The sequence below is a fragment of the Streptomyces sp. NPDC059861 genome (genome assembly GCF_042731435.1).
In the GTDB taxonomy this organism is placed as follows: Bacteria; Actinomycetota; Actinomycetes; order Streptomycetales; family Streptomycetaceae; genus Streptomyces.
In genome coordinates, this window is record NZ_JBHWJQ010000008.1 from 55917 (window position 1) to 112038 (window position 56122).

A 56122-nucleotide genomic window follows, 5' to 3' on the forward strand; every position below is an offset into this window, starting at 1 on the left:
AGCCCAGCTTAGAGCCGCGTCCAGCGCCAGGTCGTCGTGGCCTCCAGCGGCTCCAGGGGGGTGACCAGGCGCGGGAGGGTGTTGAGCCCGTTGGGCGGCCCGGTCTGCGGCTCCACGCAGACGGCGGCCTCCTGCTCGTCGTAGACCACGACCCACTCCTCCGGGCTGGTGACCTTCAGCTCCAGCTGTCCCGGCCAGGTGACGGTGACGTCGACTCCACCGGGCATGCCGAAGCAGTCGTCCCAGGGGCCGGGCTCGGGGTCGAGGCGGTTGCCGGTGGGGAGGTGGTCGTCGCCGCGCTCCTCCTGCCAGGCGGGGGCGAAGTCGAGCTGGGCGTCGGCCCCGCCGAGGTTCCGGTTGAACCACGGGTGCCAGCCGATCTGCGCCGGGAAGGAGTCCTGGTAGGTCTCGACGGCCATGGTCAGCGTCAGGGCGTCCGGCGTGAGGCCGATGACGTGGGTGACACGCCCGGGGTAGGGCCAGGGGTCCACCAGGTCGTACGTCAGCACCGCCTCGTCGGCCGTGACACGGGCGGGGTTCCAGGCGCCGTCGCGGGCGGTGCCGTGGATGGCGTGCGGCGGGGCGTTGAGGGGCAGCTGGTGCACGACGGCGCCGTTGTGGAACCGGCCGTCGCGGATCCGGCCGCACCAGGGGACCATCGGGAAACAGCCGAATCGGTCGCCCTGGCGCAGGAGTTCGGTGCCGCCGACGCGGAGTCCCGCGACACGGCCGCCGTTGTCCGGCCGCACGGTCAGTTCCGCGTCGCCCGCGGTCAGCGTGATGGGTTCGTTACTCACGGGACGACCCTAACTGGGGGATCAAGAGGGCCTGTCCGGTCGCCGTCGCTCACTGGCGGCGGCGCAGGGCGCGGCCCAGGACGATGGCGCCCGCCACGACCAGCGCCGCGGCGGGGGCCGCCCAGCGCAGGGTGGGGTTCTGGACGACGGTCTGGGGGGCCGGGACGGGGGCGTAGCGGCCGCGGGGCGGCGCGTGGTCGACCTCCTCCGCGCTGCGGCCGATCATCGTGCGGCGCGCGTGCGCGGCCTCGGCGGGGGGCTCGGGGGCGTTGGCGGAGCCCTGGGAGCCGGCGTCGGCGTCGGCGTCGCTGTCCGCGAGGTCGGGGTCGTCGGCGGAGCGGTCGAGGGACGGGGGTGGGACCTCGGTACCGAAGACGGAGGGCGCCTCCTCGGCGGGCGCCTCTGGCACGTCCTGCGGCTGCCCCGCGGGCGCCTCGGGCACGTCGTCCTGCGGCTGCCCCGCGGGCGCCTCGGGCACGTCGTCCTGCGGCTGCCCGGCGGGCGCCTCGGGCGCGTCGTCCTGCGGCTGCCCGGCGGGCGCCTGGGGCACCTCCTGCGGGTGCCCGGTGGGCGCCTCCGCAGCGCCCTGCCGCCCGGTGGGCGCCTCGGGCGCGTCGTCCTGCTGCTGCCCGGCGGTGGCCCCTGCCGCGTTTTCCGCCTGCCGCTCCTCGGCGGGCACCTCCGGCGACCCCTGCCGCTGCCCGGCCGCGGCCTCCGCCGCGTCGTGCCCCTGCCGTTCCTCGGCGGGCGCCTGCTTCCCGGCGGGCATCTGCGGCGCTTCCTCCCGCTCCTGCCCGGCGTCGGTGGCCAGCTTCTCCGCCGTGCGGTCGAGCAGGCGGGTCACCGCGGAGTGGACCGTGTCCACGGACAGCTCGGTGATACGGCCGTCGGCCGAGGCGCTGCCCTGGACGGTGAGGGTGGTGCCGCCGTCGGTGTCGCGGAGGCGGACGGTGAGCGCGAGCTTGACCGCGCCGGTGCCGCGGGTCTCGGTGGCGTCGCCCTCGACGGCGTACGAACCGTCGTCCTGCGGGGTGACGCGTACGGTGCCCCGGTAGGTGATGGAGTGGCTGCCGACCCGTACCTTGAGCCGCCCGGCGACGGGCTCGGCACCCGCCTCCTGCTGGAGCCCGGGAACGGCCCGGGCGACCCGGGCCGGGTCGGCCAGCGCCGCGCCCAGCAGGGCGGGGGGAACCGGAACGAACACCTCATGCTCCATGCCGACGGAGCCTACCCGGGGTGACCGAAAGTACGCTCCCCTCGACGGCAACTCGCTCGGTATCTCTCCGATGCCCTCAGTACCTCGGATGGACCAGCGTGGACGCCGGCAGCCCCGTCATCCGGGGCGCCGGGACGTGACCGGCCGTGCCCAGGGACGGTGTGCCGCCGGTGGCGGCCAGGACGAAGCCCCAGTCGTGCGGGGTGCGGGCCAGGCCCGGGGCGCGGTCGGCGGTGGACGCGGAGTCCTGAACGGACACCCGGTGCGGGGCCGTGTGCAGGCCCGCCGCGCGCATCGTCGTCTCGACCGTCCAGAACGCCTCCGGGCGGGAGCGGACCGGGCCCGCGTGCACGGACAGCCGGCCACCGTCCGCCAGCACGCGCCGGGCGAGACCGTAGAACTCCTGGGAGTACAGCTTGGTGCTGTCCGTGATGCCCGGGTCGGGCAGATCCGCGATCACCACGTCGTACGCGGCGGTCGGCGCACTCCGCAGCCAGCCGAACGCGTCCGCCGTGGTGACGTGGACGCGCGGGTCGTCGTAGGCGTGGTCGTTGAGGTCGGAAAGTGCCGGATCCCGGTCCGCCAACTCCACGACCTCCGCGTCGAGTTCCACGAGGTCGACGTGGCGTACGCCCGGGTGGCGCAGCACCTCACGGGCGGCCAGTCCGTCGCCGCCCCCGAGGATGAGCACGCGCGCGTGCGTGCCGTTCATCGCGGGGCGCACCAGCGCTTCGTGGTACCGGCGTTCGTCGCGCCCGCTGACGCGCAGCCGGCCGTCGATGAAGAGGTCGAGGGGCCGGCCCTCGGTGCCGCCGGTCAGGACGATCTCCTGGACGTCCGTCTGCAGCGCCACGCGTACGTCCCGGCCGTACACGGCGGTGCGGGCGGCGCGTTCGAAGTCGTCGACGAGGACGGCGGCCGAGGCGAGGACGCCGAGGACGGCGACGTTGGTGACGATCAGCAGCCAGCGGGCACGGCACGTCAGATCGCGCCGGAACAGACCGAGCACCAGGCAGCCGCCGGCGACGACGTTGACCGCGCCGGTGAGCAGCGCGCCGGTCAACTGGCCCAGGAACGGCAGCAGAAGGAAGGGGAAGGCGAGGCCGCCGACCAGGGCGCCGACGTAGTCCGCGGCGAAGAGGTCGGCCACCGCGCCGCCCGCGTCCTGGCGGCGGACGCGCTGGATCAGCTCCATCAGCAGGGGGATCTCCGCGCCGATCAGCAGTCCGATGCCGAGGGAGAAGGCGACCAGGAGCCAGCGGGGGCCGTCGGCCCACAGGCCGCCCCAGTCGCCGGTCCAAGCGAAGACCGCGTACAGGGCCATCGCGCTGCACCCGCCGACCAGGGCGAGGGTCGCCTCGACGGCGCCGAACCCGGCGGCGGCGTGGCGGCGCAGCCGCTTGGCGGCGAGCGAGCCGATACCCATGGCGAAGACCATGACGGACAGCACGACGGAGGCCTGGGTGACCGAGTCGCCGATCAAGTACGAGGCGAGGGCGACCAGTTCGAGTTCGTACACCAGTCCGCAGGCCGCGCAGACGAACACGCCCGCGAGGACCAGGAACCGTCCGGTCGCCTGCCGCACGGGGATCCGCGCGGGGGCGCGCCAGGCGGGCGGGGTGCCGGGTGGGGCCGGCGCGTGCGGGTCGATCACAACTGCGACGTTACGTCACAGGTGCGGAGGTATTCGTCACCCACACGTGTGGAACCGTGCGCTGTCGAGGGCCGGGACGTTTGAGCGGGCGTCGCCGGGGGTTGTGCCCCCGGGCCCCCGCCTTCGGCATGCCAGGCCCCCGCTTTCGACTCGGACGGCCTTGTCCTCAGTCGCCGGACAGGGTCGCGGCGGGAGCCCGGCGTCGACGGCCCCCCGTCGCCCGGACTCCCACCCGCGTCCGCGTCGCGACCAGTTGCCCGTCCTGGGGATAGGCGTGCCACGTGCGCCAGTGGACCTGGCCCTCGTGGTGCTGGGCGAGCAGGGCCGTGAAGGCGTGCGGGCTGCCGGGGAAGACGCCGACCAGGCCGTGGGGGTGGTCGGAGACGAGGGCCAGCAACTCCTGGGCGCGGCCCGCGAAGGAGCCGGGTGACAGTGCCTCGACGCGCGCGGCGAACTCGTACTCCCAGTCCCCCACCCGCTTGGCGACGCCGAGCGGCAGCGGTGTGCTGCTGCCCGCGATGCACGCCACCGTCTCCGAGCAACTGCTCCGCTCCTCCTCCAGGAGCACCTGGTGGGACGCGCCGAGCAGGCGCAACTGGAGTTTGGCCTCGCCCAGTTCGAGGTCGAGGGTGGCGAGGGCGGGCAGTGGTTCACGGCCCAGCGCCCAGGCGAGGTCGGCCGCGCGCGTGTCGGTGTAGGAGGTGTTCAGGGTCGTGAGCATGGGTCGGCTCCGCTAGCACGCAAAGAAAGGCGGGGTGGGTCCGGCGCACCCCGGTCGACACCGGGAGATCGGCCCGGCGGCCCTGTCAGGAGCCCGGTCGGTGGCGGGGTCCGCAGGACGTCCGAGGGCCGCGTTGGTGATGTAGAGGGAATCATGAACTGTGGCGACCCCACAGCGTTTTTACCCAACTTCGTGGGGTTTCCATCCCTCAGAGGGCTCCTCAGCTCAACTGTTCAACCAGGGCGTACGACTGAGCGAGCTCGGCGTACGCCGGAGGGAGCGCGAACCGCGCCGGACCGGCGCACGGACGGCGCCCGCCGGACCGCGGCCCGGCGGGCGCCGCGCGGCAGGGATGCGGTTCCCCCTGCCGGAGCTCAGCTGCCCCGTGTCAGCTGCCTCCCCCGCATCCGCCGCCGCCTCCGCAGGACGAGCCACCCCCGCAGGAACTTCCGCCCCCGGAGTCGCCCGACCCGCCGTCTCCGCCGCCGGCCCACCAGCTGCCGCCGCCGTCGGACGCACCGCTGCGTCGTCCGGACCGGTTGCCCACCGTCCTGCGGCCGCTGCGGGCCGAGGCCACGATGCCCACGAGCACGAAAGCGATGAAGAGCGCCAGGATGATGCCGAAGACCATGGCGTCACCCTCCTTCCGTTTCCCCCGAAGCGGCCCCCCGTGGGCGCCTCGTTCTCTTGCGTGCCGAGGGGATGCCCGGCCACCGCCCGGCCCAAAGCAGAGTTGAGGAACTTCAGAGCCTTCTCACGGGGTAACGGCCCCTGACCTGCACAGATGGGCTGGTCAGGGGCCGTCCGGGACCCACTGGGCCGTCTGTGGGCCGTGATCTTCCTCGGTAAGGGGCCAGGTCGGCATTGCCAAAACCGCATTACAGGTCAGGGCCAGCCAGCAATACCGACCGAGGGTCAGCCAGCAATGAGTACACGGCCCTGGATTTCGCCACCTTTCGCTACCCCTCCGCAATACTTTGCGCCACCCCTGCAACGCGCTGACCTGCACAAACGGTCAACGCCGAAAACATTCGCCTACCTTCGCCACTGACCGCCATGCCTTTGCGCCACCCCTCTGACCTGCAATAACGTGCATCAGCAGGGGTATTTGCAGGCAGGGCGGTTGTACTATCGAGGTGCTATCCGGAGCAACCGTCACGGGTTCTCGGACAGACGCTGCGTGCCGTTAATTACCCAAGACTCCCGCGTGATCCACGAGTGCCTGGCCCCGGATCCACCCGGAGCCAGACCTCGCGCGCGGGGCGTTGTGAGCCCGGCCGACTAGATCCCGGCCGGGCTCACTTACACCCGTCCTATCGGCCGGAGCACCCGTCCCTCCACTAGATCAGTGAAGGAACCGTTCAGCGCACCCCGCGATGGCGGTGACCGCAGCGAGGGTCACCACCGCCAACTCAACCCAATCCCTCTTCGGACGTCGGCGGCGCATCCTCTTCTTGGGTCGCCCCATCGTGCCAGCTCCTGTCTTTCGTTACTTCCAACCGAGCGCATTAGCGACTGAGTTGATCCCCGATCAAGTCGATCCAGGGAGCTTTGCGGAGGCAGGAGCCGTCCTCGCAACCTACCTGGGGCGCGGGTAGCGGGCGACTATTCGCCACGGTTCGCCAGGGTTCGCCAGATGGTGTGCCACCGGGCTACGCATCTTGGCTTGGCTTGGGGACCTCCGCGATGAGCCGCCTCAAGATCCGTCGGAGCCACGCTGAAACATTGAGTCGATAGCAAGACGGGTGCGATCGCGACTATCGGGCATTAGGTGGGCATACACCCGTAGCGTCAGCCCAGGATCAGCATGTCCCATGTACTCGCTGAGCGCCTTGATGTTCTCACCCGCGTCCAGCAGCGCTGAGGCATAGAAGTGCCTGAGGGCGTGCATGCCGTGCTCTCGCGCCGACTCGAACTTGCCGTCACTTCCCGCTTCGGGAATCAGCCCCGCGGCCGCGAGAGCGGGCTTCCACTCCTTGCCGTTGAAGTTGCTGCGCCACACCAGACCCCCTTGCTCCGCCGTGAAGATCAGCCGGGCGGACACCTCCGGCCCTTCCGGCACGTCCCACGGCAACGTGATCGCCATCGGCTTGAAGGCGTCCATATGCGCCCGGAGGGCTTCCGCCACGGAGCCTGGTAGCGGCACGTCCCGCTTCTTGCCACCCTTGGGGAGGGCGAACACCGGGTGCCCTTCCACATGCTTGATCTGCCGAACCACGTGAAGCGTGCATCCGTCGGTGTCGATGGCGTCCTCGGCTAGCCCGAACACCTCGCCCTGGCGCAGGCCGCATCCGGCCCCGACGTTGACCATCGCTTGGTACCGATGCAGAAGGGCCGCGCGAACAGCGAACACCTGGTCGGGCACCCACGGGACTACGGGATGCGGGTCAGGCTTGGGGCGCCGTACGGTCCGGGCTCCGCACGGGTTGCGCGACAACAACGTGTCGTCGACAGCGGCAGAGAGGACCGACTGAACGTCGGCGAAGATGTTCCGGGCGTAGGACGGCCCGATGCCGGGCTTCGCCTCCAGGGCGGCCACGAACTCCCTGATGTGCTCCGGCCGGAAGGTCCCGATCGGACGGGAGCCGAGCACCGGGTAGACGTGCAACCGCAGGCGCCGGCCGAGTTCCTTCCGGGTCATCGGGCTGGGTGTCTTGGTGTCCAACCACTTCTCGGCGTAGTGCCGGAATGTGATCTGCATGGACTTGGGGTCGGTGTACTGACCGCGCGTCATGTCCGTCTCGATGGCGCTGAGCCACTTCTCAGCGAGCCGCTTCTTGCCGTCCGGGAAGCTCTTCGACTTCTCGGTGCCGTCGGGGCCCACGTATCGGGCCCGATAACGCAGGCCGGAGCCGTGGCGGTCGCTCTTGACCCGGACGGTCTTGCCTTCCGGGGTGGTCTCGGTCTTGAACCAGCGGTCTTGGATGTGGCCTGCCATGTGGGGCGTGGTCCCTTCGGAGCATGGGACGGGGAGGGCCACGGCGTGGCCCTCCCCGGGGAGTTGGGTGGTGTGGAGTGCGGCTGGCTCAGGCCGCGTCTTCGAGGGCGACCTGTTCGGCCTCCCACGCCTGCACGGCGGCGGGGTTGAAGCGGAGGTAGCGTCCGACTCGGAAGCCGGTCGGGCCGATGCGCTTGCGTCGCCACTGGTAGACGGTCTCGACGCTCGGGAGGCTGAACATGGTGACTAGGTCTTCAGGGGTGAGGTAACGGTCCGGGAGGCCTCCGCGCAGGAGGGCGCGCGGGTCGGTCGGCTCTTCGGTGGCCATGGTCTGGTGACTCCTCATGTCCGTCGCGGGGTTGTGTGAGGTGTCCTGCGGTGGGTTCTGTGCCGTGGGTTGCGTGCAGGCGCCGGAAGCCTCCGTCTGTCCGAGGTGCGGATTTCTGCGTCACCTGCGTCATCTGCGTCACTCGCCGCTCTGACCTGCGGATTCGCGGTGACGCAGCACGGTGGGGGTGCGTCACCGGTGACGCAGGCCTCCGTCATCCGGTGACGCAGGTGACGCGGGGTGACGCAGGATTCGGCTGTCTGCGTCACCGGTCTTTCGGCAGGTCACCGGCCGTTTTCGGGGCGTGGGTGACGCAGGTGACGCAGCGTCTTCCTATTTAGGACAAATGAGGGGGTGGTGTCTGTTGTGGTGCGCGGCTCAGGACGTGAAGAAGGAGCCGCTTCGCGGCGCGACCCTTGCAGGGCGGCGGTGCCGCCGAACAGCAAGAGGAGCACGCTGGCGGCGGGTGCTCCTCTTGCTTGTGCGGGCGGTCGTGGTGCCCTGCGGTCAGAAGGCCGCTGCCTGCTCGTGCGGGGGCGGGGCGGCCGGCCGCGCGATCTCGATGTAGCGGGATGTGTTCGTGCGTCCCCAGTCGATGAGGACGCCTCGGGCCGCGAGGGTGGGCTGAAGGCGCTTGAGGCGGTCTGAGAGCACCTTGCCGGTGGTCGGCCACCCTTTGGGCAGGAGGCGGAAGTCCTCGCCCGTGTAGAGGCCTGTGAGGCAGTGCAGCCATTCGGCAGACGTCATCCGCTGCTCGGTGCCCGGGTCGACGCCGGCGGCGTGCTTGAGCACGGTCTGTGCCAACAGGTCGCCCTCGATGACGTCGTCGTTGAGGTCGTCCAGGCTGGCCCGGTAGGCGGCGAGAGCTCCCAGACTGGTGGCCGCGTCGAGCTGCGCGCACAGGTGCGCGAAGTCGGCCATGCGCAGGTCCGTCGGGATGTCCGCATCGGCTGCCCGTACCTGCACAGTGAGGTCCAGGAGCGAGCCGAGGATGACGGGCAGCACCTCGGCGAAGTCCGACCACAGTTCCGCCTCGGTGCGACGGACGCGCGGCCGTTCCAGGCGCAGCGGCAGGAGCCGTTCTGCAAGGTCGGGCCGGATCACGCCGACGTCGATGCCGGTCAGGAGCAGGGGGCGGCGGTAGCCGATGCGAAAGACGTCCCCGTCGGTGAACAGGGCCCGCTTGACGTCCTCGGCCCCGGTGACGATGCGGCACATTGCGTCGGAGAGATCCGGCGTCATGTGGGAGAGGTTGTCCAGGGCCGTAACCCAGCCGGCGGCCACGGCCGTGGTCAGGTTCTCCTCATCCTTCGGGGCCCGGCGCAGGTCACCGCTCATGCCCTCGATGATCCGCACGAGCATGCGCCCACCGGTGGACTTCCCGGCGCCCTGCGGCCCGGTGAGGAACGGGGCCGGGACAGGCACGGTCGGTCCGAGGCAGCCGATGAGCCAGGCGATGGCCAGGCACTCCGTCTCCGCAGTGGCGAAGTTGCACAGCCGCATCAACAGGTCGATGCCCTTGCCGTCGGTGTCCTTCACCGGCAGGGGCAGCTCCCCTGTGAGCTGGGTACGCCGCCAGCACACCTCGCGCGGGTCGGGGGTGCGGATCTCCCAGCCGGTGGGGTGGATGCGCACGGACTGCCCGTCGCTGCGCCCGAGGTCCAGCCACGTGGCCCCGTCGAATCCGGGGGCGACGCGGATGTGCACGGGCTGCACGTCCTCGGTCAGCGCCAACGCTTCGATCAGGTCGAGCGCTTCCTTCATAGAGGTGCCGTTGAACACGCCGATGCCGTCCCTGAACAGTCCGACCATGAGTTCCTGCCGGTGGCTGCCGGTGGTGCCCTGCGAGCGGATCGGGCGGGCCACGGGGTGGCCCTTCTTCTGGGCATACACGGTGCCGTCGGCGGTGCGGAAGTACCGGAAGTGCGCTTGCGCGTAGTCGGTGATGATCTCGCGAGCGGGGGTCTTTTCGTCGTCGGACATGGTCACAGTCCCAACGTGGTGCGGGCGTTGGTCCACGCGTCCGTGCAGTGCCGGGCCGTCTCCCCCTTGGCCTGCGCGGCGGTGAACAGACGGGCGACGTGGGCGTTGGTGAGGCAGCCGCACCGGCCGTGCGTGGACAGCACGGCGAGGAACGTCCGGTACACGGTCGCGTGGACAGCGCTGGACGCCTCCGTGATGCGCTGCACGGCCATCGCGACGCCCCGTTCCAGGAACGCGGGCGTGCGGTGTCGGCACTCTCCCCCGCGGGCCCCCGTGGGCACGGCGACGGACGCCGGCCGGGCCGGGGAGGGCTCTTTGACGGCCAGCGCGCGCACGGCGTCCGGCAGGTCGGCCATGGCGCCGGTGCCGGGCCCGAGGTAGCGGGCATAGGCCATGGTCGACTTGATGTCCACGCCGGGGCGGACCGCGTTCCGTGACGTCATGGCGCCCCGGTAGATCCAGTGCTCACCGCGCGTCGTCGGCACGGTCCGCGTGGCGGGTAGGGCGGTGCGGGCCCAGGCGATGGCGTCCGCGTCGTCCAGGTCGACCACGGTCAGCCCGGCGCCGCCGGGGTGGTAGCCAACGCACACCGCCCGCCGCCATGCCGCCGCCCATGCGGGCGAGACGATGACGGCCGGGTCGGTGGTGGCGGCGGCCCAGGCGTGGCAGACGCGGGGGCAGCGGCACGGGCCCGGGGATTTCATGTTCGGCCGACCGCCGCACGCGTTGTCCGCGCACACCGGGCAGTTGCCAAACGGCACCTTCCCCCGGCGCAGGGGCAGCACGGGCACGCCGGACGCCGCGAGACTCAGCGCCGTGTGCTGTGGATAGGGCGTGAGTTGCGTCATGCTGGAAGACCTCCAACAGATCTGAGTGGGTCTGGTTGGGCATGGGCGACCCCGCGGCTTTGGCGAGGCGAAGGGGTCGCCCTTGGCGTAGCTACTGGTAGAAGCGGTTGCGTTTGATGACGGCCTTGCGGATGTTGACCGTGGTCCCGCCGGCGTGACGGCTTGCGCCGAAGATCTGCACGGCGATCCAGCCGCCGAAGATGACCGCGGCCAGCGTGATGAGCTGGGTGATCAGCGCGGTGAGCGCGGTGATGAACGTGGTGAGCAGCAGCAGTCCGCCGCACACGGCGAGGAACCCGACGCCCCCGAGGGCGACGTTCACCGCCCCGCGGGAGACGGCAGGCTTCGCGGCGACCGGTTCCGGCTGCGCGGGGTGTATGGCGTAGCCGGTGACGACCCGTCCGTCGGGCAGGACCACGCTCGCGACCGCCGGAACCGTGCCCGGCTGGACGGACGCGAGCGGCGCCGGTCGCACGGCGGCGGGGGCGATCGGGGTGGGCTGGTGGACTTCCACGGCTCGCTGTGCGGGCGCGTGCGGGGTGTGGCGGGGGTACATGCGGAATCCCTTCCGGTGCTGGGTCGGGGAGGCAGGGATACCCCCTGCCGGGGGTGCTGTGGAGGGGGTTCTCGGGGGTCTGACCTGCATGCCTCGCCGCCTCCCCGAAGGGGTGATTTCGCTGATCAAGGCGGGGGAGGCGGTCCGGGGAGGCTGTTGGGGAGTTCTCCCCGCCTCCCCGGACCGGGGCGGCTTGCCTCCCCGCTACTGGGAGGCGGAAGCGGAACCGTCCCCGTCGCGGTCGGCGACGGCCCGGACGACGTCCTCAGAGCGGACGACCATGCGGCCGTGCGACTTCTTCGCTTCCACGCCGTGGGCGTCCAGGACGCGGGTGAGGTCACCGAACGACCAGCGTCCGTAGGCGTCCTCGCTGAGCACGGACAGCCGCTTGATGACGTCCTGCGTGAACACCCGCTTCTCGTCACCGAGGACGGTGAGGATGTCGGCGAGCGGGTCACGCTGCTCGTCCCGCTTCACGGCGTGCAGGGTGGTGACGCCGCTGCGCAGGGCTTTGGCGCGGTCGGTGATGGCCTGAGCGTCCTCGTCGCCGATGAAGTGCGTGCGCACGGTGATGGACGACTGGCCCTTGGGGATCTCGATGCCGTCGGAGGCGACGACCAGGGTTCCCTTGTCCAGGCCCTGACGCAGCAGGTGCGGGGCGGCGCCGCCGTTGACGGCCTTCTCCCCCAGCGCCATGACGGCCTGCGCTTCGGTGCCCAGCGCGAGTGAGGCGCGGGTGTGGGCGCCTTCCCGGACGAGCTTGGGAAGGTTTTGGTCGGTGGGGTCCTGCGTCCCCTCGTACATGAGCACGTCGACCACACGGCCCTGGTTGTGGACCTTGCGCACGGCCATGAAGTACCGGGAGATGGCCTTCGAGCCGCCGTAGGGGCGCTTCTCGTCATCCACGGCCGGGCACATGAACGCCACCTGCGCCTCGTCCACGATGCCGATGAGCGGATCGAACACCACGGTGGGGTCGGCCTGGCGTTCCGCGATGCGGCGGTTCATCTCATCCACCAGGCCCTCGACCATCTCGGTCGCCTCGATCACGTGCTCATCGGTCGGGCCCTGGATGAGCACGGTGGCCAGCCCGTCGAACATGGCCCAGTCCCCGGCGCCCTTGAGGTCAGCGATCCGGAACTCCACCCGCTTGTCCAGCGACGCCCACAGAGCCAGCGAGCGCAGAGCAGCCGTCTTGCCCTGGTTGGACAAGCCGGTGATGAGCAGGTGGCGCTGATACAGGCTCAGCGACGCCGCATCCCCGCGCAGGTCCTGCCCCCACGGGGCACGGCCCTTGGCGTAGTCGGCGGTCAGCGTCTCATCGGTGACCAGCGGAGACGGCCCGATCGGCTCATCGAGCGCCCCCGAGTCGGCGATCCACAGCCGCACCGTCCGCGCCGCTTGAGGGATGGTGATGAACACTTCGTGCTCATGGCGGCTCAGGTTCTCGGCAAGCTTCCTGCGCTTGTTCTGCACCTCGTTCGTGGCCACCCCGGACGGAAGCGTGACGTCGACTTCGACGCCGCATCCGGCGATGCGGATCGGTCCGAGCATGGACGCGCCGGCGTCGCCCATTTCCTTGATGGCGTTACGCAGTGCGGGCACCCCGAGGTCGCGCAGGGCCTTGACCACGATGGACGGCGTGATCGGCTCCCCCTCACCGGAGCGGACGTTGGCGGGCAGTGCCCAGTTCGGGGCGGCGTGCTGCTTGCGGCCGACCGACCACAGGGCCAGCAGGGCGAGGAACGGGGCGACCGAGAGGAGCGGGCCCCACACGACCTGCACGATCCGGATCAACAGGGCGATGAAGTCGATGGTCGCCGACAGGGGCGTGATGACGTCGCCGACGTGACCGGTGTTGATGGCCATCACGACCCCGAGCGCTACCAGGACACCGACGCTCATCCCGGCGCCGACGGCGATGCCCTTGGCCGCGTCGACCGGGGAGTGCAGGAGGTCCATGCGGCGGTGGTGGCGGGCGGCGCGGAAGCGCTGCAGCCGCTCTTCCCACTCCTGCGCCAGCTCGAGGTTCCCCGCGGCTTCCGCCGCCCGGATCATCCGCTCGTAGCGGGACCCGGTCCGGCCGTCCCACGTGCGGCGGGCCACGATCCGCCCGCCGTTGAGGGTGTAGAGGCTGTGCCGGGCGATGCCGCGCATGGTCGCCTTGGTGTGCTCGTGCGTGACGCCGTTCTTGATGGCGCGTCCGGAGCGCACCCACAGCGGTACGGGTGCGGGCGGTGCAGGGTCGGGGACCACGGTTAGCGTGGTCACGGTCGCGGTGCCGGCGGGCGGGTCGGTGGGCTTGTGGAGGTGAACGACGTTCTCGGACATGCGGGGAGTACTCCTGACTGCCCGGATCGGGCGGGAGTCGAAAGAAGAGAGGGGGTGCCGGGGCGGTCGGGTCGGCGGAAGGGGCGACCGCCCCTGGCGGGTCAGCGGCCCTGACGGGTCCGGTTCTCGGAAGCGCTGAGCTGCGACGGCCTAGTGCGGGGGCCGTCGACCCAGCAGAACGGGCGGATGGTGTCGGCGGCGGTGAAGACACGGATGGCGGCGCCCTCCGGGGCGTGGGGCAGGGCGTAGACGCGTCCGCCGTCGAGGGAGGCCAGCAGGCGGGCGGCGTGGTGCTCGCAGCCGTCGGCGCCGGCGTTGACCGCGTCCAGCACGGTCACCACGGCCGGGCCGACACACGGCGTGGGGTCTTCCGGATGCGCGGACAGGCAACGGTGCTGGTCCACGCTCACCACCACCCCGACGACTTCTTCGCGGCCTTGGCGCGGGCGGCCTCGGTGATGAGCCTCTGCCGTTCGGCGTGCAGGGCGGTGAGCTCCGCGTTCAGCCGCATCTCCGCGGCCGAACCGGTGGTGTCCATCTGCTGTTCCGCGCGGCCGGTGCTGCGGCCCTTCGCGGCACGGTAGGAGCCGCCCGCCAGGGCGCGGGCCATGGCCCGCCGCTCGCTGCCGTTCAGCGGCCACCACTCGCCCCGCCGCACGGCTTCCAGCTTCTTCGTGGTCGCCTGGATCTCACGGTCCAGGCGGCGGATGTCGGAGTTGCCCATCAGGTACTCCCTCGGGAAGTGAACGATCGGTGTGTAGGGCGTCCTGGCAACGGCCCGCTACGGTGGGGATGTGGGCGGGGGACCAGAGCGCGAGACGCGGCCGTGCAAGTGGTGCGAAGCGCCCGTACGGCAGCCACAAAGCCGTTGGCGCCGACGGCGGTTCTGCAACCGGGAACACCGCCGGCGGTACGGCGTACTTTCAGCAGTCCTGCGGTTCCTGGACGGCCTCTAGCCGGTCAGGTCATGCACCAGCCGGAGTCACAGCCGGAGTCCCATTCGTCGAACGGCAAGGTGTCCACGCCGTCCGGGATCGCAGCTCGCAGGGGCCGGTTGAACCGGGTCAGCCACACGTGGTCCTTGCCGAGTTCGTCACGGCGGCGGTTGAGGAGTTCTTCGAGCTGACACGCCTTCTCGAACAGCTCCGGCTCGTTGCGGCGCATGTCGTGCCAGGTCTCCGGCCGGTGGAACGGGCAGAACCAGCACGAGGACTTGGGCGGCACCGGCAGCCCGGCGTTGCGGATGATGCGGGCGCAGTCGATACGGCGGATCCCGCGTTCCAGCAGCGGATACTCGATGACCTCGTGCGGCTCGCAGCGCCGCTTGTTCGCCCGGTGGATCTCATCGAGGCTGATGTTCGATCCCGACCGTGGCGGGGGCGTCCTTGGTCGCGCCGCGGCGTTTGAGTTCGTCGCCGACAACCTTGATTTTGAACTGGGCCGTGCAGGAGCGGGTGCCGGGCGCCCCGTTCGACATCCGCACCGGGATCTGCAGCGACCGCGACCCGTCCCGGGTGAGGTCCTGATACAGGGTGCGGACCTCACCCGAGCGCTTCATCACCCGGTCCAACACGACCAGCTCAAGGCCGTGCGCTTGCGCGTAGGGGATGGCGTACTGGCGCAGGTAGGCCAGGGTGGCGGGGTGCTCGGAGTCGTCCCCGACGTTCGCCATCAGGAACGTGCGATAGTCCAGCTCCCCGGTGGCGGCGAGGACCAGGGCGGCGGTGGACTGCACGCCCCCGCCGAAACTGAACGACTTCACCGCATCCGTCGTGCTGACGCTGCTCACGCGACCACCCGCTTCCACGCGGCCCGAAGCCGGACCTCGGACGCGGCGTGGCCCTTCGCGCGGAAGCGGCTGGCCATCTCGCGGTAGGACAGGGCCGGATCTTCGCTGTGCCGGATCTGGTCGACCAGCACATCGAGCGCGTCATCCGTGAGAGCGGGCCCCGTCTCCAGCGCCGGTACCGACTCCATCGGCCCCCACACCGGGAGCTCCCAGCGGGGCGTGACCTCGGGTGCGACGCGGTGCGTCACGCTGGTCAGCGCCCTGCCGGTGTCCTCGCCCCGACGGGCCGCCTCCAGCGTCGACCACGCCGCAGACAGCGTCTGCGCGGTCCTGGCCTGCACTCGTGCGACGCGCGCCCCGGCCTGCGTCACGGCCGTCAACCGGGTCTCCTCGGTGGCCGCTTCCGCCCGCAGCCGGGCGCGGGCCACGGCCGCCTCATCGCGCGCCTCCTGCTGTATGCCTCGGATCGCACCGAGCGCGGACGGGGTGAGCGCGGTGCGCTCCCACAGCCCGTGCACCAGCCATAGCGCCTTCGCGGCGATCGGGAGCCAGGCGACGGCCAGCCACGCGCCGGGTGAGTCTTCCCCGAGCGCGTGCGCGACCAGGACGCCGGTGGCGATGAGGCCGAACGACCAGCCGACGGCGGTGACTGTGCGGTTGTGGTCGCCCTGGGCGGCGAGGCGGCGTTCGTAGGCGAGGGTGGCCAGCCATCCCCCGTCGATCCCGAGACCTACGACCACGGCGACGGGCCACGGCACCGCGGTGCCGAGCCACATCACGACCACGGCCAGGGTGAGGACCATGGACACCGCCGTCATCGCGACGGCGGGAAGAACGGTCTTGCCCCTCAAGCCGCACCCCCGGGCAGGCTCGCGGCGGCGGTGCGGTTGGCCAGGTCCACCCGCGCGGCGAGCGCCCGACGGCGGGCCCGGCGGATGCGCCGGGCGTCCAGCTCGGTCGGGGTGCGGTCGAGGGTGGTGATGTGCGCGTCGAGCAGGTCGACGTCCGCGAGGATCACGGGCATCTCCAGCTCGATCGCATCCAGCTCCGTGCCCGTGGGTTCCATCCACGGCTCGAACGCGGTAACAGCTTCCTGAACAGTGACGATGTGGCTCATTGGGTCGTGGTTCCTCTCACAGGCGGAACGGCCCGAACCGTGCCCCCGGTGTTACAGCACCGGGGGCACCTGCCGTTGAAGTCGGTAGATCCGGCTCCCCTCAGCCCTGCTCGTGCGAGACGAGCAGGGGAGGCAACCGGCCCGCAGCTCTTGAGCTGCGGAAAGGTCGAGTTGCGCTGTACTCGCACGTGGAGTCAGAACCCACGCACGCCGCCCTCTTGCTTGCAGAGGTGGGGCGGTTTCCCTCAGCACGCTGTTGAGTTGTCAAGGAACGACCGGCAAGGGGCCCGCCAATAGAGGCGAGCTGTCCCGAACCGGTACGGCCTGGAAGCAGCCCAAAGAAGACCCCTCCAACTCACTGTCCTAGGACTGCGAGCGGCTTGAGATGACAGTGTCACGCTGTCCTAGGACTGTCAACAGTCCTAGGACTATGTGGTTCACTGGTTGCGTCGAGAGGAGTTCTACGTGGCACCGAAGTGGCGCGACCTGGCGGACAGGTTCGCGGAGCAGATCAAGACCGGCCACTTGCTGCCGGGAGCCCCGTTGCCCCAGATCAGAGAGCTAGTAGAGGCGGGGGAAGGCTCAAAGGAGACCGTCCACAAGGCTTATAAGGCCTTGGAGGCTGAGGGCCTTGTGACGTCGACGCGCGGCCATGGCACCGTCGTGCGTCAGCGCGCTGCGCTCAAGCGGCTGGGTATCGCCCGGTACGACAAGGCGAAATGGCGCGACGGCGAGGAAGTCGCGTTCATCGCTGACCGCGTCGCGTCGGGACGCGCCTACAAGCGCAACGAGCAGACGCAGACCGTGAGCCGTGTCGAGGCAGACAACCTCATTGCGGAGGGGCTGGGTGTCCCAGTCGGCTCCGAGGTGTACGCACGCGCCCGACTGGTGAAGGAAGGGACCCAGCCGACTCACGCCCTGACCAGCTACTACAGGCCGGAGCACGTCGCGGGGACACGCATCGTCGACCCCACCCCGGGCCCTGCCGGCCGTGGCGGCGGGTACCGGGTCCTCTATGACGCCGGATACGAGATCGACCACATGAGAGAGGCCTTGTTCGCCCGAATCCCGACGGCGGATGAAGTGCAGCTCCTACAGCTCCCCGCCGGTGAGCCCGTAGTCGAGCTGCACCGGACCACGTACACGGCGGATGGCACGGTGGTTGAGTTCGCCGTGGGCGTCCACGCGGCTTCTCGCTTCGCGTGGGAGTACGACTTCAAGGTTCCCGACTCGGCGCAGGACAGGAAGGGGCAGGAATGATCTCGGCGCAGGCATGGGCGGATGCTCGACTCCTGTGGGACTACCACTTCATGCACCATGACCCACGGCCGTGTTCGGTGGCAGTGGGGCTGGGCAGTCACGACCTTGACGTGGCTGACGTGGCAGCGGAGCTGTACCACCAGGGCATGGCGCCGGTCATCGTCTTCACGGGGGCCACCAGCCCCACGACCCGGGCGCGCATGCCGCGCGGTGAAGCTGTGCACTACCGAGAGCGGGCGTTGCAGCTAGGGGTGCCCGAGTCCGCGGTACTCCTGGAACCGCGTGCCACGAACACCGGCGAGAACATCGAGTTCACGAAAGCGGTGCTGGAAGAGGCCGACGTCAAGGTCTCGTCCGTCCTGCTCGTGAGCAAGCCGTACGAAGAGCGGCGCTCGTACGGCATGATGCGGAAACTTTGGCCAGAGGTCGAAGTGGTGTGCGCGTCTACGCCGATGGGCTTGGAGGAGTACGCCGACTCCATCGGAGACGCTCGCATGGTGATCGACATGATCGTGGGCGCCCTGCAACGAGTGTTCGTCTTCCCGAGGTTGGGTCTTGCCATCGAGCAGGACGTGCCAGACACCGTTGTAGCCGCCTTTGAGCGGCTGTGCGTCGAAGGCTTCACTAGCCGACTCATGCCAGCGGACGTTGCTCCCCGCCCCGGCACGTGAAGCCAAGGGGGAGTCAGCTCGGCCCCCGTCACGGACTTCTGGCAGTTTGTCGGATCTTACTGCGATGACCTGCAGTCTCTCGTAACGTGAAGTGCCGTACACGTCACGGAGGAGGCACGGTCGATGGCAGGTCCCAAGACAACGCTGTGGGAGCTTGAACCGCACACGCGCGCGAAGCATGACCTGCTACGCCGGTACCTCGGCGGCTGGTTTCCCGTGCTCTCCGCGTACAACGGCCGCATCGTTTTTCTCGACGGCTTCGCGGGCCCCGGGGCATACGACAACGGCGAACCCGGGTCCCCCCTCATCGCACTCGACACGCTCCTCAATCACTCATACTTCCCGAAGATGAGGTGCGAGTTCCTTTTCTTCTTCTGTGAGGCGGACACAAAGCGGTTCGAAAGCCTGCAAGGACTAATCGAGACTTACAAAGCAGAGAATGCCCCATGGCCATCTAACGTCAAGGTGGAAGCAGTCAATTCACCGTTCGCCCAGACGGCTACAGACCTGCTTTCCTACATCGGAACACAGAAAAGGAAACTGGCCCCCACCTTCGCATTCGTGGACCCGTTCGGCTTCTCCGGTCTACCCATGAAGCTTCTTGCTGACCTCCTGTCGTTCGACCGATGTGAACTGTTCGTAAATTACATGGTCAACTTCGTCAACCGCTTCGCCGGTGCCGGAAATGTCGACCACCACCTGACCGAACTATTCGGAACTGACGAGTACAAGGAAGCGGCCTTTCTTCAGAGAAAGGACCGACAGCAATTCATGCACGACCTCTACCAAAGGCAGCTTTCCGAGGTCTGCGGGTTCCCCTACGTACAGTCCTTCGCGATGATCAACCGAACCGGAAACATCGGCTACTACCTCTTCCATGGCACACGAGATGTCAAGGGTGTCGAGCTGATGAAAGACGCCATGTGGAAAGTAGACCCAGGCGGCGGCTTCACATTCTCTGACCGCCTAGCGGGGCAGGACGTGCTTTTCACCGAGGACGATATCGACGTCACGCCGCTCCGCGCTGTCCTACTCGACACGTTCTCAGGGCGGACCGTCGACATCACCCAACTCGAAGAGTTCACGCTGATCAATACGCCGTATCGCAAGACTCACCTGCGGAGACCAGTGCTTGGGCCGCTTGAAAAAGAAGGCCTCATCCATGTAGCTCGACGGGGGCGTGCAGGGTTCCCGACTGGCACTCGGGTGACCTTCCCCAATTTCTGATACAGCTACAGTCCGGCGTGAAGCCTGGCGGTAGGGTACTCACTCCAGGTGCGGCCTAGAAGTTCCCTACCTCCGGCTTTCGGTGTGATGCCACCCCATTGCTTGAAGAAAAATGGAACTTCTCCTTGGCGACAAATGTCAAGGATCTCAACCGCCCATTCTTCCTCCATTCTCCTGTGGCCAGGACCGGACTCACCGCCGACAATCACCCAGTCGACGCCTTTCAGATCCAGGTTAGGCAAAGGACCTAGAAGTGGCTCACACGAAAGGAAGCGCACGGCTGCCGGTACCTGGCGCAGGTCATTCACTCTCGTCAAGAACTTCTCGCTCTCGACAGATACGCCCATCCAGACATTCTGCGGCCATTCAAGGCGGTCCGCGAGTAGCGATAGCCGTCGCGACCTCTTAGTCAGGATTTGATATGTGTGCCGAGGTGTACTCCGCATGACCTCAAATACATCTTGAATGAAGGGAAGTGGCACTCTGGCATGGAAAAGATCTGACATGGAATTAACGAAAACAGTGCGAGGCGCCTTCCACGTGTAAGGAGTACCCAAAGAGTCCGAATGCGTCTTGACTCCGAATCCAGGCCCGGACGTGCGCGGGTCACCATCAGACTGATATTTCGGAGCTCCCATAGCCTTGAGCCGTTTCGCTAGCGTGAGCGCATAGCAATTATCGCAACCTTCTGATATCCGGTCGCACCCAGTACTTGGGTTCCAAGTCGCCTCAGTCCACTCAATGGAGCTGCGGTCGCTCATCTCGCCCTCCGTTGCCACGCCGTGCACAATTCACCAAGGTTGTAACGCTCATGACCGCTAGTAGGTACCTCCCATCAAACCATCTGGGTCTGACACCGGCGCTCAGCTCCATCATTCATCCTGCTTCCCGGCTCAACCCTGGCGAGTGACTGGGGCGATAGGGACAGCAGGGCACAGGTCAGCCGTCTACAGTCAGCGCGTCGTATGCCCTGCAGGTGCACGCTCTCGGACGACCCCACCCCACTGGCGAGCCGGGCCGTCTCTGGGCCGTCCGAGGGCGGCCAACAACGACAGAGGACGACAGTCGACGACAGCCCTACCCCTGCTCAGAGACGGTGCTTGGGGAACCGGCGCAGGTGCTCATCCGTGAAGGTGAGTTGAGGAACTCCAGAGCTTGCGCGCAGGATGACCGGCATGACCTCTATCGAGCGCCCCTTCCTCAACCGCCGCCTCGCAGAGTTCGGGACGACGATCTTCGCGGAGATGTCCGCGCTGGCCCTGAGCACGGGCTCGATCAATCTGGGCCAGGGGTTCCCCGACACCGACGGCCCCGAGGAGGTCCGCGAGGCGGCCGTACGGGCCCTGCGCGACGGGCGCGGCAACCAGTACCCGCCCGGCCCCGGCGTCCCCGAGCTGCGGGCCGCCGTCGCCGCGCACCAGCGGCGGCGCTACGGGCTGTCCTACGACCCGGACACCGAGGTCCTGGTCACCGCGGGCGCCACCGAGGCCATCGCCGCCGCGCTGCTGGCGCTGGTGGAGCCCGGTGACGAGGTGATCGCCCTCGAGCCGTACTACGACTCGTACGCGGCGTGCATCGCGATGGCGGGCGGCACCCGGGTGCCGGTCACCCTGCGGCCGGACAGCGAGGGGGGCGCCTCGTTCCGGCTGGACCTCGACGAACTGCGCGCCGCCGTCACCGACCGCACCCGCCTGCTGCTGATCAACACCCCGCACAACCCGACCGGCACCGTGCTGACGCGCGCGGAGCTGACCGCCGTCGCCGAGCTGGCCGTCGAGCGGGATCTGCTGGTGGTGACCGACGAGGTGTACGAACACCTGGTCTTCGACGACGCCGAGCATGTGCCGCTGGCCGCCTTCCCCGGCATGCGGGAGCGGACGGTGACGATCAGTTCCGCGGGAAAGACCTTCTCGTTCACCGGCTGGAAGGTCGGGTGGATCACCTCCGCGCCGGGGCTGGTGACGGCGGTGCGCTCGGCGAAGCAGTACCTGACGTATGTGGCGTCGGGGCCGTTCCAGTACGCGGTCGCGGAGGCCCTCGCGCTGCCGGACTCGTACTTCACCGCGTTCCGCCAGGACATGCTGGCCAAGCGGGATCTGCTGGCGGCGGGCCTGACGGACGCGGGATTCAAGGTCTTCAGGCCGGCCGGCACCTACTTCGTCACCACCGACATCCGCCCCCTCGGCGAGAGCGACGGCATCGCCTTCTGCCGCGCCCTGCCCGAGCGCGCGGGCGTCGTCGCCATCCCGAACGCCGTCTTCTACGACCACCGCGAGCAGGGGGCACCCTTCGTACGGTTCGCGTTCTGCAAGCAGCGGGCGGTACTGGAGGAGGCCGTGCGGCGCCTGAAGACGCTCGCGGGGTGAGGCGGGCGCGGGGCTCAGGGGCGCGGTGGGCCCCGGACACAGCACAGCCCGGCCCGAGCACCCGGCCGTACCGGCCGGTGCCCTGACCGGGCTCCCGAAGGGCCCTGGGCCGTCCTACTCGTCGCCCTCGGGCTCGTCCGAGTCGTTGATCTCCTTCTCCAGGCCGAGCTGCTCGACCAGCCAGCGGTCGAACTCGATCGCCGCGCGCACCCAGCTGACCGTCGACGAGACGAAGAACTCCAGGTTGACCCCGGTGCCGATCAGCATCTGGGCCTCGCCGATGAGACGGACGGTGCCGTCGTCGTGGGTGTGGCTGTAGACCTTCGGCCACAGGGTCCGCCGGTTCCAGTCGTCGATGGACTCCAGAAGCTGCGGCTTCTCGTCGATCGGGTGGGGGCGGTCGTAGAACGTCCGCACCGAGAAGACCTGCTGGTCGTCCTCGCCACGGAACATGAAGTACGTACGGAACTGCTCCCACGGCGCCGCGAGGTCACCCTCTTCGTCGACGACGTACTTCAGCTCCATCTGGTCGAGGAGCTGCTTCACAAGGTCCTGATCCGGGACGACGGGGCCCGCCGGTCCTTGGGGCTCGGGCTGGGGCTTGCCCCCGAAGTTCGGAATCGAGGACGGGTCGATGGTCACCGTGAATTTCCCTTCGTACGGATTCCGCCATCCTCCCCCATGCGGGGAGGGGGGTGGCAAGCCCCGCCGTAGTCTGTCCGCCGTTGGCGGACGTGATCCGGCCGGTCGGCCGGTGCGGGGCATGAGGTGGGGGCCATGGCAGACGCACGGGACGGCGCGGCGACGGGGCGGGACCGGCCCCGGGGGCGCACCCGGTGGGGGGTCTTCGCGGCCGTCGCGGCCGTGCCGGTGCTGGTCGTGGGCACCCTCGTGGTGGGCTTGGTGGCCTTCGTCCTGACCGACGCCGAGGACGTCGGCGCATACGTCGCCGAGAAGGCGGACTGCGGCCGGGCGCTGGCCTTCGGCGGGGCGGCGCTGCCCGAGGGCGCCCGTACCGAGTCGTGCACGGTGGCGCGCGGGATCGACACGGGCTACACGGCGGTCTTCCGGATGCCACGCGCCGACGTACGCGGCTGGCTGGCGGGCACCTACCCGGCCGCCCCGGCGCCCCGGAGCGGGTGCGTGGACGCGGACGCGGACCTGTGTCTCGACCTCGGCCACTCGGACGCCCTGCCCTCGGACGTCGACGCGCACGGTGTGCAGGTGACGGGGGAGCACGAGGACGCCCGGACGGCGCTGGTGCGCTTCTCGGCGTTCACGGTCTGACGCGACGCCCACGCCGAGAGGCGCACCGGCCGGGCTAGAGCGTCTTGCCGGTCGCCGGTCCCACGATCAGGCCGTCACCGAAGGTGTCCACCCGGACCGTGTCGCCGTCCTTGATCTCGCCGGAGAGGATCTCCTTGGCGAGCCGGTCGCCGATCGCGGTCTGGACGAGACGGCGCAGCGGGCGGGCGCCGTACGCCGGGTCCATGCCCTCGTCGGCGAGCCAGGCCAGGGCCGCGTCGCTGATCTCCAGGGTGAGCCGGCGTTCGGCGAGCCGCCGGGCCAGCCGGTCGATCTGGAGCCGGGCGATCCGGCTCAGCTCGTCCTTGTTCAGCGCGGAGAAGACGACCAGGTCGTCGAGGCGGTTGAGGAACTCCGGCTTGAAGGACGCCCGGACCACCTCCAGCACCTGCTCCTTCTTCTCCTGCTCACTGCTGATCGGGTCCACCAGGAACTGGCTGCCCAGGTTGGAGGTCAGCACCAGGATGGCGTTGCGGAAGTCGACGGTGCGCCCCTGGCCGTCCGTCAGCCGCCCGTCGTCCAGCACCTGGAGCAGGATGTCGAAGACCTCCGGGTGGGCCTTCTCGACCTCGTCGAGCAGGACGACGCTGTACGGCCGGCGCCGCACCGCCTCCGTCAGCTGGCCGCCCTCCTCGTAGCCGACGTACCCGGGCGGGGCGCCGACCAGCCGGGCGACGCTGTGCTTCTCGCTGTACTCGCTCATGTCGATGCGGACCATGGCCCGCTCGTCGTCGAAGAGGAAGTCGGCGAGGGCCTTGGCGAGTTCGGTCTTGCCGACACCGGTGGGGCCGAGGAAGAGGAACGAGCCGGTGGGCCGGTCCGGGTCGGCGATGCCCGCGCGGGAGCGACGTACGGCGTCGGACACCGCGCGCACGGCCTCGGTCTGCCCGATGAGCCGCCTGCCGATCTCGTCCTCCATCCGCAGCAGCTTCTGCGTCTCGCCCTCCAGCAGCCGGCCGGCCGGGATGCCGGTCCAGGAGGCGACGACGTCCGCGATGTCGTCGGAGCCGACCTCCTCCTTGACCATGGTGTCCTTGGCGACCTCCTCCTCGGCCTCCGAAGCTGCCTCCAGGTCCCGCTCCACGCCCGGGATCTCCCCGTACAGCAGCTTGGAGGCGGTGTCGAAGTCGCCGTCGCGCTGAGCGCGTTCGGCCTGCCCGCGCAGTTCGTCGAGCTTCTCCTTCAGCTCACCGACCCGGTTGAGGGACTGCTTCTCCTTCTCCCAGCGGGCGTTCAGGCCGCGCAGCTCCTCCTCCTTGTCGGCGAGGTCGCGGCGCAGCTTGTCCAGGCGCTCGCGGGAGGCGGCGTCGGTCTCCTTGCTGAGGGCCAGCTCCTCCATCTTCAGCCGGTCGACGGCGCGCTGGAGTTCGTCGATCTCGACCGGCGAGGAGTCGATCTCCATACGGAGCCGGGACGCGGCCTCGTCGACGAGGTCGATGGCCTTGTCGGGCAGGAAGCGTGAGGTGATGTACCGGTCGGACAGGGTCGCGGCCGCGACCAGCGCGCTGTCCGCGATCTGCACCTTGTGGTGGGCCTCGTAGCGCCCCTTGAGTCCGCGCAGGATGGCGATGGTGTCCTCGACACTGGGCTCGGCGACCAGCACCTGCTGGAACCTGCGCTCCAGCGCCGGGTCCTTCTCGATCCGCTCGCGGTACTCGTCGAGGGTGGTGGCACCGACCATGCGCAGCTCACCGCGGGCGAGCATGGGCTTGAGCATGTTGCCCGCGTCCATGGCCGAATCGCCACCGGCCCCGGCGCCCACGACGGTGTGCAGCTCGTCGATGAAGGTGATGATCTGCCCGTCCGAGTCCTTGATCTCGGCGAGCACGGTCTTCAGCCGCTCCTCGAACTCGCCGCGGTACTTCGCCCCGGCGACCATGGCGCCGAGGTCGAGCGCGACGAGCCGCTTGTTGCGCAGGGACTCGGGGACGTCACCCTTGACGATCCGCTGGGCGAGCCCCTCCACGACGGCGGTCTTGCCGACGCCCGGCTCACCGATCAGCACGGGGTTGTTCTTGGTCCGCCGGGACAGCACCTGCACGACCCGCCGGATCTCCTGGTCCCGCCCGATGACGGGGTCGAGCTTGCCCTCCCGGGCGGCGGCGGTGAAGTCGGTACCGAACTTCTCCAGGGCCTTGTACGACCCCTCGGGGTCGGCGTTCGTCACCCGGCGGCCGCCGCGCGCCGTGCGGAAGGCCGCCAGCAGCTTCTTCGCGCCGGCGCCGTGCCGGGTCAGCACCTCGCCCGCCGCGCCGCCCTTCGCGGCGATCCCGATCAGCAGGTGCTCGGTCGAGACGTACTCGTCCTTGAGCTCCTGGGCCCTGGCCTGGGCGTCGGCGATCACGGCGAGCAGGTCCCGGTTGGGCTGCGGGGGCGCGACCGTGGAGCCGGTCACGCTGGGCAGCTGGGCGAGGACCTTCTCGGTGCCGGCGCGTACGGCCGCCTGATCGGCGTCAACCGCGGCCAGCAGGTCGGTGACGTTCTCGTTCTCCCGCCCCTGGAGCAGAGCGAGCAGCAGGTGCGCGGGGGTGAGGTCGGCGTGTCCCTCGGTCACGGCCCGGTTGCCGGCCGCGTTGATGGCGTCCCGGCTCCGGTTGGTCAGCTCGGCGTCCACGTGTCCGTTCTCCTCCTTGCGTGAGCGACTGACTCAGGCAACTTCCACAAAGTTGAGTCTATTCCACTCAAGGGCGTAGGTGGGAGCGACCCGGGGTCTCTATGGAGTAACCCGGAGGAAGCCTTGAACGCGCCATCGCCAGGGAGCGGCACTTTCGGCCACACTCGAACGGGCATCGGATAGTCCGGGATAGCGCGAAAAATGCGCAAAAACTGCAGCGGCGTCACCGTGTTCAGGTCACGGTGACGCCGCTGCGGGGGGAAGCACCTGAGCGATCTGTTACGACGGGGGAATCGCGTCAGGCACTGCGGGGGGTGGCCGAGATGGTCATGGCGCCGGATGGCTCCGGCTCCGCCAGACGATGGTCCCGCTGGTCCAGGTTCACAAAGATCATTCCGTACCGGATGGCGCACCGCACCGGCTGCGGCGCCCCCCGAGGCCGCCGCAGACACCGATACGCCCGCACGTCGTCGTCATCGTCCCTGGTGACGACGACGGGCTCACCGAACACCGTCACCATCAACGAGTCACCGCTGTGGGGGATGGCGGTGGCCAGATCGATGAAGTGCCATCCGGATCGATAGGCGGTGGCCATCTCTCTACGGAAGGAGCGGTCGTCGGGTGGAGTGGTCATGATCAGTCCCACGTGGTGTCAGCCGGGAACGCCAGAGCGTCTCCATCACCGGACACCGCTGATACTGACCGCACAACGTCCGTCGCCGCATCACTCTTCGCACCAGAGAGGCCACTCAGTGTTCCGAAGGCCACAACGGCGGAGAAGGCGGCGACAAGCACCGAGCGAAGCATTCTCTTACGCATAGTCGGCTTCGTCCTCACTTGAAGGTCCCCTCTTCCCCCGTCGGATAAGACGATGGCTCATTCAGGCACGTCATGGCCACACAATCGATGCATCATGTTCCTGCATGTTCAGGACCCTGGGGGGTGGAGATTTGGCATCGAATGGGACGAAGGCGACGCATCCTCACGCGGTGACCGAGCTGTGTGACGAAGGCGGTCGTCTCTATGCCAACGCCCTCCGTACAGGACGTATCGCCCGTACGGAGGTGGAAGCCGCGCCCTGCCTGATGGAGTTCGCCCTGCTCCACCCCGATCCGGACGACCCGGACTGGCTGCTGCCGCTGCCGCCGTCCGTCGCCCTGGCCCAGCGGCTCAATCCCATTGAGCGCGAGATCACCGAGCGTCGGCGGACGTCCATCGAACTGGCGGACGTCTTCGCGCCGTTCATGTCCATCGGGGCCCAGCAGGTCACGCCCGCGCACTCGATCACCGTCCTGGAGGGTCTGGACCGGATCAACGACGCGCTCGACCTGGCCACCGCGCAGTGCCGGTCCGAGGTGCTCACGGTGCAGCCGAGCCGAGGCAAGCGCCCCGAGAACCGGCTCATCGAGGCGATGGAACGCGACCGCACGCTCATCGAGCGCGGGGTGCGGATCCGGACGCTCTACCAGCACACCGCCCGCTACAGCCCCGAACGGCTCGCCTACATGGAGCAGTTCGCCGACGGGAAGGCGGAGTACCGCACCATCGACGAACTGGTCGAGCGGCTCATCATCTGCGACGAGAGCGTGGCCTTCATCCCGGTCCGCGACGACCGACAGGTCGCCCTGGAGCTGCGCCACCCCGGCCTGGTGAGCTACCTGATCAAGGTGTTCGAGTTCATGTGGAGCCGCGCGGTCCCGCTCAGCGCCGGCGCCCCCTACGAGACCGCGCCCGACGGCATCTCCGAGGTCCAGTACTCCATCGCCAAGCTGCTCGTGGAGGGCCACGTCGACGAGGCCATCGCCCGGCGTCTGGGCATGAACGTCCGCACCTGCCGGGCCCACATAGCCAAGCTGGCCACGGCCCTGGGCAGCGGCAGCCGCGCCCAGCTGGGCTATCTCATCGCACAGTCGGGGATGCTGGAGCGCGAGCACTGAGGCCTGCGGCGCCGGAGCCGCGGGCGTCGGGGCCGAGAGCGTCGAGGCCGCGGGCACTCAGGCCGCCGACGCCGGAGGCGAGAGCACCGGGCCGAGGCCCTGGCGCCGGGAGCGCCAAGGACAGGAGACGCCGGGCGCCGCGAGGACCGGGGTCGAGAGCACTGAGACCTGCGCCGCCGGAGCCGGGGGCACGGGGCCGAGAGCGTCGAGGCCGCGGGCACTCAGGCCGCCGACGCCGGAGGCGAGAGCACCAGGCCGAGGCCCTGGCGCCGGGAGCGCCAAGGACACGAAGCACCAGTCGGGGATCGGTGACCCGGACGGTGTGGAGCAGAGCGGGGCTCACGGGGCCTCAGCGGGCCGTTGGGGAGCCTTGGTCGGGGAGGGTGAGCTCCGCGGCCGAGAGTGGCCGCGCGGGGCCGTCCAGGCCGACCTGCGCTATCCGGACCCCCAGTTGCGTCCGGCTCGCCGCCCCGAGCGTCTCGGAGAGGCGGGCGATATGGGCCCGGCAGGTACGGACGCTGATGCCGAGCCGCTCCGCGATCACCGCGTCCTGGTGCCCCTCCGCCAGCAGCGCCGCGATCGACTGCTCACGGTGGGAGATGCCCTCGATACCCGTGTCCGGGAGCGGGGCGGTGAGGGGGATCGCCAGCCGCCACAGGCGCTCGAAGACCGTCACCAGGTACTCCACCAGCGCCGGGTGCCGCAGCTCAAGGGCCATCGTGCGGTCCGCGTTCGCCGGGATGAAGGCGACCGTGCGGTCGAAGAGGATCAGGCGGTCGATGACCTCGTCCAGGGTCCGGGCCTCGACGGCGTCGCCCATCAGCTCCAGGTAGTTGAGCAGCCCCTGGCCGTGCCGCGCGACGTGGTTGTACAGGTCGCGCATCCGCACGCCCCGCCCCCGCAGCGCCAGCGCCCGGTGCAGGCCCTCCGACAGCTCGTGCTCGCGCCGGATGCCCCCGGGCTGCACGGTGAGCACCTCGGTCGTGCACGCCGCCGTGGCCTCGTCGAGCGCCGCCTGGATGCGTGAGGGGCCGTCCAGGACCCGGATGGCCATGCCCTCCGAGGAGGAGGCCTGGCCGCCGAGTCCGGCGTACCACTCGAAGGCCGCGACCGCCGAGCCCACCCGTCGCTGACTGACGCTGATCTCGTCGTACACCCCGCGCAGCAGCCGGGTCATCACCTCCTGCGGGGAGGTCGGGACCAGCCAGTCCATGTCGTCGGGGTCGGGGTGCAGCAGGGCGAGTTCCAGCAGACAGGGCACCGGCTCCGCGTCGCGGCGCGGCACACGGCCTCGCCGTACGGCCCGGGAATACACACGATCCCCGGCCTCGCACAGTCGGTCAGCACCATGCGGATGCTCGTCCGTCCCGTGCCCGGCCATGGCCCATTCCACCCCCGGTTCCAGCCTCTTCCGCAGCGCAACTATGCGCGGACCGGACCTGCACCGCAACACGGCTCCCTCCTGGGTGACCGTGGGAAACCGCCGGTATGGCCAGAATTCTCCCTCCCCCCGCCCGTCACATCGCAACAAGCTGACGGCGGCGTGTTCAGGCCCCGCCGAGGTCGGCACCGCCCGGCCGCGCGGCCCGGACCGCGCTCGGAAATCTGACCGGAAGAATGACCGAAGGGGCGGTGCGCTCCGAGCGCGAACCACCCCTCCACCCACCCGTGCACCGCACCGGCCGCCCGTTACTTGAGGCCGAGCTCCGCGCAGGCGTCCTTGTACTCGGCCGTGCAGATCTCGGCGACCTTGTGGATGCCGTCCGCGACCACCGTGTCCTTGATGTTCTCGCGGGTCAGCGCGACCACCGACACCAGCTGGGCCGGGATGCCCTTGTGGGTCGGGCTGTCGACCCGGTCGCGGGCGAGGGCGTCGAACTGGATGTCCCTGCTCTGCACCTTGGCCACGGCCATCTCCGCGGCGGCCTCGGCCTCCTGCGGGTAGGACTTGTAGACGCTCATGTACTGCTCACCGGAGACGATCCGCTGCACGCCCGCGAGTTCCGCGTCCTGTCCGGTGATGGGCGGCAGATCGGTCACGCCGGCCGCCTCCAGGGCCTTGATGACGCCGCCGGCCATGCCGTCGTTGGCGGAGTACACGGCGGCGATGTTGTCCTTGCCGATCTTCTCGATCGCCTCGGCCATGTTGGCCTCTGCGTTCTCCGGCTTCCAGTCCTTGGTGTCGAAGGACTCTTCGATCGTCACCTTGCCGCTCAGCTCCGACATGGCGCCCTGCTTGAACTGCTTGGCGTTCGGGTCGGTCGGCGAGCCGTTCATCATGACGATCTTGTCGGCGCTGTCGATCTCGCTGCCCAGCGCGTCGATCAGGGACCGGCCCTGGACCTCGCCGACGAGTTCGTTGTCGAAGGAGATGTACGCGTCGATGGGGCCCTCGGCGAGCCGGTCGTAGGCGATGACCGGGATGCCCGCTTCCTTGGCCTTCTCCACGCCGCCCGCGATGGCGTGCGAGTCCACGGCGTCCAGCAGGATGACGTCGACCTGCTCGTCGATCATCTGCTGCATCTGGCTCGCCTGCTTGCCGGCGTCCGCGTCGGCGTTGGCGTACTGGACCTCGCCCTGGTTCTTGGTGAGCGCGGCCACCCGCTCCCTGATGATCGGGTAGTCGAACTTGTCGTACCGCGTGTTGGCCGTCTCCGGCAGCAGCAGGCCGACGGTGATGTCGTTGCCCTTGGTGGGGCTCGCGTCGCTGCTGTCGCCGGTCGCCCCCAGTACGCCACAGCCTGCCAGCGACAGGGTCAACGACGATGCGACCACGGATATGGCGATACGACGACGCATGGATGAGCCCACTTCTGCTGCTTCCGGAGGTGGCCGCGGCACTGCGGCCCGGATGACTGAAAAGCCAACGCGTCAGCGCCCCTCAGCGTCAAGGGAAATCACTTAACGAGATGGCAACATCACGTTCCGCTTAGCCCGTGAACACGCGGCGAAACCTCCTCCCGAGACCCTCTACGATCCCTCCATTCATGGGGAGTTGAGGCACAGAAGGAGCCCCGTACAAGCAGTCCCTTTCGTCACGTGTCGTGATCACGAGCGCGTACCGGACTCGCCCGAACCCGACAGAGGACCGAATGAACCCAGCCAGCAGAACAGGGAGAGCTCACCCCCCCGGGTTCCGGTCACCCGCGTCTGGTCGCCCCGCTGACGGCCGCTCACGCGAAAGGGCCGGGAGGTTCGCCTCTCGGCTCCTCCCGGCCCCTTCCAGCCGTACGGCTTTCGCCGCGCGCCTCAGTCGCCCTGCTGCTGCCGCTTCGGGCGCCACACCACCAACGCGCTGGTCTGCTGCACCTCCTGGTACGGCACCAGGTCACGGCGGTAGGAGGCGTGCACCGCGGCCTCACGCTGCTGCATCGCCGCCGCCGCGCCGTCCAGCGCGCCCTGGAGCTCCGCGACGCGGGACTGGAGTGCCGCGACCTGATTCTCCAGTTCGATGATGCGTTTGATGCCGGCCAGGTTGATGCCCTCGTCCTGCGACAACTGCTGCACCTGGCGGAGCAGTTCGATGTCGCGGGCCGAGTAGCGCCGGCCCCGGCCGGCCGTGCGGTCCGGAGACACCAGCCCCAGCCGGTCGTACTGACGCAGCGTCTGCGGGTGCAGGCCGGACAACTGGGCCGCCACCGAGATGACGTAGACCGGGGTCTCCTCGGTCAGCTCATAGGGATTGCGTCGACGGCCGTTGATGTCCATGGCTGACTCATGCTCCCTTCGCGGACTGGAACAGCTCCGCCCGCGGGTCCTCACCCGCGGTCGCCTCGCGATACGCCTCCAGTGCGTCACGAGCCTTCCCCGTCAGGTCCTTGGGGACACTCACCTCGACGGTGACCAGCAGATCCCCTCGGGTGCCGTCATTGCGGACCGCGCCCTTGCCGCGGGCCCGCATCGTACGGCCGTTCGGCGTGCCCGGTGGCAGCTTCAGGGTGACCGAGGGACCGCCCAGGGTCGGGACCCTGACCTCGCCGCCGAGGGCCGCCTCCGTGAACGTCACCGGGACGGTGACGGTGAGGTTGTCGCCCTTGCGCCCGAACACCGGGTGGTCCTTGACGTGGACGACGACGTACAGATCGCCCGCCGGGCCGCCCCGCTCGCCGGGCGCGCCCTTGCCGCGCAGCCGGATCCGCTGGCCGTCCGAGACCCCGGCAGGGATGCGCACCTGCATGGTCCGTGAGGACTTGGCGCGGCCGCTGCCCTTGCAGACCTCGCAGGGGTTCTCCGCGATCAGGCCGCGACCCTTGCAGTCGGGGCACGGGTCGGTCAGGGAGAAGCCGCCGCCGGAGCCGCGTGCCACCTGGCCGGTGCCGACGCACGTCGGGCACACACGGGGCGTGCCGTTGGCGTCGCCGGTGCCGGAGCAGGCCTTGCACGGCGCCTGCGAGGACATGCGCAGCGGGACCGTCGCGCCCTCGATCGCCTCGGTGAAGCTGAGGGTGACCTCGGACTCGATGTCCTGGCCGCGCCGCGGCTGGGTCCGGGTGCCGGTCGTCGGGCCGCCCCGGTTGAAAAGGCCCCCGAAGACGTCACCGAGTCCGCCGCCGAAGCCGCCGCCCGCTCCCCCGCCCTGGCCCTGGGCGCCGCCGAAGAGGTCGCCCAGGTCGAAGTTGAACGAGCCGCCGCCGGCGCCGGGACCCGGGCGGAAGCCGCCGTTGCCGAACAGGGTGCGGGCCTCGTCGTACTCCTTGCGCTTCTTGGGGTCGCCGAGGACGTCGTTCGCCTCGGAGATCTCCTTGAAGCGTTCCTCGGCCTTGACGTTGCCCTTGTTGGCGTCCGGGTGGAACTCGCGGGCGAGCTTGCGGTACGCCTTCTTGATCTCGGCCTCGGTGGCGTCCTTGGGGACGCCGAGGACCTTGTAGTAGTCCTTCTCGATGAAGTCCTTGGTGCTCATCCTCGACGTCCCTCCTCTCTCATCCGTTCAACGTCAGCCCTCGTCCGGGCCACCGCTCTCCTTGTCGTCGGCCTGCGCGTCGCCCTCGTCGGCGGGCTTCACGGTCTGCGCGCCCGGCTGGGGCTCGGCGACGGCCACCCGCGCGGGGCGGATGGTGCGCTCGCCGATGCGATACCCCGGCTGGAGGATCGCGACGCAGGTCGTCTCCGTGACGTCCGGCGCGTACGAGTGCATCAGGGCCTCGTGGATCGTCGGGTCGAAGGGCTCGCCCTCCTTGCCGAACTGCTGAAGGCCCATCTTCGCCGCCACGGTCTCCAGCGACTCGGCGACGGACTTGAAGCCGCCGACCAGCTCGCCGTGTTCCCGGGCCCGCCCGATGTCGTCGAGCACGGGCAGGAGCTCCGTCAGGAGGTTCGCGATCGCGATCTCCTTGACGGTGATCCGGTCGCGCTCCACCCGGCGGCGGTAGTTCTGGAACTCGGCCTGGAGCCGCTGGAGGTCCGCGGTGCGCTCGTTGAGCGCGGTGCGCACCTGGTCCAGCTGGGCCACCAGAGCCGCTGTCTGGTTCGCGTCCCCGGCCGGGGCCGCCCCCTCCTCCGCGGAGGGGGCGGCGGCCTGCGGCTCGGCGTCGTCAGGAGTGGCGCCGGAGGGGACGTCGGGCTTCTCGTCGAAGCCCGGGGTCTCCTCCGTCACGCGGCACCGTCCTTGCGCTCGTCGTCCACGATCTCGGCGTCGACCACGTCGTCGTCGGCCTTGGGCTGCCCGGAAGCGCCGCCCGCGGTGGCCTGGGACGCCTGGGCGTCGGCGTACATGGCCTGGCCCAGCTTCTGGGAGACGGCCGCGACCTTCTCCGTGGCGGTGCGGATCTCGGCGGTGTCCTCGCCCTTGAGCGTCTCCTTCAGCTCGGCGACGGCGGCCTCGACCTCGGTCTTGATCTCGCCGGGGACCTTGTCCTCGTTGTCCTTGAGGAACTTCTCCGTCTGGTAGACGAGCTGCTCGCCCTGGTTCCGGGACTCGGCGGCCTCGCGGCGGGCGTGGTCCTCCTCCGCGTACTTCTCGGCCTCTTCGCGCATCCGGTTGACCTCGTCCTTCGGCAGCGAGGAGCCACCGGTGACGGTCATCTTCTGCTCCTTGCCCGTGCCCAGGTCCTTCGCGGTCACGTGCATGATGCCGTTGGCGTCGATGTCGAAGGCGACCTCGATCTGCGGGACACCGCGCGGGGCCGGCGGCAGACCGGTCAGCTCGAACATCCCGAGCTTCTTGTTGTACGCCGCGATCTCGCGCTCGCCCTGGTAGACCTGGATCTGCACGGAGGGCTGGTTGTCCTCGGCGGTGGTGAAGATCTCGGACCGCTTGGTCGGGATCGTCGTGTTCCGCTCGATGAGCTTCGTCATGATGCCGCCCTTGGTCTCGATACCGAGGGACAGCGGGGTCACGTCGAGGAGCAGGACGTCCTTGACCTCACCCTTGAGGACACCGGCCTGGAGCGCGGCGCCGATGGCGACGACCTCGTCCGGGTTGACGCCCTTGTTGGCGTCCTTGCCGCCGGTCAGCTCGCGGACGAGCTCGGCGACGGCGGGCATCCGGGTGGAGCCACCGACGAGGACGACGTGGTCGATCTCGCCGAGCTGGATGCCGGCGTCCTTGATGACGTTGTGGAACGGCGTCTTGCAGCGCTCCAGCAGGTCCGCGGTCAGCTGCTGGAACTGGGCGCGGGTGAGCTTCTCGTCGAGGTGCAGGGGGCCCTCGGCGGAGGCGGTGATGTAGGGGAGGTTGATCGAGGTCTCCGTGGAGGACGACAGCTCGATCTTCGCCTTCTCGGCGGCCTCACGCAGGCGCTGCAGCGCCATCTTGTCCTTGGCCAGGTCCACGCCGTGACCGGACTTGAACTGCTGCACCAGGTAGTCGACGACGCGCTGGTCCCAGTCGTCACCACCGAGGTGGTTGTCACCGTTGGTGGCCTTCACCTCGACGACGCCGTCGCCGATCTCCAGCAGCGATACGTCGAACGTGCCGCCACCGAGGTCGAAGACCAGGATGGTCTGGTCGTCCTTGTCGAGGCCGTACGCCAGGGCGGCGGCCGTCGGCTCGTTGACGATGCGCAGGACGTTCAGACCGGCGATCTCACCGGCCTCCTTGGTGGCCTGGCGCTCGGCGTCGTTGAAGTACGCCGGGACGGTGATGACCGCGTCGGTCACCTTCTCGCCCAGGTAGGCCTCCGCGTCCCGCTTCAGCTTCTGCAGCACGAAGGCGCTGATCTGCTGTGGGTTGAAGGGCTTTCCGTCGAGCTCGATCTTCCAGTCCGTGCCCATGTGACGCTTGACCGACCGGATGGTCCGGTCGACGTTGGTCACTGCCTGGCGCTTGGCCACCTCGCCGACCAGCACCTCGCCGTTCTTGGCGAAGGCGACGACGGACGGCGTGGTCCTGGCACCCTCGGCGTTGGTGATGACGGTGGGCTCGCCGCCCTCCAGAACGCTGACGACGGAGTTAGTCGTGCCCAGGTCGATGCCGACCGCACGTGCCATGGTTGATTCCTCCAGCTGACTTGAGTGGAACAGGCTCAAGTGTGCATGACGTCCGCGCCGGGGTCAACAGACCTGAGTCGTACCGACTCAACTCTTATCCGTTCCTTACACGCAGGTGCCCCGTGACCTGCAAGGACGCGGAAGGATGCACGGAGGTTTCCGTCAGCCGAGCGCGCGTCTTCACCCGCAGCAGTCCGAGTACGAGGAGCAGCGCGGCCCCCGCGACGCCGAGCACGGCGGCCTCGCCCGCCCACCCGGTGTGCACCAGGACGCCGACGAGCACCCCGGCGAAGGCGAGGGTGCCCAGCACCACGGTCACACCCTGCGGAGTGAGCCCCAACCGCCGCAGCCGGTGCGCCAGATGGTCGGGGCCGGGCCGCCGGGTCAGCCGCCGTGCCAGCACCACGAGCAGGACGTCGGCGCTCACCACGGCGGTGAACGCGAACAGCGGGCCCGCGGAACTCCCCGGCGCGTACCCCGCCCGGGTCAGCACAACCGCGGCGGCGAGCACGAACCCGGTGAACAGCGCCCCGCACGCGCCGAGCGCGATCCGCGCGGGATGCCAGTTGTGCATCAGGAACCCGGTCAGCGCGGCCGCCAGCACGCTCAGCAGCACCGCGAGCCCGTCCATCACCTCGACCGCCGCGCACACCCCCACCCCGAAGGCGGTCACCACTCCGACGGTCCCCACCAGCGCGTCCGCGTGATCGAGCGCCCGGAAGGCCACGGCGACGGCGGCGATCCACCCGACGGCCAGCACCCCGCCGACGACGCCGATCTCCTCGTAGGGCACCACGCAGGCCGCCGCCCCCGCCGTACCGCACAGCAGCAGCCGGGCCCGCAGCCGCCACAGGTCCGCCATCAGCCCGAGCAGGGCGACGGCGCCGGCGGCGACCAGGAGCCTGCCGACGCCGGAGCCGAGCGGGGCGACCCCCGTCCACTCGCCGGTGCCCGCGACGGCGAGGGTGGCGAGCACGACGGCCACTCCGCCGAGCAGCGGAACGGGGCGGGTGCGGCGGCGCCGGTCGAGCAGTCCGAGGCGCAGCGCGAGGGCGCGCAGGACGGCCGTGAGCAGCGAGGCGAGGAAGAGGGCCGCGACAGCGGCGGCGATGCCGTAGAGCACGGTCTTAAATTAGGCGTGAATCTATCAATTTGGTACGAATAACACGTTCAGTTCGCGAGGTAACGCGTTCGGTTCGTGAGGCGACCCTCAGCGATTCAGATCACTCCATGCCTGGCTACAGTGCGACGAGGGATGCGGGTAGTCTCAGACGGACTGGGTAAGTTACCGCTTAGTAATCTCCCTCGCAGGCCCGAGGAGCCCCCAAATGCAACTCGCCGCGATCATCGTGTCGCTGGTCCTGACCGTGGTCGGCGTCGCCCTGCTCGCGCGCGCCATCGGTCAGTTCGTCCGGTATTTCAAACTGGGCCAGCCCGTACCCGCCGGCACCCGGACCGACAACCCCTACCAGCGCAGTGTGACGCTGGTACGGGAGTTCCTCGGCCACACCCGTATGAACCGATGGGGCATCGTCGGCGTCGCCCACTGGTTCGTGGCCGTGGGCTTCCTGACACTGCCGCCGACTCTCGCCCAGGCGTTCGGCCAGCTCTTCCAGGCCGACTGGATGCTGCCCGTCATCGGCGACTTCCTGCCGTTCGAGCTCTACATCGAGTTCATCGGTGTGATGACGATCCTGGGCATCGCCGTCCTCATCGTCATCCGGCTGCTGAGCCTGCCGTCGCGGCCCGGCCGCAAGTCCCGCTTCGCGGGCTCCAAGTCGGGCCAGGCGTACTTCGTCGAGTACGTCATCCTCACCATCGGCCTGGCGATCTACGTGCTGCGCGGCCTGGAGGGCGCCCTGCACCACGTGGACCACTACGAGGCGTCGTACTTCGCGTCGTACCCGCTGGTCCTCGCCTTCAAGGGCCTCGGCGTCGGCACGCTGCAGAACCTGGTCTACCTGGTCGCCATGATCAAGATCGGGACCTCGTTCGTCTGGATGATCGTGGTCTCGCTGAACACGAACATGGGTGTGGCCTGGCACCGCTTCCTGGCGTTCCCGAACATCTGGTTCAAGCGCGAGGCGACGGGCGGGACGGCCCTCGGCGGCCTCCAGCCGATGACGTCGGGCGGCAAGCCGATCGACTTCACCGACCCCGGCGACGACGACGTCTTCGGCGTCTCCCAGGTCGAGCAGTTCTCCTGGAAGGGCCTGCTGGACTTCTCCACCTGCACCGAGTGCGGCCGCTGCCAGTCGCAGTGCCCCGCCTGGAACACCGGCAAGCCGCTCTCCCCGAAGCTCCTGATCATGTCGCTGCGTGACCACGCGCACGCCAAGGCGCCCTATCTGCTGGCCGGTGGCGGCAAGACGACGGAGGGCGAGGAGAAGGCGAGCGAGGAGCAGCTGGCCGGCGTCCCGGCCGCCGCACTCGCGGAGGCCGAGCGCCCGCTGATCGGCACCGCCGAGGAGAACGGCGTCATCGACCCGGACGTGCTGTGGTCCTGCACCACCTGCGGCGCCTGCGTCGAGCAGTGCCCGGTGGACATCGAGCACGTCGACCACATCGTCGACATGCGCCGCTACCAGGTGATGATCGAGTCGGCGTTCCCGTCCGAGGCGGGCACGATGCTGAAGAACCTGGAGAAGAAGGGCAACCCCTGGGGCCTGGCGAAGAAGCAGCGCCTGGAGTGGCTCAAGGAGGTCGACTTCGAGATCCCGGTCGTCGGCAAGGACATCGAGGACCTCACCGACGTCGAGTACCTGTACTGGGTCGGCTGCGCCGGCGCCCTGGAGGACCGGGCCAAGAAGACCACCAAGGCCTTCGCGGAGCTGCTGCACATCGCGGGTGTGAAGTTCGCGATCATGGGCGGCGACGAGAAGTGCACGGGTGACTCCGCCCGCCGCCTGGGCAACGAGCCGCTGTTCCAGGAACTCGGCATGGAGAACGTCATGGCCCTCAACACGGCGTTCGGCGAGGAGCTGGACGACGAGGGCAAGGTGACCGAGGAGTCCCGCAAGCCCAGGGCCGCCAAGAAGATCGTCGCGACCTGCCCGCACTGCCTGAACACGATCGCCAACGAGTACCCGCAGCTCGGCGGCGACTACGAGGTCATCCACCACACCCAGCTGCTCCAGCACCTGGTCGACGACGGCAAGTTGATCCCGGTCACCCCGGTCGAGGGCATCATCACCTACCACGACCCCTGCTACCTGGGCCGCCACAACAAGATCTACACGCCGCCGCGCGAGATCATCGCCAGCGTGCCCGGCATCCGCAACGAGGAGATGCACCGCCACAAGGAACGCGGCTTCTGCTGCGGCGCCGGCGGCGCGCGGATGTGGATGGAGGAGCGGATCGGCAAGCGCATCAACAACGAGCGCGTGGACGAAGCCCTCTCGCTGAACCCGGACATCGTCTCCACCGCCTGCCCGTTCTGCCTGGTCATGCTCACGGACTCCGTGAACGGCCGGAAGAACGACGGCACCGCCAAGGAGTCGATCCAGGTCGTCGACGTCGCCCAGCTCCTCCTCGACTCCGTCAAGACCCCGGTCACCCCGGAGGGCACGGCGGACGCCGAGACCGAGTCGGAGCCGGAACCGGTGAAGTGACGGCCCCCGAGGCCCATGCCGCTCACTTTGACGCCCTCGTCCTGACGGACGGGGGCGTCGGTGGCGTCTCCACCGGCGACCGCGTCGACTCCACCACCCACGGCGCCTGGCGGTACCCCTTCACCTACCGACCGCGCCCCGACGGTGGCCACGCACCTCGCTAGGATCCGGTCCATGGCCCTGACGGTGAACGACGTCGACCGGTTCGTGGCCTCCAGGCCCCGCCTGGAGGCCATCGCCTACCGTCTGCTCGGCTCCGCGAGCGAGGCGGAGGACGCCGTGCAGGAGACGTTCCTGCGCTGGCAGGCCGCCGACACCGGCCGGATCAGGGTCCCCGAGGCATGGCTGACGAAGGCGCTCACCAATCTGTGCCTCAACCAGCTCACCTCGGCCCGCGCGCGGCGCGAGGCCTACGTCGGCCAGTGGCTGCCCGAGCCGTTGCTGGCCGGCGACCCGATGCTCGGTCCGGCCGACACCGCCGAACAGCGCGAGTCGGTCTCGTACGCGGTCCTCGCCCTGCTGGAGCGCCTCTCGCCCGGCGAGCGCGCGGTGTACGTGCTGCGGGAGGCGTTCGACTACCCGCACCGGGAGATCGCCGAGATCCTCGACCTCACCGAGGCCGCCAGCCAGCAGATCTTCCACCGCGCCAAGAAGCACCTCGCGGACGGCAAGGCCCGCAGCGAGATCGACGCGGCCGCCGCCCGGCGGGTCGTCGACGAGTTCCTCGCGGCCGCCACCAGCGGCGAGACCGAGCCGCTCGTCCGGCTGCTCACGCAGGACGCCGTCGCGATCGGCGACGGAGGCGGGAAGATCCCGGCCCGCGCCAAGGCGTTCGAGGGCGCCCTCGCGGTCGCGAAGTTCATGCGGGGCCTGTTCAAACCGGCCAAGGCCAAGCGCGACATGGTCGGCGGCTCGCCCGAGGTCCACGTCACGACCTCCAACGGCGGCCCCGCGATCGTGGCGGTGCTCGACGGCCGGGTCGTCGGCGTCATGTGCCTGGAGATCACCGCCGACGGCATCGCCGCGTTCCGTAACCAGGTCAACCCCGACAAGCTCGAACGCGCGACCAGGCGGTGGGCGGCCGAGGACCACGGCAGGCCGCTGTTCCACGCCTTCTGACCCCTGCCGCTCCGGTGTGAGCTGCTTCACAGCACGTTCCTGTCAGGAAACGGCGGGCTGCCCGGTTCAAGGGGCGAACCCGCTCAAGACAGGAGCATGCAGATGCAGCACAGCATCATCGTCCTCGGAGCCGGATACGCCGGAGCCGTCGCCGCCGGACGCCTCGCCAAGCGGCTGCGCCGCGAAGACGCGGTCATCACCCTCGTCAACGCCGAACCCGACTTCGTCGAGCGCGTCCGGATGCACGAGCTCGCGGCCGGCCGGCACCTCAGGCCCCGGCCCTTCAGCGAGATGTTCGCGGGCACCGGCGTCGTCCTGAAGGTCGCGAAGGTCACCGGCGTCGACGTCGACCGCAAGGCCGTCGCCGTCACCGGCGCGGACGGCGCCGAGGAACTGGCGTACGACACCCTCGTGTACGCCCTCGGCAGCGGCTGGAACAGCCAGGGCGTCCCCGGCACCGACGAGCACGCCCACGAGATCGCCAGTCGCCCCGGAGCCCTGCGACTGCGCGAGCGCCTGGCCCGGCTGGACGCCGGACAGCGCGTGGTCGTGGTGGGCGGCGGTCTCACCGGACTGGAGGCCGCGACCGAGTTCGCCGAGGCCCGCCCGGATCTCGACATCGCCCTCGCGGCGCGCGGCGGCCTCGGCGACTGGCTCTCGCCCAAGGGCCGCCGGCATCTGCGGAAGGTCCTCGGCAAGCTCGGCATCACCGTCCACGAGCACACCGCCGTCAGCGGCGTCGAGCCCGACCACGTCGTCACCGCCGACGGCACGTCCATCCCGGCCGCCGTCACCGTGTGGACCACCGGCTTCGCCGTCCACCCGATCGCGCGGGCCACGACCCTGGAGGCCGGTGGCACGGGCCGGATCGTGGTCGACGGGACCATGAGGTCGGTCTCGCACCCGGACGTGTACGTCATCGGCGACGCGGCCGAGGTCGCGGGCCCCGGCGGCAAGCCGCTGCGGATGTCGTGCGCGTCGGGCATCCCCACGGCGTGGCAGGCCGCCGACGCGGTCGCGGCCCGCCTGACCGGCGGCAAGCTCCCGAACACGCCGCTCCGGTACTTCAACCAGTGCATCTCGCTGGGCCGCAAGGAGGGCGTGATCCAGTACGTCACCGCCGACGACCGCGCCCTGCGGGCGGCCCTGACGGGACGACTCGCCGCCGTCTACAAGGAACTGGTCTGCAAGGGCGCGGCATGGGGCGTCGCCAACCCGACCCTCGGAATGCCGAGCAGGCGGCGCCGCGTGGTGCAGGGGGCCGCGGCGCGGGTGCCGTCGGCGGCGGCCTGAGAGGCGGCGGCCTCACCGTACGGCGGACGCGCCCTCACCGGTACGGCGAGCTGCCTCTCGGGTACGGCGGGCGGCTCACTGCTACCGCGGGCGGCCTCGCCGGTACGGCGCACCGCTCACCGCCACAGCGGGCGGCCTCACCGGTACGGCGGACGGCCTCACCGATACGGCGCACGGCTCACCGGTGCGGCGAGCTGCCTCGCCGATACGGCGGGCGGCTCACTGCTACCGCGGGCGGCCTCGCCGGTACGGCGCACCGCTCACCGCCACAGCGGGCGGCCTCACCGGTACGGCGGACGGCTCACCGCCATAGCGGACAGCCTCACCGGTACGGCGGACGGCCTCACCGGTACAGCGGACGGCCTCGCCACCACAGCGGACGGCTCACCGGTACGGCGGGCGGCCTCACCGGTACGGCGGGCGCTCTCGCCAGGAGGGTGCCCGCGCCGGGTCGGCTCACACCCGGGATCGGCTCACGCGCAGGCGTGCCGGACCTGGCTCACGCACCGCCAGGGGCGCGGAAGGGGACCTGCCGACGGGTGGCCTCGTCGATCTCGTCGAGGGTGAGGAGAGGGGTCGCCCGCGTGCGGAGGGCACCGCTGGCCTTGACGGTGAGGCTGACGGCGGCCATGGAGACGGGATCGGGGAAGTCGACGATGAGCACGAGGTCGTCCTCCCCGAAGGCGAAGTACATCGTCTCGACCGTCCCGCCGAGCCCGGTGACGACCTGCTCGACGGCGGCACGACGCCCGCTCGCGCCTTCCTTGAGCAGCCCCTTCGTGCCCTCGGGCGTGTAGGTGGCCTGGATGAGGAACTTCGCCATGGGGGCTCCCTGCCGGCGCTGGTCGGGTGTGCCCCATGACCCTTCCCGCCGCCCGCGGGACCCCCACGCACCCAGCGCCTGGATTCACTCGTTGGATCCCGAAGTGATCGTCCCACCGACCCCGGTACCCGCACGTGACGGAACCGAGACCCTCCCGCATCCCTCTCCCCACAACCCCCCAGCTGTGCCGCGTGTCTAGGAACGAGTCACTCGCCGGCCGCACGCCGGCGGCACCCGTTCCCACGGTTCGGACAGGTGCCGGCCCGTGACTCGTCCGTCGAGGAGAGGATGCGCGATGCCTGGTCCCAGAGGTGCGTCGGTGATGGCGGTCATGAGTGGGGTCCTGCTGCTGACCGGGTGCCAGGAATCGTCGGGGTCGTCGGACTCCCGGTCCACCCCGGACCGTTCCGCCTCGCCCGCCGTGAACGCCTCCCCGGTCGCGGACACCTCCGCCGACGGCCACGCCGCGACCGGCTCGCCCGCAACCCCGGCCGACTCCACTCCCACGAGCCCGGCCGCCGCCACCCCCGCACCGTCGCGCCCCTCCGCCGACCCGGTCACGGCCGCATCCCCCACGCCCCCCGCGACCCGCCCCACCCCCGCGAGCGACCCCGGCTGCCGCAACCTCAACGCCGGCAGCGACGTGAAGACCGCCGTCACCGGCGCCTACCAGAGCAGCTTCCCCCGCTTCCGCCACATCCAGCCGGCGCCGCGGCAGTTCTTCTACGGTCAGTGCGGCGACGTCCGTTACGCGGCGACCCGCTTCCAGGCCACCCCCGGCGCCACGCTCGACGAACTCGTGGCCATGCAGGACGAGGGCAGCGTCACCAAGTACTTCCGCACCACTTCCGCGGGCGGCTGGACCTACGTCGCCAGCGACAGCTTCCCCCCTGGGGCCCGGGGCTGCGGTGACATCCCGCAGATCCCCGCGGCCCTTTCGGAGACCTGGGGGAACTGCTGAGCCGTGCGGCTGGGTTGCCGCGCCGGCCCACGACCTCGACCGGCCCGGCGACCGGCCCCGTCCCCCACCCCGGTGAGCCCTTGGGCCCGGCTCAGCCCTTGGGCCCGGCTCAGCCCTTGGGCCCGGCCTGCTGCACCACCTCGAACGACCACAGCGTCGACCCCGAGGCCGCAGGCTTGGGCCGCTCCCCGCCCTCCCCGGACCCACCACCCTGGTGGGCGGCCTTCATCGGCCCCTCCATCCACGCCTGGAACGACTCCTCGTCCCGCCATCGCGTGTACACCAGGTAGTTGTCCGTGCCCTCGGCAGGACGCAACAGCTCGAACCACTCGAAGCCGTCGGAACCCTCGACCGCGTGCGCGCGGGACGCGAACCGCTTCTCCAGGACCTCCCGCTGCTCGGCGGGAACGGTCAGCACATTGATCTTGACTACGCTCATGGCTCCATCCTGCCCGGTGTCCGCCCTCAAGGCAGGCCGCCGGCCCAGCGCGGCGGCGGTGGCACAGGTCCCGTAGGGGACGTCCTGGAGGGTTCTGTGGAATCCGCGGGGAGGCCCGTAAGGGATCTCCACGAAAGGTCCGTAAGGGATGTCACAGCTCGGCAGCAAAGCCCGGCCCGAAACCCCGGGCCCCGCCCACCGCTTGCCGAGACCAGGTACGTTCGATGACGTGGCTGGATTCAGGATCGGACGAGGCGGCCGGAACGACCGCGCCCCGCACACGCGACCGCAACACCCCCCGCACGGACAGCAGGCGCCGGGGCCGTCGTACGGCTACCCGCAGGCCCCGCGGCCGCACCCGCACCCCGGGCAGCAGAGCTACGGGAACGCCCCCTGGCCGCAGACGAACGGCGGGTACGGCGGTCCGGGCGGCGGCGAGCCGGAGTACTTCGGCGACGACGGCGCGTACCAGCAGGGCGGGCCGGACCCGTACGCCGCGAACAACCCGGGCCACACGCAGGCCTTCTCGGTCGGCGAGGACCCCTTCAACCAGGGCGGCACCTACCGCGCCGGCGCGGCCCCGGCCGCCCCGGTCGGCCCGCGGCTGCACTGGAAGGACCTGCTGAGGGGCATCGTCATGGCCCCCAACCAGACGTTCCTGCAGATGCGCGACTACACGATGTGGGGCCCCGCCCTCATCGTGACCTTCCTCTACGGCCTGATCGCGGTCTTCGGCTTCGACGGCGCCCGCGAGGACGCGATCAACGCCACCCTCTCCAACGCCATCCCGATCGTCCTGACCACGGCCGTCGCGATGGTCATCAGCGCGTTCATCCTGGGCGTGGTCACCCACACCCTGGCCCGCCAGCTCGGCGGCGACGGGGCGTGGCAGCCGACGGTCGGCCTCTCCATGCTGATCATGTCCATCACGGACGCGCCGCGTCTGGTCGTCGCGATGTTCCTGGGCGGCGACGCCCCCTTCGTGCAGATCCTCGGCTGGGCCACCTGGGTCGCGGGCGGCGCCCTGCTGACGCTGATGGTGTCCAAGTCGCACGACCTGCCGTGGCCGAAGGCGCTGGGCGCGTCGGCGATCCAGCTGATCGCGCTGCTGTCGATCGTGAAGCTGGGCACGGTGTAGCCCGCGTCCCCCGACACCACAGGAAGGGCCCCCGGCGATCCCGCCGGGGGCCCTTTCCGCGACGCCCGACCGGCCGCCTCGCCCGCTCAGGCGTCGAGCACCTGCCCGGAACGCTTCACGACCGGCGGCTGAACAGACCACGGGAAGTTGATCCACTCATCGGTGCGCTTCCAGACGTACTCGCACTGCACCAGGGAGTGGGGCTTCTCGTAGATGACGGCGGAGCGCACCTCGGCGACGGCGTCGAGGCAGAAGTCGCGCACGAGCTTGAGCGTCCTGCCGGTGTCGGCGACGTCGTCGGCGATCAGGACCTTCTTGTCCGAGAAGTCGACGACGTTGGGGACGGGCGCCAGCATGACCGGCATCTCCAGGGTGGTGCCCACGCCCGTGTAGAACTCGACGTTCACCAGGTGGATGTTCTTGCAGTCGAGGGCGTAGGCCAACCCGCCGGCCACGAACACTCCGCCGCGGGCGATGCTGAGCACTATGTCGGGCTCGTACCCGTCGTCCGCGATGGCCTGCGCCAGCTCGCGCACGGCGACGCCGAACTGCTCGTAGGTGAGGTTCTCTCGTAGGTCACTCATGTAACTGATGTCACTCTGTCGCTCAGGGAAGGCCTCGGGGCCCACGGGACTCAGGGACTCACGGACTCACGGACTCAGCAACTCAGCAACTCAGCAACTCAGGGACTGCGGCGTCACTGACTGCGGAGCAACTGACCGGGCCACGGGGCTCAGACCTGGGTCCGGTGGAAGTTGAGGAAGGACCGGGAGGCGGTGGGCCCGCGCTGCCCCTGGTACCGAGACCCGTACCGCTCGCTCCCGTACGGGAACTCCGCGGGCGAGCTGAGCCGGAACAGGCACAGCTGGCCGATCTTCATGCCGGGCCAGAGCTTGATGGGGAGCGTCGCGAGGTTGGACAGCTCCAGGGTCACATGCCCGGAGAACCCCGGGTCGATGAATCCGGCGGTGGAGTGGGTGACGAGCCCGAGCCGCCCGAGCGAGCTCTTGCCCTCCAGGCGGGAGGCGAGGTCGTCGGGGAGCGTGATGACCTCGTACGTCGAGGCGAGCACGAACTCGCCGGGGTGCAGGATGAACGGTTCGTCGCCCTCTGGCTCGACCAGCCGCGTCAGGTCGGCCTGCTCGATGGAGGGGTCGATGTGTGGGTACCGGTGGTTCTCGAACACCCGGAAGTACCGATCGAGCCGCACGTCGACACTCGACGGCTGCACCATGGATTCGTCGTAGGGATCGATCCGTACCCGCCCGGCGTCGATCTCGGCCCGGATGTCCTTGTCTGAGAGAAGCACGCCCCGAGGATACGCAAGGCGCGCGGAGCCACGACAATCGCGACGGCTCCACGCGCCCACGGCGAGACCTGTGTCTCTCGGTTTCTCTCTTGTCCCTACCGCTTGCCTCTACCGCTTCTGAAGACTCACCGGCACGACACTGCGCAACCGCGCGCAGCGCGGACAACGCAGGAGCCGACCAGGGCCGAGGCGATCGGCCTGCTGCATCGGGAACGAAGCGGTGGTGAACACGTGCCCATCGGCACAACGGACGACGGTGCGCTCCATCAAGTCCTGAAGTCCCTTCCCCAAAGAGCCGCGTCTGGCTGACGCCCTGACGAGGAAGGCCACATTACGGGATGAATGGGACGGCCCTCCAGGCGGCACTCCGACCCCGCCCAGCCCCTCTCCCGCACCCCCACCGTACGCCCCAACTCCCGCGCCCCGCACCCGTATCCCATCCCCTGAACAGCCACAGGCCCCGCGGTCTCAGCACCGGGGGCCTGCGATGAGGTACAGTAAGCGAGCATTCCGACACCGACCTCGGTCGGCGTCTTACGCGGGTGTAGTTTAATGGTAGAACATCAGCTTCCCAAGCTGAGAGCGCGAGTTCGATTCTCGTCACCCGCTCCACGCGAAACCCTCAGGTCATTGACCTGGGGGTTCTTTGTTGTCCCGCTCCTCGACTCACTTCTCGGCGTACTACCGGAAGTCCACGGCGGCCGCGTCAGGAGCACGCCAGTCCCCGCGGCTGAGATCAGCCTCGCCCTGGGACAGCCAGATCTCGGCGTCCTTCTTGGTCTCGAAGGTCTCCGGAGCGCGAACCCGCTCACCGTCGGGCGCGAGACAGGACGCCGTCCACTTCCCGGACCGGTCCTGACGCACCGCACCGAAGCGCCGGCGCCTGCCCTTCCTGTCAACTGGCTGTCTGTCAGGAGAGCGGGTCGCCCTGCTCGAACGCCCAACGGTGCGGCGGGTAGGTGGCTTCGGCGAACTCCAGCGGGCGGTCCTGGAGATCGAGGACAACGTGATGCACGACCAAGACGGCCGAGTTGGCGTCGGGCAGGTCAGCGGCTTCCTCGTCCGTCGCTGTCCGGGCGCACATGCGATCTTCGGCGTAACTTCCCTGCCGCCCAGTCATGTTCTCCACGTACGTCAGGGTGCCTTCCTGGATCCGCTCCGGCTCCAGGAGCTTGGGCGCGCGCTGCCCCACATCCGGTGCGAACCACGAGGAGGGCAAGGTGATGGGCCCGTCCTGGTTATTGGTCACCCGACCTCAGCTGTCAGTGACAGTCGAAGCGCCAGTCCCACGGGAGGATGGGGCACTGGCGGCACTGGAAGAAGTAGACGCCGCCGCAGTCGCCCAACTGTATGTCGCCGGTGATGGTCAGAAGGTGCTCCATGCGGTGTCCACTCTCGCAGTCCGGCCAGTCGGCAGGCTGCGTCCAGGCGGGCCAGCCGCCGACCTTCGTTCCGATGATGTTGGAGTCGGGTGGCCACATGGACCCGCCGCCCGACAGCCGGAAGCGAGGTTCCCAGGTCCCCCGCATGTCCTCGGGCAGATCGAGCCGGCTCGGGAAGTCCTCCGCGGTGGTCGGGGACAACGTGGACGGTGTCGGCATGTTGTCCTCGTCGTACTCCCCCTCGCTCGCCTTGGGGATCTCGGACAGCCCTCCGGCCACGACCTCCGCCTCGTTACGCCAATACAGCTGCGGAATCACCAGACCCTGATCATGCTCGTCATGTATCAAGGCGCACCACACCAGTTGCAGCAGATTCTTGCCCTCCGGGAACTCCAACCCCGGCACATCCCGGGCGAACAGCTGGAGGATCGGCACCATCGGCACCGCGCCCGGGACAATCTCAGTGTGGTTGCGCCAGTCGGACCCGTACGTCCAGTGGTCTTCCTGCGCGCAGTATGGCCACGGCTCGTCCGCGGGCCACAGCAGCGGGCCTCCCAGCGAGCTCTCCCGCTCGCCGGGGTCGCCGGGCTCCGGGTTGAGGAGGGTGGTTCCCCGGGCAAGGCCCGCGTACTCCGGTATCAGGGTGCGCAGATCCGTCCCGGGCAGCTCGGGTGGGTCTCCGGGCATCGTGGCTCCTCTGGCATACAAAGATCGACGGGACGCTGCGGCACGTTAGTACGTGCCACCGACAACCCCATACGGCGACGCCCCCACGTGCGAGGTTGGCCGGCACCGACCGGCAACGACAGAAGCCCACGGCATCTGGGCTGGTCAGAGCCGTTCGTATCTCCGAGTAACGCCTCCATGCACGCCGTCGGGTACACGGCCGGCTGGCCGTCAGTAGCGGTGTCCGGGCCAGTGCGGATCCATCCAGCGGTCTCGCCGGTGAGTCCGAGCAGTGGTATCCGGTGCTGCAGGTCCGCCGGTGCGCCCGACTCGCGGAGCCGCACCGCGGCGGGGCCGAGGAGCCAGGCGACCAGTTCGGCGCGCATCTCCTCCTCGTCGTGCTCGTACCGGCCGACGCTCCACGGCAGGCTGTCTCCCAGAAGCTCGTACTCCCATTCCGCAACCGCCTCGGCGAGACGTCGGTCGCTGAGGTGCCCGGTCTGCTTCTCCCAGTCGGCAAGCCAGGGCCGAGCGTTCCGGACGCCTCGGCACACATCACGAAGACCTGGTGCGCCGGGACAGCAGCATCCGGATCGGTGAGGCTCTGCGCCCCAGGGACCGCGACAGCCGAAACCGGCAGGTCGCCTCCGCAACGCCGCCCGGCGCCATGGCCCTGTCGCGGGCACGGGCCGGGGCGCGCTGCGATGTGACCTTCGTCGCGGTGGTGGATTCCTGACGTGTGCGCCGTGGTGCCGGGTGTCGGCGGCGGGGCTGGTGGCGCGGCCCCCATCCACGGAGGTCACGGGGCTGTGCACCGAGGTGCGTGACAGGAAGGCCGCGCCGGCGGAGGGCAATATCTGTGCTTGCGGCATGAGAAATAGGTGCGGGGCCCGGCAAGTATTCCCGAGCCGTCGACCTGATCGAAATCATCGACAGTGCAGGGCCGATCGCACCGTGCTACTGTCGATCTCAGTTGCAGGTGTGGTTGCCAGAAGATTCATTTCCGACGGGGTAATCATCACGGCGACAAGGAATTGACACTCGGTTAATTCCTGAAACCGCCTCCGAAAGAGAATTGAAATGGCTACTGGCACCGTGAAGTGGTTCAACGCGGAAAAGGGCTTCGGCTTCATCGAGCAGGACGGCGGCGGCGCCGACGTCTTCGCCCACTACTCGAACATCGCCGCCCAGGGCTTCCGCGAGCTGCAGGAAGGCCAGAAGGTGTCGTTCGACATCGCGCAGGGCCAGAAGGGCCCGACGGCCGAGAACATCGTCCCCGCCTGACACCGGCGCTGACGCAATACTTCGCAGCTGGGGCCCGCACCTCTGGGGTGCGGGCCCCGGCTCGCTGCTTTTCAGGGCGCACGACGGGAAGGTTCCACCACGTCACCGATCGGTGACTCATTCCCCGTCGGTTCGACTCGGCCCGCATCGACTTCGGCTCGTCTCGAGATTCTCTGCGCCGCTCAACCGCTGCGGGAATTCCTTGATACGCGCCTCATCAAGGAAGGTTCCGCATGAAGCGTGCCAGCACATCCCGTACATCCCGCACATCCGAGCGCTTCGGAGGAGGTGCCGGCGGCGGCACAGCCCGCTCCGGTGGTCCGCGCCGTTCCAAGGGCAACGGAAACCGCCCGGCCGGCCGGTCGCTGCAGGGCGAGTTCGCACCGCCCAAGACGATCACCCCCGGGCTGCCCGCCGTCGACTCGTTCGCCGATCTCGCCATGCCCGCGCAGCTGCTGGCCACGCTCGGCCACGAGGGCGTGACCGTGCCGTTCCCGATCCAGGGCGCCACGCTGCCCAACTCGCTGGCCGGCCGGGACGTGCTCGGCCGGGGCCGCACCGGCTCCGGCAAGACCCTCGCCTTCGGCCTCGCCGTACTGGCCCGGACCGCGGGTCAGCGGGCCGAGCCGCGCCAGCCGCTCGCCCTCGTGCTCGTCCCCACCCGTGAGCTCGCCCAGCAGGTCACCGACGCGCTCACCCCGTACGCCCGCTCCGTGAGCCTGCGACTGGCCACCGTCGTGGGCGGCATGTCCATCGGCAGGCAGGCGAGCGCGCTGCGCGCCGGGGCCGAGATGGTCGTCGCGACGCCGGGCCGGCTCAAGGACCTCATCGACCGGGGCGACTGCCGGCTGGACGCCGTCGACATCACGGTCCTCGACGAGGCCGACCAGATGGCCGACATGGGCTTCATGCCCCAGGTCACCGCCCTGCTGGACCAGGTGCGTCCGGGTGGGCAGCGGATGCTCTTCTCGGCCACGCTGGACCGCAACGTCGACCTGCTGGTGCGCCGCTACCTGTCGGACCCGGTGGTCCACTCCGTCGACCCGTCGGCGGGCGCGGTCACCACGATGGAGCACCACGTCCTCCACGTGCACGACGCGGACAAGCACCGCACGACCACCGAGATCGCGGCGCGCGACGGTCGGGTGATCATGTTCCTCGACACCAAGCACGCCGTGGACCGGCTGACCAAGCACCTGCTGAACAGCGGTGTCCGCGCGGCGGCCCTGCACGGGGGCAAGTCCCAGCCGCAGCGCACGCGGACGCTGGCCCAGTTCAAGAGCGGGCATGTGACGGTGCTGGTGGCGACCAACGTCGCGGCGCGCGGGATCCACGTCGACAACCTCGACCTGGTCGTCAACGTCGATCCGCCCAGCGACCACAAGGACTACCTGCACCGCGGCGGCCGTACGGCCCGCGCCGGCGAGTCCGGCAGCGTCGTCACCCTGGTCACCCCCGACCAGCGTCGCGACATGAGCCGGCTGATGACCGCGGCAGGCATCACCCCGCGCATCACCCCGGTGCGCTCGGGCGAGGCGGAGCTGAGCCGCATCACCGGCGCCCAGGCGCCTTCCGGTGTGCCGGTCGTCGTCACCGCGCCGCCCGTGGAACGCCCGAGCGGCGGGTCCTCCTCGTCCCAGAGCCGCCGGGGCCGCCGGAGCCGTACCGGACAGGGCCGGCCCGTCGGCGACGCGGCGCGCCGCAGGACGCAGCGGCGGTCCACCTCCGGCTCGGCTGCCTAGAACCGCTGTGATCACGAGCTCACCCCCTTCCGCAGGAGGCACGCATGACGCAGGAGGCACGTATGACGCAGGCTCCGACGCAGCACCGTGCAGGGGATCGCTCCCTCAGGGTGGTGGCCGACGACGCGGACGCGTCCGGGCCCCGGGTCAGTGACGACATGACGATCGAGGTGGCTCTCTCCCTCATGGCGGGGGCCCGTGTCGATCACCTCGTCCTCTGTGACCGGGACGACCAGGGCACGGACCTGATCACCCTGGCCCGGCTCGCCGTGCTCCGCGACAGCCCCGGTTACACGGACCGGGTCCGGCTGCGGGACGTCCTCGGCCTCGCGGGCTGATCCCTCCTCTCGTCCCTGGGGTGTGAGCAACAGGCGCGAACCGCCATCGAAGACCCGGTGAGGGCCCTGCCGACGCGTGTCGGCAGGGCCCTCACCGTCGTCTCGCCACCTCGGCGTTTCGTGTGCGGGGTCCTGAGCGGGCGGTGGAACACACGGTCGGCACGGCGTCGAAGCGGGCGGATGGTGTTGAATTTGCCCCGGGGCCCTGGTGCCGTACGGCGCAAGGGCCCCTCGACGCGTTGCACAACGAGGTGACATGGCAGCAGATACTCCACTCAGCGATCGTCTGGACGACGACGATTACCCCGCGTACACCATGGGCCGGGCCGCCGAGATGCTCGGCACCACCCCCGGCTTCCTCCGGGCCATCGGTGAGGCTCGTCTCATCACGCCGCTGCGCTCGGAAGGCGGACATCGCCGGTACTCCCGCTACCAACTGAGGATCGCCGCGCGGGCCCGCGAGCTCGTCGACAGAGGAACCCCGATCGAGGCCGCCTGCCGCATCGTCATCCTCGAGGACCAGCTGGAGGAGGCTCAGCGCATCAACGCCGAGTACCGCCGCGCCGCGGACGAGGCGTCCGAAGGGCGCGGTACCGCTTCGAGCTGATCACGTGGGCGCGGGCGGGTGGGCGCGACACCCGGCACCGCCGCCGGAGCACCGGACGCAGCCGGAATGCCACCGGAATGCCACCCCCTCCGTCCGGGCGTATCGTCCGTTTATGTATGCGCAGGGTGTGAGGGTGACTGCCCCGTAGAGCGGCAGGGGGTGAGGGTGTGCGTGACACCGCCCGTTCCTCGGCCGGGACGGGCTTCGGGACCGAGCAGCTCGCAGGTGCCCTGGTGCGGGGCATGCGGGACAGCGGTGCCTGCGTGGGTGCCGTGTATCTGCCGGAACCGGGCGCGCGGGTGCTGCGGCTGGCGGTGCTGAGCGGGGTGCCCTCGGAAGTGGCCGCGCCGTGGGAACGGGTCGCCCTCGGTGCCGCGACCCCGGTGGCCGACGCCGTGCGGGAACGCCGGCTGGTGTGGCTCGGCAGTCAGGAAGAGGTCGCCCGCCGCTATCCGCAGATGGCCCTCGTCCTGCCCTATCCCTTCGCGCTGGCCGCCGCGCCGATCACCACCGAGGGCACGGAATGGGGCGGGCTCGTGCTCCAGTGGCCCGGCTCGCACCCGACGCAGCTGCGCGGCCGGGAGCGCGACGTGATCGACGACGTCTGCCGTCGGATGGGCCTGTTGCTGCGGACCGCCGCCGAGAACGGCCGACCCGTGGTGCACGACGCCGAACCCCTCCTGGTGCCCCCGCCGGGGACCGACGCCGCGAAGCCGCCACAGACCCAGTCCGGGCTCGACTTCGCCGAGCGCCTCCCCGGCGGCTGCTGCGCGCTGGACACGGACGGCCGCATCGCCTTCGTCACCGCCACCGCCGCCTGCCTCCTCGGTGCCGGACCGCCCGAGCTGCTGGGGGCCCGGCCCTGGGACGCGCTGCCGTGGCTGAACGACCCCGTCGCCCAGGACCGCTACCGGGCCGCGGTGCTCAGTCGCCGGCCCACGTCCTTCACCGCACTGCGGCCACCCGACACCTGGCTGTCCTTCCGTCTCTATCCGGACGCCTCGGGCGTCAGCGTGCGCATCGCCCCCGTGCTGGCGGCGCAGGCCGCGGACACGGCGTTGTCGCCCCATCCCCCGCCGCCGTCCGCCACGGGCCGCACCGCCGCGCTGTACCACCTGATGCACCTGGCGGCGACCCTTACGGAGGCCGCAGGGGTGCAGGACGTGGTGGACCGGGTCGCCGACCTGGTCCTGCCGGCCACCGGGGCGCAGGCCCTCGCCCTGATGACCGCGGAGGACGGCAGGCTGCGGATCATCGGCCACCGCGGCTACAGCGCCGACCTCATGAGCCGTTTCGACGCCGTGTCCCTCACCTCGCAGACCCCTGCGGTGCGCTGCCTGACCACCGGGGTCCCCTCCTTCTTCGCCGCCTTCGCGGAGCTGCGCCGCGCCTACCCTCCGGCGGTGCTCCAGGACGGCCTGGCCGCCTGGGCCTTCCTGCCCCTGATCACCTCGGGCCGCCCGGTGGGCTCGCTGGTCCTCGGCTACGACCGGCCCCACCCCTTCGCCCCCGAGGAGCGCGCCGTCCTCACCTCGCTGGCCGGCCTGATCGCCCAGGCGCTGGACCGCGCTCGCCTCTACGACGCCACGAACCGGCTCGCCCACAGCCTGCAGGCCGGTCTGCTGCCCCACACCCTGCCCCGCATGTCCCGGTTGGACGTGGCCGCCCGCTACCTCCCCGCCGGTCACGGCATGGGCATCGGCGGCGACTTCTACGACCTCATCCGCCTCGACGACACGACCGCCGCCGCGGCCATCGGTGACGTCCAGGGCCACAACGTGCAGGCCGCCGCGCTCATGGGCCAGGTCCGGACGGCGGTCCACGCCACCGCCGGTTCGAGTCCCGGCGAGGTCCTCGACCGGACCAACCGCCTGCTCACCGACCTGGACCCCGGCCTGTTCACCAGCTGCCTCTACGTCCATCTCGACCTCGCGCACCAGCGCGCCTGCCTGGCCACCGCCGGGCACCCGCCGCCCGTGCTGCGCCACCCCGACGGCCGTACCGAGGTGCTCCGCCTGCCGCCCGGTCTGCTGCTGGGCATCGACGCCACCGCGACCTACACGGCCACCGAGATCGCCCTGCCGCCGGGCGCGGTGCTCGTCCTGTACACGGACGGCCTGGTCGAGGTGCCCGGTGTCGACCTCGACGAGGTCGTCGACGCGCTCGCCGCCCGGCTCGCACGGGCCGGCGACCAGCCGGTGGAGGCCCTCGCCGACGCCCTGGTCCGGGACGCCGAGGAGTGCGCACACCGAAGCGACGACGTCGCCCTGCTCGTCATCAACCCGCGCTAGCACCCCGCCCGGCCACGCCTCAGACCCGCGGCAGACCCGCGGTGGCTGCTGGTGCTGCTGGTGGCGCTGCCGGCGCTCGGCGACGGCGGCGCGGCGGGCGTGGGCCGGCAGAGCTCGGCGACGATCGGCCCGGAGACGTCGGCTGGGCGCCGCCGCCGGAGCGCGGGTGCCTGGTGCGGTGGTCGCCGGTGGCGTGCAGCAGGTGCATGAAGGCGCCGAATCCTACGAGTTCCAGGCTGCCGTAGAGGTCGAGCACCGGGCCGTACCGCACGGCCGTGCGGCGCAGGCGGCGCCCGCGTGTGGGGATGGGCGACCGGTCCGGCAGCCGCGCGTTCCAGACGGCCGGACCGGGGAGCGTCGTGGTCATGAGGCCCCGGGCTCCGCCCGCCGCCGGGGCCGGGTACCGAACACCCACGCCCGGAAGAGCAGGAAGCGCAGCAGTGTCGCGGCCAGGTTGGCGGCGATCAGCACGGCGAGTTCGACGCGCGCCCCGGCCGACGGCGCCGCCTGGTGCAGAAGGGCGAGCGAGCCGCTGGTGAGCGTCAGCCCGAGCAGGAACACCACCAGCCCCCTGGCCTGATGGCGCATCGCACCGCCGGGGCCGCGGATGCCGAAGGTGAGGCGGCGGTTGGCGGCCGTGTTGCCGATGGCGCAGATCAGCAGCGCGAGCGCGTTGGCGGCCTGGGCTCCCACCACCGGGCGCAGCAGCGAGTACAGCAGCAGATGGGCGAGGGTGCTGACCGCCCCCACGGTGGCGAACCGCACGAGCTGCATCACCAGTCCGCCCGACGGCTCGTCGCCGTCGCTGCGCCGCAGTTCGGCCGGCGGCAGCGTGCCGCGCGCCAGCGCCGAGCCGATCCGGGCGATGCCGCGCAGGTCGGCCAGTGCCGTGGCGACGATGTCGACCCTGCTGTCGGGGTCGTCCACCCAGTCGACCGGCACCTCGTGGATGCGCAGCCCGGCCCGCTCGGCGATGACCAGCATCTCGGTGTCGAAGAACCAGCCGGTGTCCCGCACCAGGGGCAGCAGCCGTTCGGCCACGTCCCGCCGTACCGCCTTGAAGCCGCACTGCGCGTCGGAGAAGCCGACGGCCAGGGTCGAGCGCAGCAGGGCGTTGTAGCAGCGGGAGGTGAACTCCCGCTTGGGACCGCGTACGACGCGGGCGCCACGGGCCAGCCGGGTGCCTATGGCCATGTCGGAGTGCCCGGATATCAGCGGCGCGACGAGCGGGAGCAGCGCGGCCAGTTCCGTGGACAGGTCCACGTCGACGTAGGCGAGCACCGGAGCCGGCGAGCGGGTCCACGCGGCGTGCAGGGCCCGGCCGCGCCCTTTCTCGTCGAGCCGCAGCTCCTCGACCTCGGCCAGTTCACCGGCCAGCCGGACGGCGATCTCCGGCGTGCGGTCGGTGCTGGCGTTGTCGGCGATGGTGATCCGGAACGCGTAGGGAAAGGTTTCGCTCAGGTGCGCGTGCAGCCGCCGCACACTCGGCTCCAGGTCCGTCTCCTCGTTGTACACCGGGACGACCACGTCCAGGACGGGGTCCGGGTGATCGGTGGGGACCGGGGTGCGTCGGGGCAGCGGATGTACGTCCTTCACGGCGGCGGTCCCTCGTTCAGTCACTGGTTCGTCCTTGTCGGTGCTCGGGCGCAGGGTATGCCGTAGGTACGCGCGTGTGGGCGGCCGCGGGTCGTGGTCGCGGGTCATGGGCCGGTGAGCGCCGTCGAGGTGGGCGCGCCGGGAGGTTCGGACCGGCTCGTCGGGTGCGGTGTGCCCGACGGCGGGTGGGAGGTGGAGTACGGCGGCGTCGTCGTGGCGATCGGCCCTCCCGGGAGCGCGGGCGATGTGGGCGTGGGCGGGGAGGACGGCTCGCCGGCGGACCCGTCCGGTGCCCGCGTCGGCCCCGGGCTGGTGGGCACCGGGCTCACCTCGGGCCGTGGCGAGGGCCCGGCGGGCTCGGCCCGGTCCGGGCCGCCCGGCAGCAGCAACAGCCCGACCGCGAGTCCGGCGACGGCCAGGACGGAGCCGGCGGCGCG

At 70.1% G+C, this 56122-nt stretch carries 52 protein-coding genes, 1 tRNA gene and 1 pseudogene (1 of these 54 running past the window's edge); 17 read left to right on the top strand and 37 right to left on the bottom strand.

Features of this window, described 5'->3' with window-relative positions; all coding sequences use genetic code 11:
- Positions 1-8: 8 nt before the first annotated feature.
- The 17 genes from ACFV6X_RS09570 to ACFV6X_RS09650 all read right to left on the bottom strand — a co-directional run bounded on the left by ACFV6X_RS09570 (position 9) and on the right by ACFV6X_RS09650 (position 16278).
- Entirely contained in the window at positions 9-797 is a 789-nt protein-coding gene (locus ACFV6X_RS09570) for an aldose 1-epimerase (RefSeq protein WP_385380063.1), read from the bottom strand.
- Positions 798-846: 49 nt separating this feature from the next.
- On the bottom strand, positions 847-2013 hold the full coding sequence (locus tag ACFV6X_RS09575) for an SRPBCC family protein (protein WP_385380066.1): 1167 nt from the start codon (positions 2011-2013) through the stop codon (positions 847-849).
- Between the two features lie 76 nt (positions 2014-2089).
- The gene (locus ACFV6X_RS09580) at positions 2090-3667 is read right to left on the bottom strand and encodes a polyamine aminopropyltransferase (RefSeq protein WP_385380069.1); all 1578 of its coding nucleotides are present in this window, start codon (positions 3665-3667) and stop codon (positions 2090-2092) included.
- 166 nt (positions 3668-3833) lie between these two features.
- A complete protein-coding gene (locus ACFV6X_RS09585) occupies positions 3834-4388 on the bottom strand; it encodes a DUF2617 family protein (RefSeq protein ID WP_385380072.1) in 555 nt (184 codons plus the stop codon).
- 388 nt (positions 4389-4776) lie between these two features.
- Positions 4777-5019, bottom strand: a complete 243-nt coding sequence (locus tag ACFV6X_RS09590; protein ID WP_385380075.1) for a hypothetical protein — start codon at positions 5017-5019, stop codon at positions 4777-4779.
- Positions 5020-6084: 1065 nt separating this feature from the next.
- On the bottom strand, positions 6085-7326 hold the full coding sequence (locus tag ACFV6X_RS09595; protein ID WP_385380078.1) for a tyrosine-type recombinase/integrase: 1242 nt from the start codon (positions 7324-7326) through the stop codon (positions 6085-6087).
- An 88-nt stretch (positions 7327-7414) separates the two neighbouring features.
- Positions 7415-7654: a helix-turn-helix transcriptional regulator gene (locus tag ACFV6X_RS09600; RefSeq protein ID WP_385380081.1), complete on the bottom strand. Its 240-nt coding sequence runs from the start codon at positions 7652-7654 to the stop codon at positions 7415-7417.
- A gap of 507 nt (positions 7655-8161) precedes the next feature.
- A complete protein-coding gene (locus tag ACFV6X_RS09605; protein WP_385380084.1) occupies positions 8162-9637 on the bottom strand; it encodes an ATP-binding protein in 1476 nt (491 codons plus the stop codon).
- Positions 9638-9639: 2 nt separating this feature from the next.
- Entirely contained in the window at positions 9640-10485 is an 846-nt protein-coding gene (locus tag ACFV6X_RS09610; protein ID WP_385380087.1) for a bifunctional DNA primase/polymerase, read from the bottom strand.
- Between the two features lie 91 nt (positions 10486-10576).
- Positions 10577-11041, bottom strand: a complete 465-nt coding sequence (locus ACFV6X_RS09615; protein ID WP_385380090.1) for a hypothetical protein — start codon at positions 11039-11041, stop codon at positions 10577-10579.
- A gap of 204 nt (positions 11042-11245) precedes the next feature.
- On the bottom strand, positions 11246-13372 hold the full coding sequence (locus ACFV6X_RS09620) for an ATP-binding protein (protein ID WP_385380093.1): 2127 nt from the start codon (positions 13370-13372) through the stop codon (positions 11246-11248).
- 101 nt (positions 13373-13473) lie between these two features.
- The gene (locus ACFV6X_RS09625) at positions 13474-13776 is read right to left on the bottom strand and encodes a hypothetical protein (RefSeq protein WP_385380096.1); all 303 of its coding nucleotides are present in this window, start codon (positions 13774-13776) and stop codon (positions 13474-13476) included.
- Between the two features lie 2 nt (positions 13777-13778).
- A complete protein-coding gene (locus tag ACFV6X_RS09630; protein WP_385380099.1) occupies positions 13779-14096 on the bottom strand; it encodes a hypothetical protein in 318 nt (105 codons plus the stop codon).
- A 236-nt stretch (positions 14097-14332) separates the two neighbouring features.
- Positions 14333-14794 carry a hypothetical protein gene (locus ACFV6X_RS09635; RefSeq protein ID WP_385380102.1) on the bottom strand — a complete coding sequence of 154 codons (462 nt, stop codon included), beginning with the start codon at positions 14792-14794 and terminating at the stop codon, positions 14333-14335.
- On the bottom strand, positions 14715-15161 hold the full coding sequence (locus ACFV6X_RS09640) for a hypothetical protein (protein WP_385380105.1): 447 nt from the start codon (positions 15159-15161) through the stop codon (positions 14715-14717). Before ACFV6X_RS09640 ends, ACFV6X_RS09635 begins: the two co-directional genes overlap by 80 nt.
- Positions 15158-16012, bottom strand: a complete 855-nt coding sequence (locus ACFV6X_RS09645; protein WP_385380108.1) for a protein spdB — start codon at positions 16010-16012, stop codon at positions 15158-15160. Before ACFV6X_RS09645 ends, ACFV6X_RS09640 begins: the two co-directional genes overlap by 4 nt.
- Complete coding sequence (locus ACFV6X_RS09650) at positions 16009-16278, bottom strand: DUF6284 family protein (protein WP_385380111.1); 270 nt, start codon at positions 16276-16278, stop codon at positions 16009-16011. The genes ACFV6X_RS09645 and ACFV6X_RS09650 overlap by 4 nt, the downstream gene beginning before the upstream one ends.
- A 465-nt stretch (positions 16279-16743) precedes the next feature.
- On the opposite strand from ACFV6X_RS09650, the gene ACFV6X_RS09655 reads away from it, so the two are divergent.
- The 3 genes from ACFV6X_RS09655 to ACFV6X_RS09665 all read left to right on the top strand — a co-directional run bounded on the left by ACFV6X_RS09655 (position 16744) and on the right by ACFV6X_RS09665 (position 19436).
- Entirely contained in the window at positions 16744-17538 is a 795-nt protein-coding gene (locus ACFV6X_RS09655; RefSeq protein WP_385380114.1) for a GntR family transcriptional regulator, read from the top strand.
- Positions 17535-18209 carry a YdcF family protein gene (locus tag ACFV6X_RS09660; protein WP_385380117.1) on the top strand — a complete coding sequence of 225 codons (675 nt, stop codon included), beginning with the start codon at positions 17535-17537 and terminating at the stop codon, positions 18207-18209. Before ACFV6X_RS09655 ends, ACFV6X_RS09660 begins: the two co-directional genes overlap by 4 nt.
- A 123-nt stretch (positions 18210-18332) precedes the next feature.
- A complete protein-coding gene (locus tag ACFV6X_RS09665; protein ID WP_385380120.1) occupies positions 18333-19436 on the top strand; it encodes a three-Cys-motif partner protein TcmP in 1104 nt (367 codons plus the stop codon).
- A 5-nt stretch (positions 19437-19441) separates the two neighbouring features.
- Here the strand turns inward: ACFV6X_RS09665 and ACFV6X_RS09670 are convergent, their stop codons facing one another.
- Positions 19442-20197, bottom strand: coding sequence for a DUF5131 family protein (locus ACFV6X_RS09670; RefSeq protein ID WP_385380123.1), 756 nt, complete (start codon positions 20195-20197; stop codon positions 19442-19444).
- Positions 20198-20602: 405 nt separating this feature from the next.
- Between ACFV6X_RS09670 and ACFV6X_RS09675 the strand changes: the two genes are divergently transcribed.
- The gene (locus ACFV6X_RS09675; protein ID WP_385380126.1) at positions 20603-21802 is read left to right on the top strand and encodes a pyridoxal phosphate-dependent aminotransferase; all 1200 of its coding nucleotides are present in this window, start codon (positions 20603-20605) and stop codon (positions 21800-21802) included.
- A 114-nt stretch (positions 21803-21916) separates the two neighbouring features.
- Here ACFV6X_RS09675 and ACFV6X_RS09680 read toward each other — a convergent pair whose 3' ends face one another.
- Positions 21917-22444 carry a YbjN domain-containing protein gene (locus ACFV6X_RS09680; RefSeq protein WP_365451323.1) on the bottom strand — a complete coding sequence of 176 codons (528 nt, stop codon included), beginning with the start codon at positions 22442-22444 and terminating at the stop codon, positions 21917-21919.
- A gap of 135 nt (positions 22445-22579) precedes the next feature.
- On the opposite strand from ACFV6X_RS09680, the gene ACFV6X_RS09685 reads away from it, so the two are divergent.
- A complete protein-coding gene (locus tag ACFV6X_RS09685) occupies positions 22580-23089 on the top strand; it encodes a hypothetical protein (RefSeq protein WP_385380129.1) in 510 nt (169 codons plus the stop codon).
- Between the two features lie 34 nt (positions 23090-23123).
- Here ACFV6X_RS09685 and clpB read toward each other — a convergent pair whose 3' ends face one another.
- Both clpB and ACFV6X_RS09695 read right to left on the bottom strand, forming a co-directional pair.
- A complete protein-coding gene (gene clpB, locus ACFV6X_RS09690; RefSeq protein WP_385380132.1) occupies positions 23124-25721 on the bottom strand; it encodes an ATP-dependent chaperone ClpB in 2598 nt (865 codons plus the stop codon).
- A 298-nt stretch (positions 25722-26019) separates the two neighbouring features.
- Positions 26020-26355, bottom strand: coding sequence for a hypothetical protein (locus tag ACFV6X_RS09695; protein ID WP_365451317.1), 336 nt, complete (start codon positions 26353-26355; stop codon positions 26020-26022).
- Positions 26356-26644: 289 nt separating this feature from the next.
- On the opposite strand from ACFV6X_RS09695, the gene ACFV6X_RS09700 reads away from it, so the two are divergent.
- Positions 26645-27658: a helix-turn-helix transcriptional regulator gene (locus tag ACFV6X_RS09700; protein ID WP_385380135.1), complete on the top strand. Its 1014-nt coding sequence runs from the start codon at positions 26645-26647 to the stop codon at positions 27656-27658.
- Positions 27659-28007: 349 nt separating this feature from the next.
- Here the strand turns inward: ACFV6X_RS09700 and ACFV6X_RS09705 are convergent, their stop codons facing one another.
- The 7 genes from ACFV6X_RS09705 to ACFV6X_RS09735 all read right to left on the bottom strand — a co-directional run bounded on the left by ACFV6X_RS09705 (position 28008) and on the right by ACFV6X_RS09735 (position 36209).
- Entirely contained in the window at positions 28008-29039 is a 1032-nt protein-coding gene (locus tag ACFV6X_RS09705) for a LuxR C-terminal-related transcriptional regulator (protein WP_365451313.1), read from the bottom strand.
- Between the two features lie 308 nt (positions 29040-29347).
- Positions 29348-30457, bottom strand: a complete 1110-nt coding sequence (locus ACFV6X_RS09710; RefSeq protein ID WP_385380138.1) for a sugar ABC transporter substrate-binding protein — start codon at positions 30455-30457, stop codon at positions 29348-29350.
- A 450-nt stretch (positions 30458-30907) separates the two neighbouring features.
- Complete coding sequence (locus ACFV6X_RS09715; RefSeq protein ID WP_365451339.1) at positions 30908-31360, bottom strand: heat shock protein transcriptional repressor HspR; 453 nt, start codon at positions 31358-31360, stop codon at positions 30908-30910.
- Positions 31361-31373: 13 nt separating this feature from the next.
- Positions 31374-32558 (bottom strand): molecular chaperone DnaJ, encoded by a 1185-nt coding sequence (dnaJ, locus tag ACFV6X_RS09720; RefSeq protein WP_385380141.1) that lies wholly within the window; start codon positions 32556-32558, stop codon positions 31374-31376.
- Between the two features lie 33 nt (positions 32559-32591).
- On the bottom strand, positions 32592-33251 hold the full coding sequence (gene grpE / locus ACFV6X_RS09725) for a nucleotide exchange factor GrpE (RefSeq protein ID WP_385380144.1): 660 nt from the start codon (positions 33249-33251) through the stop codon (positions 32592-32594).
- Entirely contained in the window at positions 33248-35086 is a 1839-nt protein-coding gene (gene dnaK, locus ACFV6X_RS09730) for a molecular chaperone DnaK (RefSeq protein ID WP_385380147.1), read from the bottom strand. Before dnaK ends, grpE begins: the two co-directional genes overlap by 4 nt.
- A 94-nt stretch (positions 35087-35180) precedes the next feature.
- Positions 35181-36209, bottom strand: coding sequence for an MraY family glycosyltransferase (locus tag ACFV6X_RS09735; protein ID WP_385380150.1), 1029 nt, complete (start codon positions 36207-36209; stop codon positions 35181-35183).
- A gap of 205 nt (positions 36210-36414) precedes the next feature.
- Between ACFV6X_RS09735 and ACFV6X_RS09740 the strand changes: the two genes are divergently transcribed.
- The 3 genes from ACFV6X_RS09740 to ACFV6X_RS09750 all read left to right on the top strand — a co-directional run bounded on the left by ACFV6X_RS09740 (position 36415) and on the right by ACFV6X_RS09750 (position 41109).
- Positions 36415-38697, top strand: coding sequence for a (Fe-S)-binding protein (locus ACFV6X_RS09740; RefSeq protein ID WP_385380153.1), 2283 nt, complete (start codon positions 36415-36417; stop codon positions 38695-38697).
- Between the two features lie 174 nt (positions 38698-38871).
- Entirely contained in the window at positions 38872-39816 is a 945-nt protein-coding gene (gene sigJ, locus ACFV6X_RS09745) for an RNA polymerase sigma factor SigJ (protein ID WP_385380156.1), read from the top strand.
- 102 nt (positions 39817-39918) lie between these two features.
- The gene (locus ACFV6X_RS09750; RefSeq protein WP_385380159.1) at positions 39919-41109 is read left to right on the top strand and encodes an NAD(P)/FAD-dependent oxidoreductase; all 1191 of its coding nucleotides are present in this window, start codon (positions 39919-39921) and stop codon (positions 41107-41109) included.
- Between the two features lie 499 nt (positions 41110-41608).
- On the opposite strand, the gene ACFV6X_RS09755 is transcribed toward ACFV6X_RS09750, so the two are convergent.
- Positions 41609-41932: a GYD domain-containing protein gene (locus tag ACFV6X_RS09755; RefSeq protein WP_385380161.1), complete on the bottom strand. Its 324-nt coding sequence runs from the start codon at positions 41930-41932 to the stop codon at positions 41609-41611.
- A 295-nt stretch (positions 41933-42227) separates the two neighbouring features.
- Here ACFV6X_RS09755 and ACFV6X_RS09760 point away from each other — a divergent pair, with 295 nt between their 5' ends.
- Positions 42228-42893 carry a hypothetical protein gene (locus tag ACFV6X_RS09760; RefSeq protein ID WP_385380164.1) on the top strand — a complete coding sequence of 222 codons (666 nt, stop codon included), beginning with the start codon at positions 42228-42230 and terminating at the stop codon, positions 42891-42893.
- A 109-nt stretch (positions 42894-43002) separates the two neighbouring features.
- Here the strand turns inward: ACFV6X_RS09760 and ACFV6X_RS09765 are convergent, their stop codons facing one another.
- Positions 43003-43332 carry an antibiotic biosynthesis monooxygenase family protein gene (locus ACFV6X_RS09765; protein WP_385380167.1) on the bottom strand — a complete coding sequence of 110 codons (330 nt, stop codon included), beginning with the start codon at positions 43330-43332 and terminating at the stop codon, positions 43003-43005.
- Positions 43333-43480: 148 nt separating this feature from the next.
- Here ACFV6X_RS09765 and ACFV6X_RS09770 point away from each other — a divergent pair, with 148 nt between their 5' ends.
- Positions 43481-44470, top strand: a complete 990-nt coding sequence (locus ACFV6X_RS09770; protein ID WP_385380170.1) for a Yip1 family protein — start codon at positions 43481-43483, stop codon at positions 44468-44470.
- Between the two features lie 86 nt (positions 44471-44556).
- On the opposite strand, the gene ACFV6X_RS09775 is transcribed toward ACFV6X_RS09770, so the two are convergent.
- Together ACFV6X_RS09775 and dcd are read right to left on the bottom strand one after the other, a co-directional pair.
- Complete coding sequence (locus ACFV6X_RS09775; protein ID WP_385380173.1) at positions 44557-45054, bottom strand: phosphoribosyltransferase; 498 nt, start codon at positions 45052-45054, stop codon at positions 44557-44559.
- A 149-nt stretch (positions 45055-45203) separates the two neighbouring features.
- Positions 45204-45779, bottom strand: coding sequence for a dCTP deaminase (gene dcd, locus ACFV6X_RS09780; RefSeq protein WP_067436944.1), 576 nt, complete (start codon positions 45777-45779; stop codon positions 45204-45206).
- A gap of 538 nt (positions 45780-46317) precedes the next feature.
- On the opposite strand from dcd, the gene ACFV6X_RS09785 reads away from it, so the two are divergent.
- Positions 46318-46391, top strand: a tRNA-Gly gene (locus ACFV6X_RS09785).
- 69 nt (positions 46392-46460) lie between these two features.
- Here ACFV6X_RS09785 and ACFV6X_RS09790 read toward each other — a convergent pair.
- The 3 genes and pseudogenes from ACFV6X_RS09790 to ACFV6X_RS09800 all read right to left on the bottom strand — a co-directional run bounded on the left by ACFV6X_RS09790 (position 46461) and on the right by ACFV6X_RS09800 (position 47848).
- Entirely contained in the window at positions 46461-46643 is a 183-nt protein-coding gene (locus ACFV6X_RS09790; protein WP_385380176.1) for a hypothetical protein, read from the bottom strand.
- Between the two features lie 46 nt (positions 46644-46689).
- Positions 46690-47031: pseudogene (locus ACFV6X_RS09795) on the bottom strand (UTRA domain-containing protein); the annotation flags it as partial.
- Positions 47032-47041: 10 nt separating this feature from the next.
- Positions 47042-47848 carry a hypothetical protein gene (locus ACFV6X_RS09800; RefSeq protein WP_385380179.1) on the bottom strand — a complete coding sequence of 269 codons (807 nt, stop codon included), beginning with the start codon at positions 47846-47848 and terminating at the stop codon, positions 47042-47044.
- A gap of 1059 nt (positions 47849-48907) precedes the next feature.
- Between ACFV6X_RS09800 and ACFV6X_RS09805 the strand changes: the two genes are divergently transcribed.
- The 5 genes from ACFV6X_RS09805 (at position 48908) to ACFV6X_RS09825 (ending at position 54089) form a co-directional block, all read left to right on the top strand.
- Positions 48908-49111 (top strand): cold-shock protein, encoded by a 204-nt coding sequence (locus tag ACFV6X_RS09805; protein WP_030224351.1) that lies wholly within the window; start codon positions 48908-48910, stop codon positions 49109-49111.
- Between the two features lie 233 nt (positions 49112-49344).
- Positions 49345-50853 (top strand): DEAD/DEAH box helicase, encoded by a 1509-nt coding sequence (locus ACFV6X_RS09810; protein ID WP_385380182.1) that lies wholly within the window; start codon positions 49345-49347, stop codon positions 50851-50853.
- A gap of 62 nt (positions 50854-50915) precedes the next feature.
- Positions 50916-51191 (top strand): CBS domain-containing protein, encoded by a 276-nt coding sequence (locus ACFV6X_RS09815; protein WP_385380185.1) that lies wholly within the window; start codon positions 50916-50918, stop codon positions 51189-51191.
- A gap of 256 nt (positions 51192-51447) precedes the next feature.
- Positions 51448-51798, top strand: a complete 351-nt coding sequence (locus ACFV6X_RS09820; protein ID WP_385380188.1) for a MerR family transcriptional regulator — start codon at positions 51448-51450, stop codon at positions 51796-51798.
- 167 nt (positions 51799-51965) lie between these two features.
- On the top strand, positions 51966-54089 hold the full coding sequence (locus ACFV6X_RS09825) for a SpoIIE family protein phosphatase (RefSeq protein ID WP_385380191.1): 2124 nt from the start codon (positions 51966-51968) through the stop codon (positions 54087-54089).
- A gap of 363 nt (positions 54090-54452) precedes the next feature.
- Here the strand turns inward: ACFV6X_RS09825 and ACFV6X_RS09830 are convergent, their stop codons facing one another.
- Both ACFV6X_RS09830 and ACFV6X_RS09835 read right to left on the bottom strand, forming a co-directional pair.
- Positions 54453-55709 (bottom strand): glycosyltransferase, encoded by a 1257-nt coding sequence (locus ACFV6X_RS09830; protein WP_385380194.1) that lies wholly within the window; start codon positions 55707-55709, stop codon positions 54453-54455.
- Between the two features lie 80 nt (positions 55710-55789).
- Positions 55790-56122, bottom strand: partial view of a cellulase gene (locus ACFV6X_RS09835; RefSeq protein ID WP_385380197.1) — the 3' portion only. 129 nt of this gene lie beyond the right edge of the window; only the last 333 of its 462 coding nucleotides appear in the window; its start codon lies beyond the right edge, outside the window — the gene reads right to left on this strand; its stop codon occupies positions 55790-55792.

Bases quoted from the DNA above. Each gene is read 5' to 3' on its own strand.
- ACFV6X_RS09755 (WP_385380161.1), bottom strand. From the start codon at position 41,932: ATGGCGAAGTTCCTCATCCAGGCCACCTACACGCCCGAGGGCACGAAG.
- ACFV6X_RS09815 (WP_385380185.1), top strand. From the start codon at position 50,916: ATGACGCAGGCTCCGACGCAGCACCGTGCAGGGGATCGCTCCCTCAGG.
- ACFV6X_RS09620 (WP_385380093.1), bottom strand. From the start codon at position 13,372: ATGTCCGAGAACGTCGTTCACCTCCACAAGCCCACCGACCCGCCCGCC.
- ACFV6X_RS09820 (WP_385380188.1), top strand. From the start codon at position 51,448: ATGGCAGCAGATACTCCACTCAGCGATCGTCTGGACGACGACGATTAC.
- ACFV6X_RS09600 (WP_385380081.1), bottom strand. From the start codon at position 7,654: ATGGCCACCGAAGAGCCGACCGACCCGCGCGCCCTCCTGCGCGGAGGC.
- ACFV6X_RS09740 (WP_385380153.1), top strand. From the start codon at position 36,415: ATGCAACTCGCCGCGATCATCGTGTCGCTGGTCCTGACCGTGGTCGGC.
- ACFV6X_RS09775 (WP_385380173.1), bottom strand. From the start codon at position 45,054: ATGAGTGACCTACGAGAGAACCTCACCTACGAGCAGTTCGGCGTCGCC.
- ACFV6X_RS09660 (WP_385380117.1), top strand. From the start codon at position 17,535: ATGATCTCGGCGCAGGCATGGGCGGATGCTCGACTCCTGTGGGACTAC.
- ACFV6X_RS09665 (WP_385380120.1), top strand. From the start codon at position 18,333: ATGGCAGGTCCCAAGACAACGCTGTGGGAGCTTGAACCGCACACGCGC.
- ACFV6X_RS09615 (WP_385380090.1), bottom strand. From the start codon at position 11,041: ATGTACCCCCGCCACACCCCGCACGCGCCCGCACAGCGAGCCGTGGAA.
- dnaK (WP_385380147.1), bottom strand. From the start codon at position 35,086: ATGGCACGTGCGGTCGGCATCGACCTGGGCACGACTAACTCCGTCGTC.
- ACFV6X_RS09595 (WP_385380078.1), bottom strand. From the start codon at position 7,326: ATGGCAGGCCACATCCAAGACCGCTGGTTCAAGACCGAGACCACCCCG.
- sigJ (WP_385380156.1), top strand. From the start codon at position 38,872: ATGGCCCTGACGGTGAACGACGTCGACCGGTTCGTGGCCTCCAGGCCC.
- ACFV6X_RS09810 (WP_385380182.1), top strand. From the start codon at position 49,345: ATGAAGCGTGCCAGCACATCCCGTACATCCCGCACATCCGAGCGCTTC.
- ACFV6X_RS09760 (WP_385380164.1), top strand. From the start codon at position 42,228: ATGCCTGGTCCCAGAGGTGCGTCGGTGATGGCGGTCATGAGTGGGGTC.
- ACFV6X_RS09610 (WP_385380087.1), bottom strand. From the start codon at position 10,485: ATGACGCAACTCACGCCCTATCCACAGCACACGGCGCTGAGTCTCGCG.
- ACFV6X_RS09685 (WP_385380129.1), top strand. From the start codon at position 22,580: ATGGCAGACGCACGGGACGGCGCGGCGACGGGGCGGGACCGGCCCCGG.
- ACFV6X_RS09750 (WP_385380159.1), top strand. From the start codon at position 39,919: ATGCAGCACAGCATCATCGTCCTCGGAGCCGGATACGCCGGAGCCGTC.
- ACFV6X_RS09605 (WP_385380084.1), bottom strand. From the start codon at position 9,637: ATGTCCGACGACGAAAAGACCCCCGCTCGCGAGATCATCACCGACTAC.
- ACFV6X_RS09695 (WP_365451317.1), bottom strand. From the start codon at position 26,355: ATGACCACTCCACCCGACGACCGCTCCTTCCGTAGAGAGATGGCCACC.
- ACFV6X_RS09650 (WP_385380111.1), bottom strand. From the start codon at position 16,278: ATGAGCCACATCGTCACTGTTCAGGAAGCTGTTACCGCGTTCGAGCCG.
- ACFV6X_RS09670 (WP_385380123.1), bottom strand. From the start codon at position 20,197: ATGAGCGACCGCAGCTCCATTGAGTGGACTGAGGCGACTTGGAACCCA.
- ACFV6X_RS09590 (WP_385380075.1), bottom strand. From the start codon at position 5,019: ATGGTCTTCGGCATCATCCTGGCGCTCTTCATCGCTTTCGTGCTCGTG.
- ACFV6X_RS09700 (WP_385380135.1), top strand. From the start codon at position 26,645: ATGTTCAGGACCCTGGGGGGTGGAGATTTGGCATCGAATGGGACGAAG.
- ACFV6X_RS09710 (WP_385380138.1), bottom strand. From the start codon at position 30,457: ATGCGTCGTCGTATCGCCATATCCGTGGTCGCATCGTCGTTGACCCTG.
- ACFV6X_RS09575 (WP_385380066.1), bottom strand. From the start codon at position 2,013: ATGGAGCATGAGGTGTTCGTTCCGGTTCCCCCCGCCCTGCTGGGCGCG.
- ACFV6X_RS09800 (WP_385380179.1), bottom strand. From the start codon at position 47,848: ATGCCCGGAGACCCACCCGAGCTGCCCGGGACGGATCTGCGCACCCTG.
- ACFV6X_RS09805 (WP_030224351.1), top strand. From the start codon at position 48,908: ATGGCTACTGGCACCGTGAAGTGGTTCAACGCGGAAAAGGGCTTCGGC.
- ACFV6X_RS09770 (WP_385380170.1), top strand. From the start codon at position 43,481: ATGTCACAGCTCGGCAGCAAAGCCCGGCCCGAAACCCCGGGCCCCGCC.
- ACFV6X_RS09630 (WP_385380099.1), bottom strand. From the start codon at position 14,096: ATGGGCAACTCCGACATCCGCCGCCTGGACCGTGAGATCCAGGCGACC.
- ACFV6X_RS09765 (WP_385380167.1), bottom strand. From the start codon at position 43,332: ATGAGCGTAGTCAAGATCAATGTGCTGACCGTTCCCGCCGAGCAGCGG.
- ACFV6X_RS09585 (WP_385380072.1), bottom strand. From the start codon at position 4,388: ATGCTCACGACCCTGAACACCTCCTACACCGACACGCGCGCGGCCGAC.
- dnaJ (WP_385380141.1), bottom strand. From the start codon at position 32,558: ATGAGCACCAAGGACTTCATCGAGAAGGACTACTACAAGGTCCTCGGC.
- ACFV6X_RS09705 (WP_365451313.1), bottom strand. From the start codon at position 29,039: ATGGCCGGGCACGGGACGGACGAGCATCCGCATGGTGCTGACCGACTG.
- ACFV6X_RS09675 (WP_385380126.1), top strand. From the start codon at position 20,603: ATGACCGGCATGACCTCTATCGAGCGCCCCTTCCTCAACCGCCGCCTC.